Here is a 57,671-nt window from a genome sequence, read left to right on the forward strand (position 1 = left end):
GGGGTTGCTCCTCAGTGGTGTTTGTGCCCCCACCGGCAGCGCCGCCCGTACCGGCAGCATCCTCACCAAAAAACATGGCCGGATACTTTTGCTTGAGACCGTCGTATAGACCATCAGGAATTTCTACCTCCCCATTCTCCGCAAGCTCTAAGCTACCGGTGACTTGCGGAAGCAAAAGCTCTTCATATTCAGGCCGAATACCCGCCGAACCTAACCCTTTTAAGGCAGTGAATTGTTTTTGACTATTGACCAGCTGCGATCGCATATCGGCTAGTTGCGTAGCCAACTGGTCCCGCTCTCCGGCCATGGTCTGTAGTTGACCATCCTGCTGTTGCCGCTGCTCTAGCTGTTGTATAGCTGTCCTAGCGGCCTGGGGGTCAATGCCCTGGTAAAGCTCTGCCTGGGTGATGGCCTGGTCAAAGGTGGCAAGTACGGCTGTATCTAGTCCCTCAGCATCGCCCAGCTGCGATCGCAGTTGTTTTAGTTGAGCAATAAAATCCATTAGTTATTTTCCTCTGGTAGTAGGTGTTTACGTTGGGCCACGGCCCGGAGTTCATCACGGCTGATATCTTCGCGTTCCCGCATTTGCAGCAGCACTTGAAGCAGCTGGGGGTCAGCACTCAGATCTCTAAAAAACTGGGTATCTAATTCAGCCCTGCCGCCGCTGGGCAAGCCCAGATAGCGGGCGTGCCAATTCAGGCATTCAGTGATGCCAAGGGCAAAGTCACTGGCAAACAAATACAGCTCACTTTCAATCGTCGTTGCCTGGATCACGCTGGTCATAGCGGCCTGTCGGTCGCTGGGTTTGACCAAAAAATCAGCCCCCAAAAAGTTCAACTCATCTTCAATGTCCTTTACCTCCTGACGACTTGCGGAAAGAGAATTGGCGTTAGGCTCGGCCCAGGCGAAGCCCCCACCCACCGGCACATCAACAACCGACCTAGGCCCTAGCGCCAAGTCGCTACCATCTCCACCCACGCGAACGGGTGAGGGAAAACAGCAGTAGTGCATCTTTTGCCGGTGGTCGCTTCTCACCTGGTAATGGGACACGTTGAGCTTAGCCATGCTCAGCAGCGTTGGGTTACTCTCAAAAAACCCGGTGCGGTCGCCGCCATAGAGACAGACCAGCGGCACGGAGTCAAAGGGAACAAAACTGCCCCGTATCCGCCGACCCATCACCCCCGATTGCTTAGGCAAATGCACCTGCTGCGGCTTGCCGTCCCGGCCCTTGACCACCTGATAGGTATCAAAGCGACCGGGCGTAAGCAGCCGGTAATAGGTACACTCCTGTTCGCCATAGTCGCCATCGGCCTCCACCACCTGCGATCGCAGCACGGCCCAGGCCAGCACCTTACGGTTACCCACCATGCGGTAGCGCCAGTTGATCACCTGTAGCGGAGACACCGACGACCAAAACGGCTGGCGGCCAGCCGCGCCGGTATCGGCCAAAGATACCAGCGATTGATCCAGCTCAGGGTAATCGATAAAGCAGAAGGTATGGCCCAGGCGTAAGCCGCGCATCCCCAGCAGCGCACAGAGCCTATCCCCATCCATGGCATCCCCATCGAGGGCGGCCCACTGAGCGCGCATCACGTCGGGAACGTCCACTAGCTTGACGCCATTGTTAAAAATCATCCCGACGAAATCACGCACCGCCTGAGCGAACTTATCCGAGAAGTGCGACTGTAGCAGCCGCGCTTCGTAGTCAGAGTCAGATTCCCCCGGCATCTGAGGCAGGTAGCGCCGAGCTAGAGCGGTAGCCTTAGCTTTGCCATCAGCCTGGAAGTCCACCCAGGCGGTATCCCCCCGGTAAACGTCCTCAATCAAACACCAGTGGGGAGACTGCCGCCGATAGGCCACACACTCATAGTCAATCAGGACCATTCTCAGATTAAGACTCACGAGACACAACCCATTTAACCGCAATCCCTAGCGCTCCAGACGACTAAGGGCAAAAGTTGGGTGTATCCACGGGTTGGGATATGTCCGCATCATGGAATGATGACAAAACGGTTATCTGCCTGTCATCGATGCAAAGTACAGGCCCCAGGGATACCCCCCCTAAAAACAAGTTTCATTCCGCAAGTCGTTGAGGTACATAGAGCGAACCTCGATAACCCAACCCCTTACCTTGCCGTACCCCCTCTTTATGCAACTCGGGACCATCCCCTTACGGTGGGTTTTAGGGCGGCGTCCCGGCCCTGCCCAGGGGGTGTGGGGAACTCGGAGGGACCCCACGCAGCCGGTTTTGCCCTCAACCAATACCCAAATCAACCCATAGTTTTAAGCATCTAACGGCTCCCCACATCAACTTTTTAACGACAAAGGCTGATAGTTTTTCCAGTAGTCCCCATTTCCATCAGCAACCCATGAATCACAATGCACAACGTCGACAGCGCCGAGCTGACATGACCCGACGCATTGCCTATCGGCTTTATGAAAGACGCTCAAGGCGCGGGTACGACGGCAGTAGTGAACAAGATTGGCTGACGGCAGAAAAAATTGCCCGTAATCCCATCGCCCGTAATAGCTTTCAGGTCAATCAGTGGCTAAAGGGCCGGTGGCGCAGGTCGGTGGGCTGGTACGAGTCAACGCCCGTTGAGCATGCACTGGAGACCCTGACGGCAGATCTAAAAAGCCTGGCGGTCTTTGATCTGCTAGCGCTGCTGGCGAATGTGGCGATCATTATTAGTCTCGGGTCGTTTCTAACCAATGGAGAACGGCAGCGCCATGACGAGCAGGTCTATGAAGCCTGGCAGGTGATTACCAATGCCTACGGTCAGCCGGGGAATGGAGGACGGCGACGGGCGTTAGAGTTTTTGAACTCTACACCGGGGACGCCGGGGCGGCGGCGGTGGTTTGGGAGGCCGTGGCCGAAGGAGAGTTTGCAGGGGGTGGATGTTTCGAAGGCGCATTTGGTTAGAATTGAGTTGCCTGGGGCAGACCTAAGGTCTGCCAATCTTCAGGAGGCATCCCTAGAGGATGCCAATCTTCAGGAGGCATACCTATCGTCTGCCAATCTTCAGGAGGCAAACCTAGGGTATGCCAATCTTCAGGAGGCATCCCTAGGGTATGCCAATCTTCAGGAGGCAGACCTAGGGTATGCCAATCTTCAGGAGGCAGACCTAGAGGATGCCAATCTTCAGGAGGCATCCCTATGGTCTGCCAATCTTCAGGAGACATCCCTAGAGGATGCCAATCTTCAGGAGGCATACCTAGGGTCTGCCAATCTTCAGGAGGCAGACCTAGAGGATGCCAATCTTCAGGGGGCATCCCTAGAGAATGCCAATCTTCAGGAGGCATCCCTATTGAATGCCAATCTTCAGGAGGCATACCTATTGAATGCCAATCTTCAGGAGGCATACCTAGGGTTTGCCAATCTTCAGGAGGCATACCTAGGGTATGCCAATCTTCAGGAGGCAGACCTAGGGTCTGCCAATCTTCAGGAGGCATCCCTAGGGTATGCCAATCTTCAGGGGGCAGTCCTATGGTCTGCCAATCTTCAGGAGACAGACCTAAAGAATGCCAATCTTCAGGAGGCTTTACTATTAGCGACTGACTTGCGATTATCCCAAAATTTAACCATCCAGCAGCTAACAGCGGCGAGGCTTTGCCACGTAGCCTTGCCCACCTATATCCAGGACATTGATCCAGATCGCGACTGTAAAACCATGCCCCAAGCATTGTTTGAATGGGTATCGCCAAACGATCCAGAATTCACATTAGAAATAGCCAAGGCAATCGTTGAGATTGCTCGCCAGCAAGAATGGGATGACCTGGAGTAGAAAGGGCATTAAATAAAATCCCACCCCTAGGCCCGCATCACCCGCCCCGTTTGCCCTGCCGCCGCCGCATAGATATCACGACTTATAGTTAGCTGCAATGCACTAGCCAGCTCCCCCACATGCCGCCGCGCCTCATCTTTCAAAATCCGTAGCCGCTGTCCTGGTACATACTGATTCGTCCCCCCCGCGTTGCTTGAGAACGTCTGAGCCGCAAACGGTGTTGCCTGGGTTAGCTGTTTGTCTAACTGCTGTAGCTTGCGGATATGCCCTTGGGCTGTATCCACAGCACCAGAGCTCAGACTCTCAACCGCCGCACACCGATTTTGAATGCGGTCGATAGATGCCTGATCCACCGGGTAGCCCAGATAGTGACGGATGGCCTCTTTGTCAGGGTCTGTAAAACTCATGTGCCGCTGGTCCCGAAGATATCAATCCTCACATCAAGGCTAAGGGCGTTAGCCACCATCTGCACATGCCGCCGACCTTCCCGCCGTAGCTCCGGTAGCAAGGTGCTGCCCTCGGTGTCCCGCTCGGTGTTAATCTGGCCCTGGATCGTATCAAGCTGGGTAAGCCAGCCTTCTACCCGTGCGATCGCATTATTTTTAGTCGTAGTATCTGAAATCGCCTCAACCGTCGATAGCGCTTGCCCCACTAAGGATACAGACGTACCATCTAGAGGAAAGCCTAAATAGGCCATTGCCTTTTCATCCGTCGCCGCTGCAAATGTCATGCCCACCCCACCGCCGATAGTCACAACCGATAGTGCCCAGGACCTCAAACGGATTGCCATCGCCCTCGAAGCCTGGATGTCCATCCAAAAGCACGGCCCGGAGATGGAATACCCAGCAGCCCAGCTCAGCTCGTTTGACTGGGAGGCCATCGGCGGCCAGATAGTAGAAACCGACGATAAAGGAGCCACGCTGGTAAATTGGATGCTGCATAACTGGCGACGTTCGACCGTAGGCAATGATTTTATTTTCGAGCGACCCGTTAGCCAAAGCGCCCGCGCTATTCTGGCCGTCTTCAGCGGCGGCTCAGCACATAGCTAGCCCGCCGAGCAAAATAATCAGGCGACAGATTGCGGCCCGTATAGTCCACGCCAAAAGTTGTTTTATTCCCATAGTTGGGCGTACCAAATGCATCTAGGGTGCCGGTTGGCGCTAAGCGGTCATAGCGCCTCACCCGGCTGATCCAGTCTAAGTTGTTGTTAAGTTGTTGTTGTCTCCGCCGCTGTTGCGTAAACTGATTTACATCCCCCCAAAAGCCGCGAGAAATACTGTTATCTGGGTTAAGTCGCTGGGCAAAATCCGCGCGTTGTTGTTGCGCGTCGTCATAAACAAAGGTATTCGCGGGCAGGTCTGACCAGTCCACCCCAGCCAAAAATTCACCATCGCCCAGCAGCCGCACAGCGGCGGCAATGTGTTTACAGAATTTAGGCGGTCCCGCCAAAGCCCCGGCGTTAGAGTTGGCCCAGCTGCGGTTTCTATGGTCGCTAGGGTAGACCGGAGCCAGCAGCCTGGGCTGAGTTTTGGTGTAGTCCGGGCAGGTGCAACCATAGATATATTTGCCACCGTCAGGCTCCGCCGGCGGCGGTGGCGCTCCACCATAGGGGTAAGTTTCGGGCGGCTCCCAGGCAGTCCCACCGCCCGACAGCTGCGCCACGCCGTAGTTAGATATCTCGTAGTAGTACTCATGCCAGTAGTCCACCCGAGCCGTGGGGGGTAGACCATTGCTCCAGATAAAGGACACCTCCACGCGGGAGTAGTCCATCAAGTAGCCAGGGTACGGAGCCGACGACGACGGATAAATAAGCCCGGTTGAATGGCGGTAGGTATACGCCCCTTCCAGAGAGGTGCCCCCGTCAAGGGGTTCAATGCGCCCTACAACAAAATCAGACGGGTAGGGGTAGGGCTGTAGGTTATAGGGCCAGGGATGCCCATCATTGACGCCGACGCCCAGATCCCCCGCGTTGTAGGCGTCTTCACCCAAAAAATACTTCACCCATTGAATGGTGATCAGCGAAACAGAGCTACCAGCGCTAGGCTCTCCATTGGTCCAGCCGCCAGTATTGCCGCCGCCGCCGCCGCCGCCGCCGCCGCCGCCGTCGTTTCTAGATGCGGTTACTATCCAGTGCCCCTGAGCATTCGCTGGGCCACGGGCACTAAAAAAGCCGAATTGATAACCATCGGATGTCGGCTTTTGATAAGTCGGGGTTAGCACACTGCCCCGCTGCGATCGCGCCAGCTTACTGACGTACCGCGCCGTTTGCAATGGGGTGTAGTTAACTTTCTGGCCAGGGCGGCGGAAGTAAACCATTTGAAATACGTTCTAAGCCAGTGACTGGCTATAGGCAGAACCAAAACACCGGCAGCGCTGGTAAAACGCTTCGGTATGCTTCTCTAAATGCTCACCATTCCTCACCTCAGCCGTTAAGCCATAGGGCGTTATAAAAACAGCTGCGATCGCATCCACCCTCAGAGCGCACCGACCTTGGTTCCACGCCGCCCGATAAGCCGCCGTTTGCAATAGCGCAGATTCCAGGGCCTCAGGATGGATTTTGTAGCCCGTGGTTTTAACGTCAACCACGGTCATGCCAAAGCCAGGGATTTCATAAATCAGATCAAGGGTGCCAGCGTAGCGGTGAGCCAGGTTGTAAACAAACTGGTCAGTCCAGATCGGTTCATTCGACCGCAGCAGTGAGGTTAGCCATGGGTCAATATGGCGCTTAAATTGGTGATACTGCGGGTCGAGTCTCGCGGTCTGCCTTGTCAGTCGGGCCTTAACGTAGCTGTCTATAGCTTGGCCCCGATGCTGGGCCGCTGCCGTCGTCTGCTGATACTTAAACGGATTTTTAGCCCTAGCCTGGGTAAGTTTCGACCTGGTTTGTTGCTCCATCGTCACGCTCAAGATCGTTGTCACGGAGGGCAAATTAACTGTTTTTCCGTCATGGTCGGTCACCGGATACCAACGATTCATGATTTTTTTCAGGGAACAACAAGAAACTATCGAAACGACGCCGTACCAAACTTCAGAGCACCCTCGCCGCTCAGTTCTAAGTAAGCCCCAGCTGCGGCATCAACCTGATCGTCATGTTTGCCGTCAGGAAACTGGCTTAGCTCATTGAGTAGGCCAGCATTCCAGACGCCATTTAAAATCAAAATCTCGCCAAACTCGGCAGCCCTAGCCAGTGGACCAGCCCGTTGAGCTTTAGAGATTTGAGATACAGTACCCTTTGCGTCATATCCACGCAATAGCGATCGGAGCCGCTGGTCTTGATACACCCCCGCCTGACCGGGGTCACGTTGCCAGCGCTGGGCCACCTGAACGCCATCGGCGGCGGCGGTGGTAATTAGCGCTTGCTCAGCCGCCCCAGGCGTTAACCGGGCGGCGGTAACGTTCGTAATCACAGCCCTGTTGTCTGGCAGCAAGCCCATCAAACAGCTAGCGGTGTAGTCTGAATCGCCCTTTTGCTGGTCAGAGCTGGCGGCGAAATCCCAGAATCTAACCCAGCGCACCACACCGGCGGGGATGCGATCGCAAAGGTAGAACCATTCACCCTTAAAGAATTTGCCCGCCGTCCGTTTGATTCGCCAGTTACCCCCCAGCAGCTGCATCCGCTCCACCTCGGGCAGGGATTTGAGGTTGAGCAGATATTCAGGGTTAGCCTTCAGCAGTGCCGGATTGTTGTAGATGCTGCTAGGGATGAATGTAAGCGACTTAGGCGACAAACCGGTTTCAGCATCCCGGTAGGTTTCATCCACCCATGCGATCGCGCCGTTCTCACGGACAAAATACCGAACCTCACCAGCCTTTTCTAAATCAGGATAACCATCCTCATCAAGAAACCATTCAATCAGCCCAGCTACAAAACTATCCGGGTCAGGGTTACAGGTTCCTCTAACGTAGGGCCTTACCCCACAGGTAGAACGGTTGCGGCTCATCAAGTACCAGAATTGCGACTCAGTAAAATGACACATCTCATCCCAGCAGATTAGGGGCACCTCAGCCCCCTGCCATGAAAAACAGTCCCGGTCTAATTTCAGGTGACGGAACACAACTTTTGCTCCAGATGGAAAAATCCATTCCAGCCGCGACCGCTTGAGCATCCCACCCAGCAGCGGGAACAGCTCCATAGAGGCATCCAGTAAGCCCCCCGGTGCCGTAATTTGTGGACTGGTACGACGAAATATGACCGCACTAAATCTAGGGTTTGCAACATAGCGGATGCACTCCAGCAAGAGAGACCAGGTTTTACCACCCCCAGCGCCGCCGCCGTAGATCACGATATCGGCACGGCTTTCTAAAAAGTTAGTTTGCGGGCCAGGTTGTGGCTTAATTTCCGTTACTAAAGACATTAATTAATTGAGTGTGGGGAGAACATTAGTTATCCCGCTTAGGCGCAGCTTCAAGGTTACGGACAAGTCCAAGCGCAGCAATTGCGGCCTACGGCCATGGCACATCGCTCCGCTCGTGGAAAGTGCAAAAAATTTTTGTCTCGTCTGAGAAAGTAAATAGGGGGGGTGTTTGGGGGGGATACCCTAAGTCGATGTGCGATCGCAACCCAGCTGAGAAACCCAGACCATTCAGCTAAACTATGGCTTATGCTCATGCTGAAACTAGGCATACTGCTGCGGTTTCAACATCGCAATCGCAGCAGCTTTAAGCCGCGTTGCTCCGCTCATTGTCAGGAATATAAACCACAACTTTAGCAGTCTCTGCTTTCTCAGGCTGGGGTTTATCCGTCCAACCGGCCTGGGCCTTCATCCAGAAAATAGCAGCAACTACATTACCGCCCATAGCCTGGTTATAAAGTGACTGAGCAACATTATCAATCGCCAACGTCCGGCCCCGGTCATAGGCTGCTCTAACCTCCGCGCTAGTCAACCAGCGATCCAAAGTGCTAGGGCTAACACCAATCACCGTTGCGATCGCATCCAGTCGAGCCCCCCGACCGGCCATATCCTCAACGATGCGAAGATCCTTATCCTCGACGGTTTTAGCAGGGCGACCAATCGACCGTTTAGCCACCCTGGCTTTAGCACCGGCTGGAGCTGGGCCAGTCGATTTAGTGGTGTCTTTAGGCATGGCTGTAAGAACAATGTAAGTTGTTCTCTAGTTACATGAAACTTATGTATCGTCATCATTCCCGCGCTTGCCAAGCTGCTCGGCAAGGCGTTGGTTAATTTCAAGAATGGCCATATTATTGGCCTGTAGATTCTTTACCAATAGCTCCAGCAGCTCCCAGCTATCAAGGCTACTTTTAGTAGAAGCGGGTGCCAACTCAAAGCGGGACGTTTTCCCAAGGATAGTATTCAGAAGCCAGGAGCCAGGAATCAGGACCTCACGGGCTTCTGGCTCCTGGCCCCTGATTCCCCACATAGCCAGGATTTCCCGGCTTAAGTTGATACCCGCAGAAGCATTAAACAGATAGCGGAGAATGTAGAAGGTTGCGATCGCAAACAAGCCATAGTCCAATCAATCAGCCCAACCACAAAACTATCCGGGTCAGGGTTACAGGTTCCTCTAACGTAGGGCCTTACCCCACAGGTAGAACGGTTGCGGCTCATCAGGTGCCGTAGATCACGATATCGGCACGGCTTTCTAAAAAGTTAGTTTGCGGGCCAGCTTGAGGTCTAATTTCCGTTACTAAGGACATTAATTAATTGAGTGTGGGGAGAACATTAGTTATGTTCCAAAAGCGATAAGGGACTTGCCAATAAATAGAATACCTGTTTGAAATTGTGTTGTGGGATTTCCTCCCCTTACGAAGGGAAGGTGCCGTAGGCGGAGGGTATCGCCAGATCTCTCATTGGGTACATTATTTTCCCGCACATTCCTAAGCGCAGCAATCTTGAAAGATAAAAAATGATTTACCGAGTTCTGGACAAATCAAAACAAAAAGAGGTGGAAGAACTATTCACTTCTGTATTCACCACATCAGAGGGGGAGGAAGAAGGACAATTGATTGGTAACCTTTCTTCACAGTTGGCATCAAATATCGACAATAATGCAATAATCTGTTTCGGCGCATACGAAAATGAAATGCTTATCGGTTCCATTTTCTTCACTCTTCTTCAGTTTAGTAAGTCTATTCAGGTTTATATGCTTGCCCCAGTAGCAGTAAGCGCCGAACAACAGGGAAAAGGCATCGGGCAGGCACTAATCAATTATGGGCTTAATGAACTTAAAAAGCGCTCTGCTAAAGCTTTCAATGCCATTTGGCTGGCTCGGCCAATCTTTAACAGGAGAGCCAATTCCTACTATTAATGGATGTCCCGTGTGCGTTATTGATTTATGATCACTGGCGAACTCAAATCTAAGGTAGACCGCATCTGGGACACGATGTGGTCCGGCGGCATCTCGAACCCCCTGTCGGTCATCGAGCAGTTGACCTATCTGCTGTTCATCAAGCGGCTGGACGAGCTGCACACCCTGGGCGAAAGCAAGGCCGCCCGTACCGGCAAGCCGATCGAGGAGCCGATCTTCGGGCAAGGGCAGGAGCCGCTCCGCTGGTCGCGTTTCAAGGAAACCGCCCCGGAGACGATGTTTGAGACGGTGCGGGACAAGGTGTTTCCGTTCATTAAGACGCTGGGCAGCAACGGCGGCGACGCGGCGGCGGGCGATTCGACCTACTCGCACCACATGCGGGACGCGATTTTTATGATGCCGACGCCCCGCGTGCTGGCTAACGTGGTGGACCAGTTGGACGGCATTGACATGGCCGCCGCCGATACCAAGGGCGACCTTTACGAATATATGCTGGGCAAGATTGCCAGCGCCGGGCAAAATGGCCAGTTCCGCACGCCGCGCCACATTATCCAGCTGATGGTGGAGATGACCGCGCCGACGCCCAAGGACGTGATCTGCGACCCGGCCTGCGGCACCGCTGGTTTCCTGATCGCGTCGTCGGAATATATGCGCAAGCATCACGGCGATGCGATCTATAAGACCGAGGCCAGCCGCCGCCGGTTCAACTCGGGCACCTTCCACGGCTACGACTTCGACAGCACCATGCTCCGCATCGGCAGCATGAATATGCTGCTGCACGGCGTCGAGAACCCCGATGTCCGCTACCGCGATTCGCTGGCCCAGGCCGACGAGGACGACGCTGAGCGGTTTTCGCTGCTCCTGGCCAATCCGCCCTTTGCGGGCAGCCTGGACTACGAGTCCACCGCCAAAGACCTGCAGCAGATCGTCAAGACGAAGAAGACCGAGCTGTTGTTTTTGGCTCTGTTTCTGCGGCTGCTGCAGACCGGCGGGCGGGCGGCGGTGATCGTGCCCGACGGCGTGCTGTTTGGCTCGTCTAAGGCCCACAAGGCGCTGCGGAAAATCCTGGTGGAGGACCAGAAGCTGGACGCTATTATCTCAATGCCCTCGGGCGTGTTTAAGCCCTATGCGGGGGTCTCGACGGCAATTTTGTTCTTTACTAAGACCAACTCTGGTGGGACGGATCAGGTCTGGTTTTACGATATGCAGGCCGATGGGTTTTCGTTGGATGACAAGCGGACGCCGCTGGTGAACGGGGAACTCGGAGCGCGGAGCGCGGCGTGTTTGGAGCAGGGAGACTCTATACCGGAGGAGATTCATAAGCTCACAAATCTGCCGGATATTCTGGCTCGCTGGCGATCGCTGAGGTCGGAGGGGGGAGCGCAGAACGCGGAGCTAACGCGAAAACGTACCGAGCAGTCATTCTGTGTTCCGAGTTCTGAAATCCGCGATCAGGATTACGATCTGTCGATCAACCGCTATAAGGAAGTGGAATACGAGGCGATCGCCCATGACCCGCCGCAGGAGATTTTGCAGCGGCTGGCGAAGCTGGAGGAGGCGATCGCCGAGGGGCGGAAGGGGCTGGAGGGGATGTTGGGATGACCGTGCTTCTGTCTTTGTCAGAGGCTCTCGCGGATGCGGAAGTCTTCACTGATGGCGATTGGGTTGAGTCGAAGGATCAAGATCCTTCCGGGGACGTTCGGCTCACGCAGCTTGCCGACGTTGGTGATGGAAATTGGATCGATAAGTCGGCCCGGTTTCTTACTTCAGCCAAGGCCAAGGCGTTGCGATGTACTTACCTCAAGCCCGGTGATGTGCTTGTCGCACGAATGCCTGATCCGCTTGGGCGTTGTTGCATATTTCCAGGCAATCAGATGCCGTGCGTCACGGTTGTTGATGTTTGTGTAATTCGCCCAAACCTGGCGAAGATAGCACCTCGCTATTTGATGCACGCAATCAATTCACCGATGGGAAGGCGCGGAATTGAGAGGCACATCACCGGAACGACTCGGCAGCGAATCTCCCGCAAGAATCTGGGAAAAGTCCAAATCCCCCTCCCGCCGCTGGCCGAGCAGAAGCGGATTGCGGGGATTCTGGATGCGGCGGACGCTTTGCGGGCTAAACGCCGTGATGCGATCGCACAGCTCGACACCCTCCTCCAATCCACCTTCCTCGACATGTTCGGCGACCCCGTCATCAATCTGATGGGGTGGGAGGAAAAACTTCTGGCCGAGGTGCTCCAACCTGACCGGCCGATCGCCTATGGAATATTGAAGCCAGGTGAATATGAGGAAGGCGGGGTCATGATGCTGCGGATTCAGGATATTCGTGGCGGTAAAGTTGCGGCTGAGGGCCTCCATCGGGTGTCTCAATCCCTTTCTGCTCAATACAAGAGAACGCTGCTGTCCGGCGGAGAGATTGTCGTTTCGTTGGTTGGCACCATTGGCCTGTGTGCCCTGGTGCCACCGCATTTCGCTGGCGCAAACGTTCACCGTAATCTTGCTGTTCTCGTTCCTTGCGACGAACTACAGCCGCGGTTCCTTCTCCAATACATGGTTTCGGATCAGTTCCAGCGTCGCATCAAGGAAACGACGAAAGGGGGTAATCAAGGGCTACTAAACTTAGGGGACCTGAAGAGATTGCCGATCCCAATTCCACCTCTCGACCTCCAATGCCGCTTCTCCACCATCGTCGAATCTGTCGAGCAGCAAAAAGCCCGAATGCGCACCCACCTCACCGAACTAGACGCCCTCTTCGCCTCCCTCCAATCCCGCGCCTTCAACGGAGAGCTGAGTGGAACGCGGAGTTCGGAACTCGGAACGCGGAGTGAGTGATGAAGCGTGATTTGAAGCAGCGGACGTTTGATTTTTCGTTGCGAGTGATGCGGCTGGCGGCAGCGTTGCCGAATACCCGCAGCGGTCGAACCCTTGCCAATCAGATCATTCGCAGCGGTACTTCCGTCGGTGCCAACGACCGGGCAGCGAAACGCGCAAAATCCACCAAAGACTTCATCCCGAAAATGGGCACCGTAGAGGAAGAATGTGACAAAACCATTGACTGGATGTGACTGGATGGAATTGGCGGCGATCGCAGCAAACTGCATCGCATCAAAACTGGCAGCAGACCTGTTGCGGGCGGCCAACGACCTGTTAGCCATCACCGTTTCCTCCATTAAGACCGCGAAAGGGAGAGATGCATAATGTCCAACGATTCCAAACATCCGCGTCCCGACTCCCCCATTCCGCATTCCTCCAACTTCGCCTTCCTCCCCACCGCCTTCCGCGACATCGCAGCATCCGCCGCCAGGGCGGAAGGCCACATCATGGGCGACCCCCGCGCTGCCTGCTTCCACGCCCGCTTTTCCCTAGAGGCGATGGTCCACTGGCTCTACCGCCACGATGCCAGTCTGCGGATGCCCTACGATCAAAAGCTCGGGGCACTGCTGTATGATCCCAGCTTCCAAAACCTACTGCCCGAGGCGGTGTTCCAGAAAGCGCGGGTGATTCAGCAGGTGGGCAACCAGGCCGTCCACAATCCCCGACCGATCCGCCAGCCGGATGCCTGGCAGGTGGTCAAAGAGCTGCACCACCTCTGCTATTGGCTGACCCGCACCTACCAACCAAACGCCTCCCGCCAGGGTGCGGCTTGGCAAGATGAGCGGGTGCCGCAGGCTCCTGCCGCCGGTGAGGTGGTGCCCCGCCAAGCACTAGAGGCCCTAGAAAAGCAGCTGGCCGACCGAAACGAGGCCGCGCTCAAACAGCAGCAGGCGCAGGACAAACTGGATGCCGAACTGCAGGCCCTACGCCAGCAACTGGCCGAAGTCCGCGCCACCGCCGAGCAGCAGCCGGACCCCCACGACTACTCCGAAGCCGAGACCCGCCACTACCTCATCGACGTGGAACTGCGCCGCGCTGGCTGGCCGCTGGACCAGACTCGCGATCGCGAATACCGAGTCACCGGCATGACCAACTCAAAGGGCGTTGGCAAAGCCGACTATGTGCTGTGGGGCGACGATGGCAAGCCGCTGGCGGTGGTCGAGGCCAAGAAGACCACCGCCGACCCGCAGGTAGGCCAGCAGCAGGCCAAGCTCTACGCCGACTGCCTAGAGCAGATGCACGGCCAGCGCCCGATTATCTTCTATACCAACGGCTACACCACCTGGCTGTGGGACGACACCGCCTACCCGCCGCGCCGGGTGGCCGGGTTCTACAAAAAAGACGAGCTGGCCCGCCTGGTCCGCCGCCGCACCCAGCGGCAGGCCCTCGCTGTCAGCCAGGTGAAAAACGCGATCGCCGGTCGTTACTATCAAAAACGGGCGATCGGCAGCATCGCCGAGCAGTTCACCAGTGCCCGCCGCAAGGCACTGCTGGTGATGGCCACCGGCACGGGCAAAACGCGAACGGCGATCGCCCTGGTGGACGTGCTGCAGCGGGCCGGTTGGGTGAAGCGGGCGCTGTTTCTGGCCGACCGGGTGTCCCTGGTGAATCAGGCCTGTAATGCCTTCAAGGCGCACCTGCCGGAGTCTAGCCCGGTGAACCTGGTCACCGAGAAAGAGACCGAGGGTCGCGTCTACGTCTGCACCTATCCAACCATGATGGGCATGATCGACGAGAGCCGTTCCGGTCGTGAGGGCGGCGAATCGCGGTTCGGCGTGGGCCACTTCGACCTCGTGATTATCGACGAGGCCCACCGCTCGGTCTACCAAAAATACGGCGCGATCTTCCGCTACTTCGATGCGCTCCTGGTCGGCCTGACCGCCACGCCGCGCCAGGAAGTAGACAAGAACACCTATGACCTGTTCGACCTAGAGCCGGGCGTGCCGACCGACGCCTACGAGTTAGAAAAGGCAGTGGCCGACGGTTTCCTCGTCCCGCCCCGCGTGCAGCAGGTAGACCTGAAGTTCCCGCGCCAGGGCATCGACTACGACCAGCTCAGCGACGAGGAGAAGGCCCAGTGGGAAAACCTCGACTGGGGCGACGACGTGGAACCCGGAACCCTGCCCGACCGGGTGAACGCAGCGGCGATCAATAGCTGGCTGTTCAACCGAGACACGGTGGACAAGGTGCTGCAGCATTTGATGGAGCACGGCCACAAGGTGGAGGGGGGCGATCGGCTGGCCAAGACGATCATCTTCGCCCGCAACCATGACCACGCGATCTTCCTTGAAGAACGGTTCAACCACCACTACCCGAACCACGCCGGACACTTTGCACGGGTGATCGACAACTACGCCCAGTATCCGCAGAGCCTGATCGACGATTTCTCACAGCCGGACAAGGCCCCGCACATCGCCATTTCAGTAGACATGCTCGACACCGGCATCGACGTGCCGCAAGTGGCGAACCTGGTCTTCTTCAAGCCGGTGTACTCAAAGATCAAGTTCTGGCAGATGATCGGGCGCGGCACGCGGCTGTGCCCCGGTCTGTTCGGACCGGAGGACGACAAGCCAGACTTTCGGATTTTCGACTTCTGCCGCAACTTTGACTTTTTCAAAGAGAACCCCGAGGGCATCAACGCCAGCGACAGCGCCCCCCTGGGCACCCGACTGTTCCGCGCCCGCGTCGGGCTGCTGGGCCATGTGCAGACAAACCCCGAACTCGACCCGGACGCCGCCTTGCGGAACGCGCTAGCCGACAGCCTGCATGACGAAGTGGCGGCGATGAACCGGGAGAACTTCATCGTGCGGATGCACCTGGAGACGGTGGAGCGTTTTCAAAATCGCGACACGTGGGACGAGCTGAGCGACAGCGACCGAGAGACGCTGAAACGCCAGGTGGCGGGCCTGCCGTCCGAGGTGGCCACCGACAACATCCAGTCGCGCCTGTTTGATCTGACCGCCCTGCGGATGCAGCTGGCCCTGGTCGAGGGCGACGAAGGCGGATTCGAGCGACCGCGCCAGCGAGTGGTCGAGATTGCCATGCTGCTGGAGGAGAAGGGCACGATTCCAGCGGTCGCAGCCCAGCTCGAATATCTCGCCAGCCTACAGGAAGCCGCTTTTTGGGAAGGCATCACGCTCGCCGGGCTGGAAGAGTTGCGATCGCGGCTGCGGGGGCTGGTTCCGTTTCTCGACAAAAAGAAGCGCAATATTGTCTACACCGACTTCAAGGACGAGGTGCTGGGGGTGAAGGAAGAGCAAGCCGTCTACATCCCAAAGATGACAGGCACTCAGTACAAGAAGAAAGTCGACGACTACCTCCGCAACCACCTGAACCACATTGTGATCCAACGCCTGCGAACCAATCAGCCGCTCACGGCGCTAGATTTAAAGGGATTAGAGACGACTTTGATGGAGATCGGCGAAGAGAACGGCGAAACCTTGCTGTCCGATCTGCTGACCCGCAGCGAGGCTCCCTCACTGGCCCACTTCGTGCGCAGCCTAGTCGGTCTAGATCCAATGGCGGCCCAGGCGGCCTTCTCGCAGTTCCTGACCGACCGCAGCCTCACACCCCAACAGATACGGTTTGTCGAAATGGTGATCGACCAGCTTACAGCGCGCGGGATCATGGATGCTTCAGCGCTCTACGAGCCGCCGTTCAGTAACCTGCACGCCGGCGGGCCGGACGAATTGTTCGCAGGAAAAGAGAATGTGATCGACGCCGTATTCAAGGCCCTTAAATCCTTGGAACCGCAAGTTCAGGGCGTCGCGTGATAATCAGAGAACCCAGCTGAGAAACCCAGACCATTCAGCTAAACTAAAGGCTATGCCATCGCAGCAGCTTTAAGCCGCATTGCTCCGCTCATTGTCAGGAATATAAACCACAACTTTAGCGGTCTCTGCTTTCTCAGGCTGAGGTTTATCCGTCCAACCGGCCTGGGCCTTCATCCAGAAAATAGCAGCAACTACATTACCGCCCATAGCCTGCTTATAAAGTGACTGAGCAACATGATCAATCGCCAACACCCGGCCCCGGTCATAGGCTGCTCTAACCTCCGCGCTAGTCAACCAGCGATCCAAAGTGCTAGGACTAACACCAATCACCGTTGCGATCGCATCCAGTCGAGCCCCCCGACCGGCCATATCCTCAACGATGCGAAGATCCTTATCCTCAACGGTTTTAGCAGGGCGACCAATCGACCGTTTAGCCACCCTGGCTTTAGCACCGGCTCGAGCTGAGCCAGTCGATTTAGTGGTGTCTTTAGGCATGGCTATAACAACAATGTAAGTTGTTCTCTAGTTACATGAAACTTATGTATCATCATCATTCCCGCGCTTGCCAAGCTGCTCGGCAAGGCGTTGATTAATTTCAAGAATGGCCATATTATTGGCCTGTAAATTCTTTACCAATAGCTCCAGCAGCTCCCAGCTATCAAGGCTACTTTTAGCAGAAGCATTAAACAGATAGCGAAGAATGTAGAAGGTTGCGATCGCAAACAAGCCATAGTCCAAGAAAGAGCTATGGGAAGGGATTTCATTTAAAAGAGCGCTAGGGGTATTAGGCTGTACCTCAACAGTTGCTTGATTCATCGTGTGATCCTACCTGATTGATACCCCTATTCTGGCTAATAAAAAAGTCTTCTCAAATCAGCACAACTGTTGAATATACGTGTTTTTCTAATGTCCCTATTACAGACTTGCGGAGACTATAGCGTGTTCGTTTAGTAAAGTGTTACCGGAGTAGGCTATATCCCTAATGATTTTTGCTTACGTGTGTCTTAACTATGGGAGAACATGGTTATCCCTAAGCCTCAACCGGTGAGGTTACGGCTAGGTGAGAGTTAAGGGACTGAAATCGTGGTTAGACCAAAGCTCACGGAGTACCGTCAGCTTTGGCAACGCCAGGTGGTAGACCTAACGGACTCCGCTTGATGCCCGTGGCGGTAGCCACCGGCAGGGGATTGAGATCGTGGTTAGACCAAAGCTCACGGAGTACCGTCAGCTTTGGCAACGCCAGGTGGTAGACCTAACGGACTCCGCTTTATGCCCGTGGCGGAGCCACCGGCAGGGGATTGAGATCGTAGTTAGACCAGCCGCCATTAAAGAGAAAAATTCATGCCGCTACGTGCGTTGTAGGGGAGTTGTTGCTACGCATTTATTCCGTTCCATGCGCCTATTAGACAGGGCAGTATACCACACCTCAGCGGGGCCATAAGGTTGCCCGCTTGTTTATTGGTGCGTCCGGGGCCAAGCTCAGTTATCCTCTTTTCTGGTTGCTATCGCTTGGCCCCTCCCGCACTGTTTTTAGGTTGGGCACTTTTCTTGGCCATTATTCCGCTGCTCACAGAGCCGGTGTGGTTTTAGCTTTTTTGGGGGCGCATTCCACTAGTTCGCACTACACTAATAAACTCTCGAAGATAGTACGGACTCGCTCCGCTCGGCTGTTTATGTGGTGCCCACACCCCACCACACCCCCCACCCATGGAATTGGGGGACGCTCGCCGCCGCTCCCCCAAACCCCCAAGGCTCGGGGAGAGAAAGGTATCCAGGGGCTCGACTGTTGTCAAGCTTTTTTTTGTGGCTAGCACAGGCTTAGTTGTTGCTCTGGCTCCCGGCTCAGCCATAGCGGCCAGTCTACCCCTACTAGCGGCCTCAGCTCCACAGCTACGCCCTTAATCACCGCGTAGCGAGTCGTGCCCCAGGTGCCCGAGCCTTTCCAGCTGCTAGCCGTTAGCCCCTCCGGGCAGGGCTTGTTAGGCCAGCTGGCTAGGGTTCCTTCAGCCGCCGCCACCGCGTCTACCATCTGCTTGCTACGTTTGGCCAGCTGCCACGGCTGCCGCCCCTGGGCGTGGTGTACCGTGCAGGGCAGCCCCAGGTGTTCCGCTACCGCTACGGCTAGCGTGTCTAGCCCCGCAGCATCACCCACATGTAGGTGGGTAGCGTCGGCAAGAAGCTCCATTAGCTGTTGTCTAGCCGTGACTGTTTCTGCTGCGGTTAGTTTGCGTGGGCCAGTTACACCGATTACGGCCATGGGTTCATCTCTGTCGCTACCCCTACATTATACAGCGTTTAGCGTGTTTATTCAAGCAGTATTGCCTATTGCTTGGTGGTAGATACAGCTTTTTATGTGTATAATTAGAGTATGCAGCCCGCCTAAGTTTTCTCGGCTCGACGGGCTGTGTCCCTACATGAGACTTAAATGTGGTCGCACTATCAAACTAGCTAGGGTTTGGCCTAAAGACTGCGAACAACAACTTAAACAACAGAAAAATAGTCCAAGACTTTGCCCTTACTGCAACCCCAAATCAGCATGGAATCAACTAAACCCCAAGCCAGAACAACAACTAATCAGCAAGTGCATAAATCGAATGCGCCCACCCAAGAAAATTGCCAGCACTGTCAGCACTGGCAACAATACAAAACTATCTTTGATGGGGAAATCTTAGCAATATATTTGCTTATTTGCATGTATCGAAATACCCCAAAGCATTGTGCAGATAAGCCCCAGACAATAGACAGCCACGGGCAGACCCTATATCTCAGCCCAAAAACAAACACATACGTTTCCATCGACTAAAAAACAACAAAATGACTCAGCAACTAATCGAAGGTGAGAGCGTCAGGGTACTGGCAAAGCTATTAAATGAGGGTTACAGCTGGCACTACTGCGTTACCAGCCCCCCTTACTTTTCTCAAATTGACTACGGTCATGGTTCTCAAATCGGCCTAGAGTCGACCAGCGATAAATATATCAAAGCAGTTGCCGAAGTGTTCAACCTGATTTATCAGGGCATGGATGACGGGGGGGTGATGTGGCTAAATATTCAAGACACCATCAGCGGCTACAGCACCGTTAGAGCTGGCGGCAGACGGCAGGCAGAAGTGAGCCTTAGACGTAAGCCTGAACATGGCTATCGACCCAGTGAGCCGCTAGAGATTCCCAGCCGATTAGTGGCGCAGCTACGGGAACAAGGATGGATATTAATTGAGCGCCAGATCTGGGACAAAGGCCAATCCAGCCAGCCCCACCGGGGGCAGCGCACCGGCAGCTGCCACGAAGATATTTTAGTCCTTGGCAAAAGCCGATACAGTCGGCCCAGGTTTGGCATCAGAGCAGACACAGCAAGCGTTTTACCCTATCCACCAATCAAAACTAACAAGCAGCACCCCTGCCAAATGCCCCTGGCATTGGCCAAGCGATTTCTATGGCGAACAACCAAAAAACCAGCCACCGTGATCGATCCATTCTGTGGCTATGGCACAAGCCTATGGGCAGCCCAAGAACATGGTCATGAATCAATCGGCATCGATCTAGATATCACAGCGGCCAAGGACGCCCAGCAAAGCAATCTGCTGTGGTTGAACCCCTGTTAAACAATCAGTACTAAGGATTTGAACCATGAGCGAGAACACGTTATCCATAGAAGCACTAGCCGCACTAAAGGCCGTCGCAGCCAGCCAGCCGCCTAACTGGGTTCGCCCCCTGTCGGCCTATAGCAACGGCTGGCCCCAGGCGATTGGAGCACACATTATTGCTAGAGATGAGTACGGCCCCACGGTAGTTAGTTGGTGCGGTCATATCTACACCAGGCGATGCGGCAATAACAAACAATACGGGGCGGCAATCTGGTTCAGCAGAGCAGCGGGCAAAAACGAATCAGGCGAAAACAACTACGCCCGGTTGATCACCTTCAAGGAAAAAGCCGTACCCCACGCGGAACCGTTACCGGAGTATGTGATCAAAAAGTTGACGAGCAACGCCGATTAAATATAATGGGAAACACCGCGCTAGATGCTGTATGGAAATCAAAGATTTATTAATTGAGTTAGCCAAGGATACAAATCTCAATCAGCTAGCGATTGCCTACGCAGAAGACAAAGACGGCTGTATTCCTGAGCGTCAAGATCACTACCGCAGCACAATTAACCGAATCATTCAAAATCCAGCATCTAGCAGGTACGAAAATCTAGAACGTTTGTTTAGGATATTGGGGGTTGATATTCAGGCTGCGATCGCAATCGCAGCCACTCAAAAATTAAAAGAAAAATAACGAATCGTAGAAAATTCAAACTGTCTAAAAGAGATAATCCACAGTCTCATAAAGAGACAATGAACGAAGTTATCCCGATTAGGCATAGCGTTGGAGTAGCGAATCATGGCAAAGCGAAATATACCAAAAAAAATTGCCGCGCAGGTATCGCCCGAGCACCTAGCGATCCTTCAAGAAGCCCTCGAGCATTTTGATGGCAACTATCGAAGCCTAATGGATCATCTGAAAGCGCTCAATGCCCCGCAAGTGGTCTACATGATGGTCAACGGCAGTATCAAGAGTAGGATGAATAAGGGAAGGCAGGATGTCTCCCTGAGTAATAATGAGGAAATGCAAGTATGGGGTGACGGGTACGATTACACCCAAGCCCGCATGGAAGACCTCAGCGACCCCGCACAAAATGCCTGGGACGGGTTTACACAGTCATTAATAGAAAATAATTGGGAGCTATGAAAACACAATCAGTTGCTAGCTATCATCCGATTATTGCCGAGCTAAACAACCTCCCTAGATACGATTTACTAGAAGGAGAGGATCTAGTTTGTAGGTGCTTTGAGCACGGTATTTTTGAATGGACTAATCCAAAGTTTTTGGTTTTCCTAAAGCACACCGTAGAAGCATATCTATATGACGAGATTGGGCGTAGGCAGCTGCGAGGGCTAATGTATGCCCGGTATGCAGCAGAGCACATGCCGCCAGGTGTTGATGACGACATTAAGCGCTGGATGGTTGCGATCGCAGCAGGTGAGCCCGAACCAAAACTAAAGAAACAAATCACCACCTTTCCAGGCCAGCCAAGCAATAAAGTATGGACCGGGCCATGTTGCCATTGGCCATCAGTACGCGGCAACCTATGGAGCCAAGTATTTTGGGTTAAACAATCCCGTTTTGTTAACGGCAGACTCACCACAGAGCTAAGACGGCGACAGTCTAAGCTTAGGCGGCAGCAAAAAGAAGCCTCATAGAAATAATGCAATGGGGAGAACGAGGTTATCCCCATTAGGCATAGCGTTAAAGTTACGGCCACGTCAGAGCGCAGCAGTTGCGGCCTACGGCCCTGGCACATCGCTTGGCTCGTGGACTTGCGGAATGGGTTTAATCCGCCTGGGCTTGCCCCGAGTGTCCCCCTTGGACGTTTGCTTATCCCAAGAAGAAACCAACTTACGACACTGAGCCAGTGTGCGCCCCTGTATAACCCATCGGCCCAATTCAGCCGCCCGAACATCAGCCAGCTTCGACCCGACGGCACCGCCCCTAACATGCAGCTGCCCCAGAGTTTTACGACCCACCCCCCACTGCAAGCGATAATAGCGCCTCCCATGGCTTGGATATTCATATAATCCAAACCATTCAGAATTACCCGCCAATGAAGCTTGCGATCGCACAGCGTTATCCACCATCGGTGCGGCCCAAAATATCATCGATTGCAGTCTCCGCCCTGCTCAAAAAAATTCTTAATTCCGTCAGCAGTCGTCGGAGCACTACTAGCTGCTGACCACGATTTCCCCCGGTTCTCCCACCGGTATGGCCCCCCTTCCTATACGTTCTAACAACTCAGACACACTGAGCCCATAAGAGTCAGCAATATCCATTAAGCCTTGCTTGCCATCCGGAGAAAGGGAAGCATTAAGGCGTTCCGTTTTTGGTTGACCATGTTCGCTGTGTCCAGCTTTCGGCATCTTCGAGAGCCTAGTCAAGAACGCCCATATTATACGCATAAACCCGTGAAGCCTAATAGAGCACGTACTTTCGTATTTACGTAAATTTCTATCTTGATTTCCCTTGCATTATACACAACATATTTGTAAGATTATACACAAAATAACTGAAGTCCCCTTTTTATAGGGCGTCAAAATTCAGCCATCAAGTAAGGATATTTAGTGGTGGAAGAAAAAGAAGAAAGAGTATTTCCTTGGGTAGTCGTTCAGCTAGGCCAAGTAACGACCGTTGAGGCCATGTTTAGACTGCAAGAGCAGGCCCTAATTTTTTTCAATGCTCTAGCCAAGGACAAACAGAACCGTAATCGATTCCAGGTCAAGCACTGTTCAAAGCTAAAGCTGAAGGAGTGATATGCGATCGCAGATTATTCTAGCCATCAGCCTAGGCTTAGCGCCCTGGCTAACGGCCTCAAGCTGTATCGGCAAGGTTGTATCAGCCACCGTTAATACAGTCGCTGACGAGGTTACGAGCAGCAGCTCAGCCATGGCTGAAGATATGGAAGTAGGGCTAAGTTCTAAACCTGCCATGCCCCCAGCGGGCCTACAGCCCTATGCCCTAGATGGTGCGTTGAGTGATGCTGACATAAACGCCCTGCTGCATCTCAGCTGGCCTCAAAAATACGAATCCATAATTGATCGGTTTGGGATGCCAGCCTACCGGACCACAGACCAAGACTTTTATCAGCTGCCCTATGGTCGGTGGGCAGCTATCAACTACACAGGGAGACAGGCAGTTAGTTACAGCCTGGGCGATAGCCAGTGACAGAACAGCAACTAGAATGGCGTGCGATCGCAATCAGTGAACTAATCGACCTACTCTACTTACTCAACAGCGATACAGAATTTACGGTGCAAAATTTTCAGCAGCGAATCCTATTACTTTCAGAAGAACATCAAAGTCCAGTCAACAATTAACTTTAGACCTTAGTCCAATGTAAAAACAAGAAAAACCTTCACATATTCTGTGAAGGATTGATTTTCTTGTTAATACGGGTCAGCTTCGATGACTTAAAGGAACTAGGATCAAACCGCCTGATGAGTCCCATGGAAAAAGGACGAAACTCTTAAAAACTAAGAGTCGCGGGATTCCCGCAGAAGGCAATTTTGTTTTGTGCTAAAGATGGCCAACAATAATTGTTAGCTTCAATTTATACCGAACTATTGCCTTCTTTGAGTCGCTGCTTTAAGGGTAGTTTGGCCATTTTTTGGCTTAAAGGAATAACGATCAAGGCTCTTCAAACATGGTAAAAATAATCGGGTGCGACTGTGGAAAAGATAGTCTGTATGTTTGTGTTGTTGATAAAGCTCCAAGAGATTTCAAAAGCTTTAGTAGAAGCTATAAGCCAAAAATTCTCAAAATTTCCCACGAGGCAATAGATTGGTTAATAGAAGAAAATGCAGACTGCTACGTACTAGAACCAACTGGATCATATTCCTATATATGGGTTGACCAGCTTAAAAAGCATGGAAAGGACGTGAGGTTAGTCAGCCCTAGGAGAATCACGGCATACCGTTCTTATAAAGGGGTTAATAACAAAAAAGACAAAGAAGATGCAGCCGCGATCGCGGTTTATGCTTTAGAAAATTACTTTAATTCCAGTGCCTTTATCGGGATAGAACAGATGGAATTAAAGGAACATTTTCTAGCATTAAAAAACACCATCAATAATAGAAATCCAATGATAAATAGGCTATGCCAACGCCTATGCTATGAAGTTCCTGAAATTGTAAACACGGTTGAAGATTCCGGTAGAAGTTGGCTAAACCCTAAACCGCCCGCAATCCTCAGATTTATTGCAGGAGAACCAGACAACCCAGAAGACAGGCACAGAAAGAAACGCCAAGAAAAAGTAGACAACACAATAGGTAGAGGTATAAGCGACCACAGCAAGTTATTAGCAGAGCAGATATGTCATTTACACAAGGTAGAATATCCGCTTGAAATTAAGGTGGACAATATTTTATCAGACGAAAAATTTGCCAAATACAGCAAAGTTTTTGACGAGTTCCTAATGGGTCCAAAGACAAGGTTGTCTTTGACATGTGCAATATACCCATTTGAAAGTTTCCTAGAAGATGGGAAAGAGATCGTAGAGTTTATATCTAGTACCGACAAATCAAAAAATAAGCGCACCAGGCGAAACCGAAGCGAAGGAGCTTTTAAGTTAAGCCTAGGCATGGGCTTAATTTTCAAAGAATCTGGCACTAAGAAAGGATGGGTCAAAGGGGGGCCTAAACACGCTCGAGCAACCTTGTGGACTTACGTTACCACCACAATCCTAATGAATAGGAAAATGAAAACCGCTAACGCCGACATACAAACGGCAGTAGCGACACTTGGTAACCCCAAGGTTAGTCATTGGCTAAATACAGAGCTTATTAAGGCAATTGCGGCACTAACTGACACTACCGAAGAAGTTGCAGCATTACGACTGCACTACATGTATTTAAGGCCAAATGAAGCTAGCTTTAAGCGCCGATCTGCCACAGCATCAAGATTGACTAGAAGAATGTATAAGCTTCTAGCCAAAGAGTTTGTTCAAAAATGAAACCGTAGCCAGATGCGATCGCACCAAAACGAATTGCGATCGCATCTAGTTTAATAAGGTGAGAGTGACCAGTAGGAAAAGTCCTATCTCTATAAAGTCCAACGTCTCACCTAAAATAATAGAGACTCTAAGGAACTTTAGCAAGATTCTTCGCTGAAAGCTGGAATAAAAGCGGGATCAAGTTGCCTTAGTTCTGGCTAATTTGGGGTAGGGTGATTATCCCCTAGGGAGTAAATCGTTTTCCATGGCCATTGGCTCCCTAGGGTATGATGCGTTGAAATATATGCTTACGTTAGCTTCTAGCCTCAATGAGGCATCCCTGAGGCATCCCTGAGGTACCCCTGTGACCCATGACGACCCTAAGGCTCAGCAAGCATTGGCTCTATCAGCCCAGGCAGCCCCTTCAGACTTTGTGCACCAATCGGTACTAGCTAAGGAAGTTTTGGCGGGTTTAGCGCCGAAATCCAATGGTTATTATTTGGATGTCACGGTGGGCGGGGGCGGCCACAGCCGCTTAATTTTAGAAACCGATCCGACGATTCGTCTGCTGGCCCTAGATCAAGACCCCAACGCCCTGGATGCGGCCCGGCAGAATTTGGGGGAATTCGGGGATAGAGTAACGTTTTGGCAGGGCAATTTTGCGGAGTTTTCACCCCTGGATCAACGCTTTGATGGAGTGTTGGCGGATTTGGGGGTGAGTTCGCCTCAATTGGATCGCCCCGAGCGGGGATTTAGCTTTCGCCACCAGGGGGCACTGGATATGCGCATGGATCCGACCCAGGAATTGACGGCGGCTGATTTGGTTAACCGTGGGGCAGAGCGGGAACTGGCGGATATTTTTTATAACTATGGTGAGGAGCGGCTTTCTCGTCGCATTGCCCGTTGCATTGTGGAGCGTCGACCGTTCCAGACCACAACGGCCTTGGCGGATGCGATCGCATCCAGCGTGCCTAGCAAGTACCGCCACGGTCGTATTCATCCTGCCACTCGGGTGTTTCAGGCATTGCGCATCGCTGTCAACCGAGAGTTGGAAGTCCTCGAACAGCTGATTGAAGTTGGGCCCAGCTGGCTAGTCCCCAGGGGGAAACTGGCCATTATTAGCTTCCACAGCCTAGAGGACCGTCGGGTCAAACATGGCATGCGCGACCATGAACAGCTCAATGTGCTGACCAAAAAGCCGATTATTGCCAGCGATGAAGAAGTGCGGCGCAACCCCAGGGCCCGTTCGGCAAAACTGCGGCTAGCAGAGAGAATTTAGGGCAATGGGATTTAGGGCAATAGTGCCTGATAGGGTGTTACCCCCGTTAGGGTGAGGGTATAGTCAAAGCTAGTCCCATCGCTGATTTGCCAGTCCGTTATCAATCCATGGGCATCGACCACAGGGAGGGTGCCCTGGGGACTGACCACGGCAAAATATACGTCGGTTTGAGGCAATGCAAAGTCCTGGATCGATGCCTGTAGACTATCTGGGTCACTTTGGGTGAGGAGGCGACCGTCCTGGTCAAAGACGAATAGTTGGGAATCGCCCCCAATGTAGGTACGGGTGACGTCTAGCTCGAGGGAAACCCGATCGCCCAGACGGGCTAAAAAGCTGTAAACCTGTTGGTCACCGTTGACGCGGCCCCCAGTGACGTTAAACCCATGGGTCGTATCTAAGGGATTTGCCCAAGCCGTCAATAGCTCTGGGCTGTTGGCGGTGAGTTCCGCTGGAATGAGATTGGCCGTTGGCTCAATGTCGTCATTTAATTCAATGATGGGGCGACGATTGGCCAGGGTGGCTAGGGCTCGGTTCCAATCTAAGGGTTGGGGCTCAGGGGCAGTGGGTTGTTGATCGAGGGTGATAAATAGGGATTGGGTGCGATCGCAACTGGATGAAGCTTGAGGCGGTAATGAACTGGTTTGCCATACCTGTAACTGTCGTCTAACCCCCAATAGCTCTTGCCGATAATCAGGTGATACCTCCTCCGAAGCCATCAGCCCGCTAGTAATATCGATGGCTTCCTGCCATTGTCCTAAACAAATAGCCCGCTCCAGCTGGGCCAAATCGTCGTCAATTGTATGGGGCAATGACTGACCATAGGCCCCCATTGTCCATCCCCCCACTAGGGAAAACACCATAGCTAACCCTAGACCAGGAGAGCAAAACATACCCATAGTTTTCCACCTATATGAACCAAACCTGCTATGAACTAACTACTATGAACTAAACCATATGAGCCAAAATCAACCAAACCGTACTTAGCCCATAGCCCACCAATAGTTCACACAATAAGCCCACAGTGTAAGGCTACCCCAACCTATATTATTCTCCTGCTGACGATGGATGAATTTGGATGGATGAATTTGGGTTGAAACAAGTCTAGTTGTCTATGTATCTCCCTGGGCACACTAAGATTGATCGGTAAATATAAGAATTCTGCGCTGAATCCTGTCAAGGATTGGACCTAATGTCCCAAGTATCAGACATACCCCACGATGATATGAGTTCTGACACTCACACACGGCTCAAGCTTCTCGTTGTTGACGATGAACTTGATAACCTGGAGTTACTACATCGCACCTTTAGACGTAGCTACGATGTCTATCGGGCAAGTAGTGGGCAAGAAGCGCTAGCTTGCTTAGCTGAGCATGGCGAAATGGCCATCATTATTTCCGATCAACGCATGCCAAAAATGAATGGCACGGAATTTTTGAGCCTGACCACGGACGCCTACCCCGACACCATTCGCATTGTCCTGACTGGGTACACCGATGTGGAAGACCTAGTAGATGCGATCAACTCTGGTCAGGTGTTTAAGTACATCACTAAACCTTGGAAACCCAATGAGCTGCGGCAGGTGATCGATCAGGCGGCCAATACCTATCGCATGGTAAAGCAGCGTACCCATGATTTATCCCGTTCCCTAAAGCAAGTAAAACTCTACAACTCAATTACCACGACTATCCGCCGCTCATTAGACTATGCCAACACCCTGCAGACAGTAGTGGAAGCCCTAGGGGAAGGGTTTGAAGCCGATTACGCTGTTTTATATCCAGTGGATGCTATCGAACTCGGCCAGGCACCCCAGCCCGTTACCTATGCAAAGACTGGTGAATCCATCCCTGATTTGGCTGACACAGCAGTACCTAGCCAAGAGCTGATTTTAGACAAATTCCCCTATGGTGACGTTACCCTCACCCGCCTAGTCGCCAGGTTTACAGACCAAGATACGCCATTAGCCTCCATTGCTCTGTACCAGATTGTGGGCACCTGGGACACCACTACCGTCACCCTGATGAATAGCATCTCGGAACAGGTGGTGATGGCGATTTCCCAAGCCAAACTCCACCATCATATTCAGCGCCAAACTGAACAGATGCAAACTGAATTACGGGTGGCGCGGCAAATTCAACACAAGTTACTCAATCAGGTGTGGCCTGAGATACCGGGTATTAAGATCCAGGCCCAATGCCAAGCCGCCCGAGCCGTAGGGGGTGATTTCTATGAGGTTTTTATCCATCCCCAGGGCGATGTTTGGTTAGCGGTGGGGGATGTGTCTGGCAAGGGCGTACCCGCAGCCCTATTTATGGCCAGTGCCATATCGCTCCTGCGGAGAGAATTATCTGCCAGCCAGTCCCCCAGTCCTGTCATGGTGATGGCCAATCTCAATCAGTCCCTCTACGCTGATCTGGTTAATAACGAACACATGATCACCATGGTGTTGGTGCGATATACCCCAGGGATGAAGGAACTGGGGTATGCCAATGCAGGTCATATTTACCCCCTGGTGTGGTCACAAAAAAATGTTGTCCAGGGAACCGTTTCTCCCTCTGAGCCGATTTATTTAAAGGGAGGCAACAACGTTCCCCTAGGAATTTTGCCTAGGTGGCGGGCAGAGGCAGGAAATATAACCCTCAGCGTAGGTGATGCCCTATTACTGGCCAGCGATGGCATTACCGAAGCCTCTGTCACTGTCGATGGGCAGCAAACAATGTTAGGTGAAGCTGGGCTATGGCAATTACTTTTGGAGCAAAAAACTGGACTCGATCTTAATCGTCTACTGACTCAACTGAATACCACAGACAGTGAACAGCATGACGATCAAACAATTTTGTCTTTGGAGGTAGCGTTTTAACCGATGAAAACTGAACTTGCTATCCCCAGTGATTTAAAGTTTTTAGTGGTGGTGGAAGGCTGGCTACTCAGTTCGCTCAAAGCTGAACTGGGGAACACGGTCGGCCTAGATTGGCAGAAGACTGAAAACCGTCTGCGGTTAGTCATTGTTGAGGTCTATTCCAATGTCGTTCGCCATGCCCATCAGGATCGCCCCGAAATTCCCGTGGTTTTAAGGTTGGGCCTTGAGGGCAGTTTCCTGTCCTTAAAAGTTTGGGATGAAGGGGATGGGTTTGATCTGCGTGACTACACAGCCCCCAGCCCTAGTAACCCCCAAGAGGGTGGTTATGGCTGGTTGATTTTGCACCAGCTGATGGATCGCGTCGATTATCAACTTAGGGGTGGCGATGGTCGTAACTGTCTGACCTTAGAAAAGGATCTAGGGTTAATGGTTGATTATGCGAAGAAAGTTGAAACTTAAGGGAGTATGGGCTGTCCCTGTTACCTTTGTCCCGTTCCCATGGCTCGACCCACGCCCGGCTCAATGTTTATAAAACCAAAGAAAACCCTGGTCAAATCCCTGGGGGGGGCTAGATAACCCCGTCAGCCAATCACCCTCGGTTTGGGTCTCTATCAGGCTCCGGAGAGCAACCCCCCGGGGACTTTCTTTAATATCTCTAGACACGATCAATCCACAAATCCCTTGGGGTGCCAACAGGTTAAAACACCGCTCAATAAACAGCCAATGTCGACGTAGCTGGGTCCGTTGGCGCTTCCCCTTGAGCAATGGGCTTTGGTGATCGTAATTGGGGGAGCGATAAAAATAGTCGGTCAATAATGAATATTGGCTCTGGTAAAACAGCCAGGCATTAGCGATGTCAGGGTCGGTGTTAAGTAATGAACGTTTGGCTGTTTTGAATGTGCAAATGTCAATATTCTTTTGATGGGTTAAATCATAAAATTGTTGAAAAAATTCTTGGGTGGTGGGTCGAAAGGGCCCCTGGGGAGGTCGGGTCAAAATCATATTAAATCCCCTTGCTCGATTCAACACATGGTTAAAGTGATAACCCCAGTGGCACGGCTGTAACACCGCTAGATCTTCAACTTGGAGTAATCGCCGTCTGGGGGACTCCAACAGTTGGGCAGATTTAAATTGGATGCCTAGGGTTTGGCTAAACTCCGCTAACAACAGCTCATCTAGTTTCGCCTGGGCTTGATTGTCAAGCTGATTGATCCGATCTCGGAAATATTCTAGCTTGGCGTAATGGGGAATACCTTGTTGCAGTTCTTCCAATAGATAGGCTTGGGAGCGGTAGTGTTCTAAGGCAATGTTTTTTTCTGCGAGAATAGCGCGATAGTTTTCGGCCACTAGTGGTTGCAGCAGATTGCCTTGAAGGACGGTCTCCGTGGCGCGTAACCGATCAAACCCGGCCTCATCTACTCGAATAAATCCCAATAGGCTATTGCCCGTAACAATGTTGAAATCAAGACTGGGCAGGGGTTCAATATCTTGGGGCTGCTGGGCAATGGCCACCAATCCTAGGAGTAGCTGGAGTCGGGCAATGTCAACCATCACTGGATTGAGATCTACACCGTAGAGACCGTATCTAAAGATGCGGCGGTAGATGGTCTGCAGCAGAGAAGAATGCTCGGTCTGTAAGCCTACTCCCCAGATAGCCAGCTGGCTATCTGGGGAGTAGGTTAACTGGCCAATCAGCACACTGTAGGTATCTACTAACCGATGTTGTAGGGCAATGAGGAACGTGCCCACTCCACAGGCTGGATCGAGGACTGAAAACTGGGGCAAAATCGTCTGGATCAGCTGACGCAGATGTTGAGGGTGACCGGAGAAAAGAATATCCCAAAAATCAGGGGCCGATGGCCCCGGCTCGATGCCAAGATGTCGGAGCATATACTGATTGAGGATGAGGTCACAGCACACCTCAAGCGCACCTGCCGTTTCCGCTTCGTTTTGGGTATGTACTATACCCTCTTCGGTTAGCACCTGTTCGAAAGCAAAACCTAGGGTGCTGGCCTGCCAGCTATTGCCCACCTGCTGCCACAGGGGGGACTCAAACCAGACCAGAATTGCTTCAAACGGCGCATCTGGAATGTCAATCTTGGCATACTGCCTCTCTAAGGGATGGGTATAGAACACATCTCCCAAGTAGGGCACTTGACCGACCCAGCCAATGTTGCGAGGGCGTTCCAGTAGCGGCAGGGAAAATCCCTGAGTGCATAAGGGTTGCAGCACCTGCCGAAAGAAGCCATCCCGCTGACGCTGTTGACTGTGTCCCAGTTGGTTGTGGAGATACCAGATGTTGCCATCTAACAGCCCCCGCTGCTGCAGCATGTGAATGATAATTAAGCGCTGGAGTAGCACCGCTGCATACCAGTGCCGATCGCTTCGGTCGTGGATGCCAGTAATGCTACTACTTAGCTGGTCTAGGTGCTGCCGTAGCTGCTGGGTAAACTCAGCGCAGCAGAGTGGCTGGGGCTGTAAATTGAGAGCCCCTAGGTTGGGGCTGTAGTTGGCTAGGTACTGTAGTCGGGCATGCCACCCTGCCAGGGGCTGTTGGGGAATAAAGACCAATGACTGGGCGATATGGGGGCTGCTTTGCCAGTACCAGAGACTGCGACACCGTTGGCGATCGGTAAAGATCAGCAGGGGTTGGGGGTATTTTCGATGGATGGATTGATACAGCCTGGTCTTGAGTTTTACGCTCAGGTCTTGGGGGGTATTGAGTTTGATTTCCCAAATCCTGACATTTTCCCGTTGGGCAATACAGTGGGCTCGGTAGGGGTGGTTAAAGGCTCGGGTTGCGATCGCACGCCCTTCCACCGGCGCCATCCAACCCAGCACATCCTGAAACAACGTAACCAGTTTTAGAGACTGCAGGCACGTCTCCGCCTGTTGCATGTCGAAGCCCATGAGCGCCCATTAAAGATAACAAGCCATGGCATCAGCCAGTTTTGGCTATTTGCTCAGCTTTCTTTCGAAACCGCTCTAAGTCAGCCTGCAGCGTAGAATCCACAATCCCTCGCAGCCATCCATTTTCCATAAACTTAGCTAATACGTTGGGAACGGAATAGGCTAAGGTCATTTTGACTGTGCTGCGTCCCTGTTGATGCCCATAGAACCGAATGGCCCCGCGATTGGGCAACCCATCCACCGATTCCCATTGCAAAATCTGATGGGGCACCACCTTGACCGTACGGGATAGCCAAGTGAATTCCCACACACCGGATGCCAACTTCCAACGGGACATTTCTGGCTGATCGGCTAGCAATTCCACCGAATCAATCCATTTCATCCACTGGGGCATCTGTTCTAAATCAGACCATAGGGCCCAAACCAAGTCGATGGGAGCCTCCACATCAACATGTACGCTGTGCTCAAGCCAATTTGCCATGGGGGTATGGGCAGGTGGGGGAAAATAATAGGGACAGGTATATGGGAATGACCCCACGGGGGCAAACCTATGGGGGAAGGATACGGGCTATGGAAGCCATTAAAAGGTTAACGGCGAATGTGCGCTGCCAGGGCGGTTACATTCCCATGATCCCATAGCCGGAGTCAACGTATAAAATTTGACCCGTTACCCCTGAGGCTAGATCGCTACATAGAAAGGTTGCTGCATTACCTACCTCCGATTGGGTAACCGTACGGCGTAGGGGTGCCACCTCTTCTACATGGTGAATCATATCGAGAATTCCGCCCACCGCTGACGACGCTAGGGTACGAATGGGCCCAGCCGAGATGCCATTGACCCGAATATTGCTGGGACCCAGCTCCGCTGCTAGATAGCGCACATTCATCTCTAGGGCTGCTTTGGCAATACCCATGACGTTGTAATTAGGGATTACCCGGACTCCGCCTAGGTAGGACAGGGTAATAATGCTGCCCCCTTCCCCCATTAATACTTTGGCCTGCTGAGCTAGCTTCACTAAGGAGTAGGCACTGATATCCAGGGCTGTCTGGAAACCCTGGCGTGATGTGTCACTAAAATCCCCCGTCAGGTCATCCCGATTGGCAAAGGCTAAACAGTGAACCAGGATATCTAAGTGGCCCCAACTTTCCTTAACTGCATCAAAGGTGCCCTTGACCTGGTCATCGTTCTGCACGTTACAGGGCAGAAACAGACTGGGATTTAAAGGCTCGGTCAAATCCCTCACCTTATTTTCCATCCGGCCCTTTTCATCAGGCAGGTAGGTCACACCGATATTAGCGCCGGCCTTGCTCAACTGCTGGGCAATGCCCCAGGCGATTGAACGATTATTAGCAATACCGGTCACCAGGGCATTTTTTCCAGTCAGGTCTAGCATGGTAATTGGGGAGAGCGTATCGAAATTAATTTAGTCCGGCTACGTCGTTGTCGTGGCCCATAGGAGCATACTGAAAAATGGCCCCCTGTGGATAGCTTTGCTATTTGTATCAATGAATACATTAAACCCGACGAACTTGGGTTTTATTGGTCTTAAAGTCAGGGAATCTTGCTAATTCTAATTAAATCAAGTGATGCACATGATTTTTTCGGGGACATCTGCTCCTTGACTTTTAGTTATTGCCTGAAGGATTAGTTTGTAGTCTTGCCATGGCTAACCCATTTAAAATCTGAAATCTCAGGTTTTGTTCTATAGTTCTCAGTTAACCTTAGCTTTTCCTTGGCTTAAGCTTTTGCGATCGCACACCCCCCACCACCGTGACTACAGATAAACCCCTTGCCAATCTATTACGGCAGCTATCCACAGGCTCATTTCCCCCTGTAGCCGAAACCTATGAGCGCGGTAAAACGATATTCTTTCCTGGCGATCCGGCTGAACGGGTTTATTTTCTGCTCAAGGGGGCTGTAAAACTCTCTAGGGTTTACGAAGCAGGCGAAGAAATTACCGTTGCCCTGCTCCGGGAAAATAGCGTTTTTGGCGTTCTTTCCCTACTGACTGGTAACCGTTCCGACCGCTTTTACCATGCCGTAGCCTTTACGCCGGTTGAGCTGATGTCCATGCCCATCGAGCAGGTCAAACAGGCCCTAGAGGAACATCCAGAACTTGCCATCATGCTGCTTCAGGGACTATCGTCTCGCATTCTGCAAACCGAAATGATGATCGAAACCCTGGCCCACCGAGATATGGGGTCTCGTCTCGTCAGCTTTTTGCTCATCCTCTGTCGTGACTTTGGCGTGCCCAGCACCAGCGGCATTACCATTGACCTCAAACTATCCCATCAGGCTATTGCCGAAGCCATTGGCTCCACTAGGGTTACGGTCACGCGACTATTGGGGGATTTGCGTCAGGACACCATGATATCCATCCACAAGAAAAAGATCACCGTTCACGATCCCGTCGCCCTCAGCCAGCAATTTGCATAGGGACGCGGTTGCTGCAGTGACCATTAATCGCCACAGGGTCAAACAATCGAGTAACCTATACGAGAGTTTGCTAGGGGCCTGGGTCCCATTGGATAGCGTTAAATGGGCATTGGTCTACTACTGATTACGACCGTGCTCGTTCTCGGTGGTGTGATTGCCACCCTGGGCGATCGCATTGGCATGCGCGTGGGCAAATCTCGTCTGTCATTATTTAATCTACGTCCTCGTCAGACCGCCACCGTCGTCAGCATTGTGACAGGCAGTGTCATTTCTGCCTCTACCTTAGGCCTGTTACTCGTGGCCAGTGAACAACTGCGCAAAGGCCTATTCGAGTTTGAAGAAATCCAGGCAAACCTCGCCGAAGCTCGAGCGGCCCTAGAAAATACCCAAACCGCCAAGGCTGAGGTAGAAACAGCCCTCAATCGAGTCACCCGCCAAAAAATTGATGCAGAAGGTGAACTTACTGAAGTGAACACCTTTCTAGACCAAGCCACCCAACGAGAAACCCTAGTGCGAGAGCGCCTGGGGCAAACTCAAAATCAGTTGGGCCTGGTCTCTGAACAGGCCAATCAGCTCCAAGGAGAAATCGGTCGTCTGCAGCAAGATCGCCAAGTTCTACAAAGCCAGCAAACGGATATTAAGCGCCAAATTGCCCAGCGAGATCGCTCCCTGTCCCAGCGAAACCGAGAGCTACAGCAACGGGATCTCGCCATTGCTGAACGGGATCTCGCCATTGATCAACGAGAAGATGCCTTAGGCAGACTCAAAACTGAACAGGCCTTGCTCGAGGACGAAATTCAACGACTAGAATCTGAATTTCTCAAATTGCGGGCGGGCAATGTGGCTATCAGCCGAAATCAAACCCTGGCGCTGCTGATTACTCGCCCCCAGTCCCTATCGGCAGCCACGGCTGAAATCGAACAGTTACTCGCCGAAGCAAACCGGCTGGCTTTGAATGAGATTTGGCCCGATGCCCCCAACAAAGCTCTGCAGATTTTACGCATCAACTCGCAGATTGTGCGGGAAACAGCCGCATCCATCACGGATGGGCAGCAGTATGTGATCCGTGTCGGTGTTTCCGGCAACTATGTAGTGGGAGAACCCTGTGTGGTGCAGCTGGAAGCTCCCCCTTGCGTAGAAGTCTCGTTGCAGGCAAAACTAAACCGCATTGTTTTTGAACAGGGGGAATCTCTGGCTCGCATTCCCATCGAAACAGCTTATCCCAGTACCCCCTCCCTGGTAGAAGCCCTGCGGACATTAGTCACCAGTGCCCAAATAAAAGCTAGCTTGGAAGGCATTATCATCGTCGATAATCCCAGGGTAGCTGGCGGATTTAGCCAGCCGGTGATTGATTTTCTCAACCAGGTACAAAACTACGGAGCCCCCTTAGACATTGAGGCGGTTGCCGGGCGGCAAATTTTTACCACGGGTCCTCTGGCGTTAGAACTCGTGGCAAGTCGTAATGGTCAACGCCTATTTCAGACCCAGCTCTCTGAGTCCAATTTTTCCGATAGTGAGCCGTAGCTCTGCTGAAAACTGAGGATCAGCGGAGTGGTTATTATCAATTTCTCAAGCAAGTTTATATTTTGTTTGCGGATAGTAACTATATAAGGCGGTGATTCCCGTAAGTATTTTTTAGCGTCTAAAATAAAGCCTAGTTATTAATAAATTCTTTTGACGAAATAAACGTTAGTGAGGATCTTAAAAAGGGGCTGAACAATAGGCCTCGTAGTAATTTTCGGGTACGCACTATCTGACTAACGCTCATTTCTAACTAAAATTTTAAACCTAGTTTTTGTATGAGGCCCTCCGAGTGAGTGACCAGTGTAACTCATCCAGATTGAACCGGTAGGAGCTTTTACGCATCAAGATATCTCCATTAGATGGACCTTGACCTGACCTTGACCTGATCCAGGTTCCATCCATAAATCATCGGTCATTAAGCTGTTTTAAACCCATCCCCATTACAGCCGGAGTAATATGCCATGAAATTTGAAGACATCTATCAGTTCTTTGAAGATCCCCCGCCTCTTTATCTCAATAAGGAGTTGGCAGTTTGTTATGTCCTTTCAGTCCTCATCCGTCGTGATTCCTACGGCACAGAGCTGATTCATGCCATCGAGAATGAGTATCCTGACTATCGGTTGTCAGATACTGTCCTCTACAGCGCTCTTAAGTTTCTAGAAAACCAGGGTGCCATTATGGGCTACTGGAAAAAAGTTGAAGGCCGTGGTCGCCCCCGCCGGATGTATCGTCTACGTCCTGATTGGCAGACAAAGGCCCGGGAGCTAGCGGAATTATGGCAGCGCTATATTCTGGGTCAGCGCAATACTACCCCCCGACGTCGAGCCATGAGCTCATAGCCCAATCCGGCAATCTATGAGGCTGGGTCGCCTGGGTATCAGTCAAACCACATAAGCCATAACTACTGAGCAGCTACTGGGGTATAGTCAATGGGACTCCAGTAGTTGTTTGTTTTTGCTAGGAATAGCCGTTGTGGAAAGTGCAGCAAGTCAGTCAACCTTGTTCCTAACGATGCTGTTAGGGGTGGGGTTGTTCTTTTTTATGAAGGCAGCTACGAAGGATCGTACTGAAGTGGCTGAGTTTTTAGCCGAGCAGTCGCCGGACCTATTACGTCAAAAGCTGCTCGACTATTTTCAAAATCGTGCCTATCGCTTGCTTGAGGAGTCCCCCTCAGCCGATTCTGGTGATTGGGTCAAGCTAGTGGGGCTGGTGAGGCCCAGTGTCTTTATGGCTGTTTTTCTTACTTTTTTAGCGGCCGTAGCGCTAATGTGCTTTGCCTTGGTGCTGGCCACTCTATTTAGTAACTATGGGCCTTTTTTCTTTGTCCTAGTTTTGTTATCCCCCGTGGCTGCCATTGTCTATTGGCAGCAGGCTGAACGGGAGGAGCAAGTTTCATTTCGCATTCAGCCTGCGAATGATGGCTGTAAGTTGAGCGTGCAAGGGCACCGAGATGAAATTATTCAGCTCAAGGCTAAGGCTCCTTTTAGCTAGGATTAGTACAGAAAATTGGACTGTTGGTAGGGGGCTGTTGATGAATGCCAGACCTATAATCTGACCCATAACCTAAAAAGGGAGGCGCAAATGGTACGCCTCCCTGGTAATCTTTTATAGGTTTTGTTTGAACAGGTTAAGTGCTACCAAGGCACTTAACCTGTCTTCTTTAGCCTAAGACCGCTTCTTCTTCTTCTTCACCAATCAAGGCGCGAAGACTGGGGAATAAGAAATGGTTCTCCTCAACATATTGAGCACCAAACAGACCCTTCTCTGCCCAAAAGTACCGGTCAGTGGTATGCTCGTTACGTTTAACCAGTAGTACAGCGGGTGGTTGGATACCTTCAGAATGGATGAAATTACGAGCTGCTGTGACAGGCTTGTCTTCCCCACTCTCAATACTGTATTGAGGAACTGATTCTAAGATACGACGCCCTTCAAGGCGGCGACGACTTTTACGCTTGCGTCTCCGTGCCAAGTTTTTTTACCTCCTATGCGTAATTGGAATAGCGAATTCGTGTATTGATAGTTACAAAACACTTGACTCAGCAAAGTATATCGGTTGTGCCTTAGATTTTCAACTTCTCTTAAAATTGTGGTGTATCTGCTGAAAGTGATTGGTGACAACCTCTTAAATAATTTCAGAAGCACAACACCCTGCATTTACCTGGCTTATCTTGATAAAATTTAAAGTTCTAAGAATTTTATCCGGATGCAGGAAATACTCCAGTCATTTTTCCATTGACCGATTCAAGGCAACCCCATGCCAGCTAGTGCCGAATTAGTAGATCTATGTCAGGCCCACCTGGAGCTATTGCGCCGCACGTTTGGCGAGGTGTCGTCTGTAATCTATCTCACCCTGGGTATGGATTCTGAGGCTGAGCCCATCTTGGTGCCGATCGCTCAGATGTCAGAGTCTGGCGATCTCAATGATTGGCTCAATCCGAGCATTAGGCGGGGGGCTTTGCCTGCGTCGTCCATGACCATGGATGATGCTATATCATCTGGGGCCCTAGTGGCGGGGACGTTGGCCAGTCCAGACTTGGATACACCGATGGAACGGTTAGTGATGCCGTTAATGCACCAGGATATTGTTATGGGGGTATTGGTGATGCTGCGTTCGGATCGCCCCTGGCAGGCTAGTGAGCAGCAGTATTTACAAACGGTTTCGGTCAGTTTAGCGGCGGGTTGTTTTTTAGATCGGCAAAATCAGTGGTTGCATCAACGGTTAAAAACAAAGCAGGCATTGCAAGGGGAACAGTCAGAGGTTTTTCACAACCTATTGCATCAGTTTCGGAATCCTTTGACGGCCATCGGTACATTTGGGAAACTTATGCTGCGTCGGCTTTCCCAGGATGATCCTAACTACCGGCTAGCAGACGGTATTGTGCGGGAGAGTAAACGTTTAACGGAACTGGTGACTGATTTTGATGCGGCTGTTGATGTGGGGGATGTGGATATTGCCCAGGCAGTCACACCGCCTTTATTGCCAGAAAGCTCAGAAAGTATGGATGCTGCCACGCTGCAAAAACCGCTTCTACCGGCCCTAGGACGCTCCTTGGAGGCGATACCTCAGTTTTTGGGACAGGTGCTAGAGCCTTTGATCACGGTCACGGCGGCGGCGGCGAGTGAGCGCCATAGACAGTTTTGGCATTCCCCCCTGGCTATTTTTTCCCGGCAGTTGGTGGTGATTGATGCCCAGGCACTCCAGGAGGTGATTGCTAATCTCCTGGACAATGCCTTTAAGTATGCGCCTGCCCAGGCTTGGGTATGGCTATTGGGGGGATTGAGTAAAGATCACTATGTGGGTATTGTCGTGGGGGATAGCGGCCCGGGCATTCCCCTAGGGGACCAGCCCCACTTATTTGAGCGCAATTACCGAGGAGTACAAGCCCAGGGCACTATTCCGGGTACGGGTTTAGGCTTAGCCATTGCCCAGGCTCTGATTACCCAAATGGGCGGGACCCTTGACCTAGTGAGTCCCCTAAGTTCTAAAGCAATTCAGTCGTCATGGGTGCCTGTGATTTTGGATCAGCCTTTGTCAATGATGGATCACGGTACGGTTTTTATTATTTGGTTGCCGACGCCTGACTAGATCCTGACTAGATTCAGCTGGATTGGTTGCTGCTGGGTTTGACCCCTGAGGAACGTACTGACATGACTCGCTTCAGGGCATCAAACCAAAAACTTGAACCCATGGAAACAGCGACCCCGGTGACTAACCAGCCTAACCAGTGGCGGGGTATGGGTAGGGGCCAGTCAGCTTCTAGAACAGCTTGGGTGGCCAGGAGTTTAGGAGAGCGTCCGATGGGAAGGGAATAGTCTGACAGGGTGGTCTGCACCGCATCCCCCAGGGATTGAAGATCTTGGCTCAGGGATTCGGTATTAATGGGGCCGCTATCGCTAGAGGGGGACACCATGCTTTCTAGGGATACTTGGTCAATGCTTTGGAGCACACTATTGCGTACGGCCTGATCTACGGTGAGTCGGTTGGCCATGTAAAAAGTATCGGCATTCACCAGTGCGGCAATGGTCACCCCTAGCAAAATAGCGACTATTTTTGAATTTCGTCGGTAAACGCCACTGGCTCGATCCATGCCTCGGTCGTACCATTGTTCTAATTCGGTTTGGAACAGCCGTAGCTGATTGTCTGCACCTTGGGCTTTGCTGCTGACGCGCTCAGCTAATAGGGTAAGACTTTCTTGGAGTTGTACCGGTAGCTTCCCTTCAAGACTTTGCCGGAGGGAGGCCAGTTCTCCTGAGCTGCGATCGCTAGAATGCGTTAGTAGGGTCAACAGCTCTTTGAGGGTAGGTTGCAGCTGCCGTACCAGTCCCTCTGAGGCGTCCATGCCGCTGGCTATTTGCGATCGCAAATAGCCCAACCGCCGCACAAACGCCTGGGTTGCCCCATAACTTTCAGGTAAAATCTGCGCCCCTTGATCCGTAAAATGATCTAACTCTGCCATGACCCGATCGGCAATTTGAGCCAGATCGGTACGCCCGGCCCGATAATCCAAAAATATTCTTTCTAGGGATGCTTCCAGGTTGCGCAACTCCACATCCAGCAATGCTCCATCGCCGATGGCCGCCCGCAGTGTGTGGAGGGTATCCCCCAAAGGCAGCATAATCCGCTCCTGGAGTAATCGCTTCAGGCGGGTTTCCACCACTGATTTCTGTAGTCCCTCCAACTGCAACGTTTCCAACAGCGTCGTGGCAAATGCTTCTGACGGAATATAGGAAGGACCCGAGGTTTGCGCCCCAAATACATTGCGGGTACGACTGACCAATCGATAGATCAAGCCAACGCCATGGAGAACCCCGCGGGCCGAGCGAGCAATGACCCCCTGGGCTTCATAATTTAAGTCACGCACCATAGGGCTGGCATATAGACTATCTGCTAATACACGGGCCGCTCGGGCATCGGTAGATTGTCCCCCAGCCAACAGCTGCTCAATCGAATACTTGAGATGTTCAGCTCTCCACTGCAGTAAAGTACCAACGATTTCCTGCGCTTCGCTAGCAATCAAACCCAAGGCCATATATACAAACATCAGCCCGAGGGCAACATCTAAAACTACTGGCAACCCCATAATATTTCTGAATTAAAGCTAAGAATTCAGTCGATTAACCCTGACATAGTAACTATTGTCTACCCATCAAGGTCGTTATCATCGTCGCTATCTCCGACGTTATCATCATCGCTATCGCCATCGACATTAAGCTGCTTTAAGCGAATGTGCTTGCGGCCAAGGGAGATTTCAAACTCATCTCCGGGCTTTAAACCCATCTGCTTTGTGTAGGCAGCACCAATTAATAAATTACCGTTAGATTGCACCGTAATGCGATAGCTCGCACTGCGACCCCCTCGACCATTACCTGTTTGAATACTGTCTAATTGAATACCTTCGGCATCAATCAGCGCATTCATAAATTTCATCATGTTCACACGGACAACATCATTTTTTGTCAACGTGTAATAGCCACAGGCTTTGGCCTTTTCCTCTCTAGAGAGATGCTCTAAGTCTTTAACTTTCTTGAGTAGTGTTTTCCCAGTTAATGGATTTGAATTTGACGGTTTAGCCATTCACCCACATCTCTAACATGAACACATTAAGTAAACAGATAACGAGCAGAATCATACCTGATTGAAATACGTTTATGCACGCTGTTTGAATTTATTTTTTGATAATTACATTAAGAGTTGATTGAACGATTGATTTATTGAGAAAATTCCTAAAAGTCTAATTATTATGGCAGCTTCTGATGTTCATTTTCTCTGATTCTCTCCGGCCTATTCTATTGACTCCAGGCTAAATTCAGCCTTTTTCTAAACCTCAAACTTGGCTGAGTATCTGCCCTAACCATGAAACTTACAACTCGAGGACATTACAGTGTAAAAGCCATGCTCGATCTGAGTTTGCAACCCCATTTAGCATCGGTCAAACTGATTTCCCAACGGCAAAATTTACCTGCGCCTTATTTAGAAAAACTGCTCATTCAACTCCGTCGAGCCGGGTTAGTCGAATCGGTTCGAGGGGCACAGGGGGGCTATCGCCTCGCCAAAACTCCCGATCAAATTTCCCTGGGCCAAATTTTAGACGCCGTAGGAGAACCCATTAATCCTTTGGACTTGATTGCCCCAGAAAAAGCCGAAGATTGGGTCACCTTTACCCTATGGCGGCGACTCCAGGAAAATTTACGGGAGGTGCTGTATGGCATCTCCCTAGAAGAGCTCTATTACGATGCCCGCAGTTGGCAAGCGGCCCAAGGGGAAAACACAAATTTCATGGTTTAGGGCTTGCTAAGGGTGGACTCTTCGTTATGGTTAATAAATAGCTTCTCGCCTTAACCATGGCTAATCAGGTAGTTGAAATTCTCTCTGCAGATGCGATTCGCCGTACCCTCAATCGTTTGGCCTCTGAAATTATTGAACGGACTGACGACCTAGCAGATCTGGTGCTTGTCGGCATCCACACTCGTGGTGTACCCCTAGCCCATACCCTAGCCCAGCAAATGGAACGGCTGGAGGGTACAACCATACCGGTGGGGGAACTGGATATTACGTTTTATCGAGACGATCTGGATAAAATCGGCACTCGCACTCCGGCTAAAAGTGTGATGCCCTGCGATCTGACCGATAAAAAAGTGGTGCTGGTGGACGATGTTATCTTTAGTGGCCGCACGATTCGGGCCGCCCTTAATGCGGTGATCGACTACGGTCGTCCCAATTTAATCCGTCTGGCTGTGCTGATCGATCGCGGCCATCGACAGCTCCCGATTCATCCCGACTTTATTGGCAAATCCCTGCCCACTGCCCGAGAGGAATTGGTTAATGTTCAACTCATGCCAGCGGACCAGAAGGATACGGTGGAACTATTGAAGGGTCTGTAAGAGGCCTTTTTGTCCCTTTTCTGGACCCTTTCTGGATCGGTTAGGCCCGTTATCTGGCTGGGTTAAGCCAGTGGCTGGGGACCCATTCTGGGGGATATAGCCCCAGCCATGCCAAATTTTGGGTGTAGTAGGCCGAATCGCCATCCCAAAAACCATTGGGATCTGCCAGGGTAAGTTGGTTGGCTCGAATCGATTCTGCTACCTCTGCATCTAGATAGCGTAGGGCCTGGTACACCATGGCGTACTGGGATGTGGCTCCGTAATCCACCATAGCCTGACCGGCCAAGTCGATTTGGGCTGGCAGCTGCTGGGACGCTTGCCACTGCTCCACTAGGGCCGGGAGATGATCGTTTAGGTAGTGACCGGCTGGGACCGAGTTGAACCAGGCTAGGTCGAGGGCCACGCGCCACCAGACGCGATAGGCATCAAAGCCATAGATACTTTTGTGCGGAGCTGTGGCGGGCAACGGCCGATAGTGGGGAGCTTCACGGTGGAGTAAAACCCAATCGCTCGGTAGTCCCAACTCCGATAGGGGAGCGCTAGCTTCCAGCATGCTGTAACTGGTGTTCACTAGCTCTAGCCAGTCGTGCTGTTGATCTACCTGGGCAAATAGTCGAAAGGCATAGGGGGCCATGTAGGACGGATTTAATTGCCAGGTGTCCGGTGTTGGGTGGAAAGCCTCTGGGGGGCCAGGTAATAGGTAACGACCGGAGAGGTCGTCCTGCAACGAAATATCGGCTGTGGAGAATTCCCAAATGTCCTTAAGTTTGGTTTTGGCTAAGGTCAAATAGGCTGTTTTTTTCCAATGACGGGCCGCCATAATCAGGGCCGTGGCGGCGTCGATATCGGCATCGGTGGCAAAATTTTGATCTAAAATTCCCCATTTTTTGGCATCCCCCGGAGCCGCATCCGGTCCCCACTTCCAGGCCCATAGATGATCCAGCAGCTCCCCGTCATCATCGCGCCGGGCCAGGTTCTGTTCCCCCCAGGTGAGGACCTGGTCAAAGGTGTTGGCATCATCAATCAGTAATGCCCGCAGCATGGCATAGGCTTGCCCTTCGGAGGTGGTGCGCTGGTCATCGTTTTCCCAATCAATTACCCGGCCGTCGGCTTGAATAAAGCGCTCGCGATAGCGCTGCCAGGTGGTTTCAAAAAAGGACTGATCCGCTGTGGAGTCTGCCACCGCTAAGGTAATAGTGGACGGCATTTGGGAGGGTAGCTCATAGGCGGCTTCTGACTGTACAGGGAGCAAGAAGCAACTCGTGATGGCAACATGTATCAGCACTCCCAGTAGCAAAAAGCAACTCCAGCGCCGTATCTGTTTATAAAACATGCTTGACGTCATGGGTATTGATCCTTTTGTCTGACCACTTGTTTGGCCGATGGCTGTAGTTACTGTCCTAAGGTATGGCAAAAACTGCCTACCCTATTGTTTTAGAAAGTAACCCAGACAATGGGCTAAGGCTTTGTGCCACTATCCTTACCTATAGCCTTAGCCCCATGCCACTCCACTGGTTTCCGCTGGTTTCTGCTAGTTGCCCTGATGGGTTAATAACGCTCCCACACGGGTTGAAAACCTCTATGGAGTAAAAGGCTTTCCTTAATCAGTCTTTCTTGTCGCTCTAAGCCAATACTGGCAGGCACTCGGCTCTGGAGTGCATTGATTTCTTCTAGGGCCTGTAACGGTCGATCGCGGGCTACGGTCAAACTGATGGATGCCTGACGTAGGTTGAGGTCATCGGGGGCGATCTCAATGGCCTGATCGTACAGACGGCGTGCTTCTTGGTAACGCAGCTGTTGAAACCGTACACCGGCTAGGCCGACAATGGCATCAAACTGCTCAGGATTGCGCTCTAGCAGCGTTTCGTAAGCCCTAGAGGCGGTGGTCAGCCGACCCGTATCCTGGGCGATTTGCCCCTGGAGCAGGTAAACCTCGGGCGCGTCGGGATTGTCTGCCACTAGTGCCGCCGCCGCTTCATTGGCCGCATCTGGGTCGGTCATGGCCAGGACTTGAATTTGCCGCTGACGAATGAGCAGCGAACTGGGATTGCTCACCAAAAGAGAGGCATAGAGGTCGCTGCGGGCCGGGTCCGCCGGTAGGGCTCCCACCAGGCTATAAAGCTCGGGGGGATTCTCGTTGGCTGGGTGGCTGGCCAACCATTGATCCAGCACAGACTCCGCCGTTTCCACTGAAATAAATTTACCTTGGTAGGCCAAACTGGTCTGGCCCAGGATTTTAGTATCGTTGCCAGGGTTCAGGGCAATGATGTCTTCATATAGTTCCAGGGCTTCTGCATAGCGCCCTTGCCCCTGATAGATGCCGGCCAGTCCCTGGAGGGCACCGGTTACCACTTCATCATTGCTGGTGGGGTCATTGATTAACTGCTGATAGATGGCGATACTGGTGTCAATATCATCCTGGCGGCGGGCTTGTTCCGCTTGAAACAAGAGCACAGCCGGATCGTTGCCGGCATAGAGCTGCAGCTGTTCTTGGGCCAGCTCTAGTTTGTTTTGCTGGAGATAAATCTGACCTAGACGGTAGTGGAGAAAGGGCTCCGCTGAGGTGGCCGCCAGTACATCCTGATAAAACGGCACCAGTTCCGTATCCGGCGGATCAAGCCTGGCCAGGCTGGTGGCAATATACTGCAGCTGGGTGGGGTTCTCGGGTAGGGTGATGCTGAAGAGGCGCTGTCTTAGTTCCGGGGCTGAAATTTGGGCCAGTTGCCGTTCCCAAATGCTGGCCTGGACATAGAGACTGATGTCATCGGGATACTGGGCCGCTAGCTGTTGGTAGGTTGCTAGGGTGGTGGCCCGACTGCGGGGGTAAACACTCAGGGCATCGGCCGCTTCACGGGCTGTGCCAACGGTCAGTCTAGAGCTCGTCAGTATGCTTTCATAGGCAGCGATGGCGCGGGTCTGGACCTCGGGGGCATCGGTATAAAGACTCATTCCCCTGAGGGCGCGGGCCACCACCAAAGGCTGGTCTGTAATGGTGTCCAGGAGGGCCAGTCCCCTCTCATACTGACGGTTGGCGGCATAGGAGGTGGCTAATTCTGCCTTTAGCTGGGCCTGCTCGGTGGCGTCCCCATTGGCATTGAGGAAAGGTTGTAGCACATCAATGGCGGCTGCGGGGTTACCCTGCTGCCGCAGGGCAAAGCTGTAGGCTTGGGCCTCGTAGATCTTGAGGGTTTGCCCGGCGCTGATATAGTTTTCAAATAGCTCGACGGATTGGGCGGAGCGTCCGCCATAGGCAAACACTTGGGCCGCTCCGATTTGGGTGGCGGTGGTGTGGGGTTGTGCTAGGGCCACATCGTAGTCAGCCACGGCCTCAATCAGACGACCTTCGTAGAATAGGAGCAGGGCGCGTTGCGATCGCACCTCTCCATTCTCTCCATAGCCCGGTTGTGCCAGCAGCGTTGTCAGGGCATCAATGCCAACGCTGCGCCACTCTGGCCGATAGCTACCCAACAAACCCAAGGTTTCCAGAGCTTCAACATTCGTTGGCTCTAGCACCGTCAGCCGTCGAAACGCCTCAAAGGCATTGGCATCCTGTCCTAGTTTTAAATAGGACCGGGCCAACCCCAGCTGGGCCAGGCCAGAATCAGGATACCGCTGCACCGCCTGCAAAAACTTATCTAGGGCCGGGTCAATCCAACCCTTTTCAAACAGTGCATAACCCTCTCGTACCAGCGTTGGCTGATTATCTAGATTGGGTAGCTGAGCCCGGACTGGCTGGGCCAGAAGTAGGGGAGTAGCGGCTAAGAGGTTGAAGCTGAGACATAGACCCAGCGTGCGACGATACCAGTTCATAACAATATGGTTTTAGTTTTTATATCGAGCAATGGGGAGGGTGGGGGCGCGGGGCCCACAGTAATGGGCGCGGGGCCCACAGTAATGGGCGCGAGGCCCACAGTAATGGGCGCGGGGCCCACAGTAATGGGCGCGGGGCCCACAGTAATGGGCGCGGGGCCCACAGTAATGGGCGCGGGGCCCACAGTAATGGGCGCGGGGCCCACAGTAATGGGCGCGGGGCCCACAGCAATGGGCGTGGGGCCCATAGAATCAATCAAAAAGTCAATCAAAAAGTTCTAATAAATCCCAATCCGCACGAATGCGGAATCCAAATACCGACTCCGAGAATTCATCCCGCAACTGCCAGCTGATGGCAGCCCGAGCATTGGGGGCCAGCCTGATATCGTAAAACGTTTCCAAGACATCGGGGCGGTCACCCTGGCGTCGATCATTATTGCTAAGTTGGCGACCGTAGCCGATGCCAAAGCGATCATCATCGATCAATAGATCCAGGAAATTCACCCCAAAACTATAGGTGTCGCCTGAAATATCCAAATCAGCATTTCTGTGGTGACCGTAGCGGCCAAATAAACCCGCATTTATCTCGGGGATAAACCACTCGGCGTTGATGCCATAGGACACCTCACGATCACCTTCCCGGGGACCAAATACCCCATTGCGATTGATTTGGAAACTCTCGGGGATACCATCGCGGTCACCGTTATCCGTGGCACTCACATAGGTGCCGCGCACAATCAGATTGCCAAGGTTCACCCCTAATTCCGCCGCCACAGCATCAAAGTCTAGGTCACTAAAACCACCGGAGGAAAAGACGGCGGTTTTCAGAATGACTTCATCAATCGGTCGCCATTGCAGCAGGGCGGCGGGCTGAGACTCTAACTGGGTGGCGGCCAAGGCCGGGTTGGTCTGAAAAACGGGATTGATAAAGTGGGTCAGGCTGTCCTTGGCAAAACTATTGCGATCGAAAAATGAGGACAGCTCGATCAGCCCCGCTGCGCCCCGCAGGCCAGGTAACTCAGGCGGAGACGCAACTATATAGAGTTCACTAATGTTTACCCCGGTGGACCTTGTATCCGAAAAGGCGTCACCGGTGGACAGGTCCACAGCACCCACGACGGCCACATTAGACTCTAGGAAGTAGTGACCATATACTCGGGCGCGGGCAGAAAATTCATCCCCCTCTTGAATGGCGGCGGTCTGCAGTTTGAGGGATGGCGGTGTGAGGGGGCCATCCTCTAATTCAGCTCCATCCCCAGGTGTGCCGTCCGGCAGCGTTTCTGGCCCCGAGAGGGGAGCGAGTACCCCGTCCCCGGAGGGTTCAACCGAATTTTCATCAAAGAAAAAAGGATCTGAGGGCTCCGCTAGATCGCTGGAGTCTGCCTGAGCCACTAGGGGGGGGCTATCTGTGGTGTTGTCTGTAGATGAACCGATAGTAGTACTCTCTGCGGATTCATCACTCTCTGCGGATTCATCACTCTCTGCAGATTCATCACTCTCTGCAGATTCATCCCCCGTAGTGTCATCCTCAGCCGAGGGAGACATGAGGGTAATGGTTTCAGACCCTGTGACCTCTGAATGGGTTTCTGGATGTATTTCTAGGGGTGAGGCCATGACTGGCAATGCAATGATCGCCATGACCACCCACACCATCCAAGCCACCAGCGGCATTGCCTGAAAATCCCGAGCAATATCCCTCATAGTCCTTTCCAAATAAATGTTCGTTTAAGTGTTCGTTTAAGTGTTTTGCCATTACGGACCCTTTTCTAAATCAGCAACAGCACTGTTTTTGAGCCTACTGGGTGAGGACGTCTATCAACACAGGACGCTAGGCGCGCCATCTGTATCAATGGATTTCATCCAACAGCTATAGTTTTCTAGATAATGTTTACCCAAGGGGCCTACCCCCAATGGATGTTCTATAACCAGAGCTACCATCGGTATTCATCCCATAGTTACTTCATCGGGTTAAATCGTCATCATTACCCTGGAATAACAAGATGATTAATTGACAGTCTTGTTCCTAAACTTGTCTAAAGCCTTATATTTTCTAGCCATGGGCACCCTGTATAAAAATACTGACTTTATGGGCTCTTTATAAAAGTGATGGCTAGGCCCTAGGGGGTTAGGGTCTTAGGGCCAGTTTGCCATGAGTCCCATGAACCAAGTTTCATCGGCTAAGTCCCGTGAATAAACGTTGACTAACGGGGGTTAGCCCAACCAAGGTCGTATTTTAAAGACATCGGGAAAGACATCTGAAACCATCAACACTATAGAGAGTAAACCGTGGGTCAGACCGCTAGTTTGAACAAGACAAACCCTGCCATCATGCCTGCCACTATTGAGGATCGAAAAGCAGATCATCTGCGCATCTGCCTAGAGGATGATGTGCAATGCCATCAGATCACGACGGGGCTAGAAAACTATCGCTTTATCCATTGTGGATTGCCGGAACTGAGCTATGACCAGGTGGACATTAGCACCCAGTTCCTGGGCAAAACTCTGGGAGCACCCCTTCTGATTTCGTCCATGACCGGGGGCACTGAACAGGCCCGTCTGATCAATCAGCGATTGGCCATAACGGCCCAGAAATTTGGCTTGGCTATGGGGGTGGGATCCCAGCGGGTGGCGGTGGAAAAACCTGAGCTGGCTGACACCTTTAATGTGCGTAGTTATGCCCCGGATGCCCTACTGCTAGCCAATTTGGGGGCGGTGCAGTTGAACTATAGCTATGGGCTGGAGCACTGTCAGCGGGTGGTGGATTGGCTGCAGGCCGATGCCCTGATTTTGCATCTCAATCCCTTACAGGAATGTGTTCAGACCCGAGGTGATACGGATTTTAGGGGTCTGATGGCCAAGATTGAAACCCTGTGTGCCCAAATGCCGGTGCCGGTGATTGCCAAGGAGGTGGGGAATGGTATTTCGGGTAGCTTAGCCCAGCAGCTGATTAATGTTGGTGTTGCCGCCATCGATACCGCCGGGGCTGGCGGCACATCCTGGGCGCGGGTGGAAAGCGAGCGAGCCCAGGATGTTATGCAGCGTCGTCTGGGGCAAACCTTTGCGGACTGGGGTTTACCCACGGCTGACTGTATTGTCGGGGTGCGGGAAATCGCTCCCCACATTCCCCTGATCGCCTCGGGCGGTTTACGCAATGGTCTCCATGTGGCTAAAACCCTGGCCCTGGGGGCTGACATTGCCGGTTTAGCGCTGCCCTTCCTCAAGGCAGCGGACCATTCAGAAGCGGCCCTGGACACCTTGACCGATATCCTGATCGCCGAACTGAAAACCGCTCTATTTTGCACTGGCCAGGGGAATCTTCGAGACCTGAGACACGCTCAGGTGCTTCAGCGCCTACCATAGATTAAATTCAGTTACCTATCCTTCTGCGCCTCCACCATGCGAGATTTTTTTAAGTACGCGGCTGCTAGTGCCCTTGGAACTGTCGTTGGTCTATTTAGCTTAGTGGCCCTGCTGGGGGTGGGGGCGTTGGGGATAGCGGGCCTTTTTCTCAACTCCGCCGCCTCTGAAACCGAGCCCGAGGTGGAAAAAAACTCAATTTTGGTGTTTGATTTGGCCACCGACATTGTGGATGCGGTGCCCTACTCTGGCCCTAGCATCGTATTGGAAGAAACCTTGTCTGGCAGCACCTATCGGGCCATATCGCTCCATCGGGCTCTGGCCAGCATTGAGGCGGCGGCGGGGGATGACAATATTAAGGCCATTTACCTGACGGGGAATACTAATGCGGGATTTGCCACCCTGAAGGAGCTACGAATGGCCCTAGAGAAATTTAAGGCCGACTCTGGTAAGCCGGTGTTGGCCAACAACACCATCTGGAGTGAGCGTGACTATTACCTGGCATCTGTGGCGGATTCCCTGTACCTGAACCCGGCGGGGGTGATGGAACTGAATGGATTTCAGGCGGAAATTCAGTTTCTAGCTGGAGCCCTGAGCAAGTATGGTGTGGGCGTCCAAGTGCTGAGAGCTGGCCGGTATAAATCGGCGATTGAACCGTTTACTCGCACCAACATTAGCCCAGAGGAAAAGCAGCAGACCCAGGCGTTGCTTTCTGACCTGTGGCAAGAGTTTTTGACCACCACCAGCAAGGCTCGGGAGACCACCCCCGAGGCGATTCAAGCCATTGCTGAAAACCAAGGCCTGTTACCTGCGGAGGCAGCTCAAGCTGCTGGGTTAATTGACAAAGTTGCTTTTTATGATGATGTGTTGACCGAGCTACGGGAGCTGACGGATCAAACGGATGCTCCATGGGAAGAGGAAGAGGATGATTTTACCCAGATTGGTCTTGATCTCTATAGTGAAACCATCGCTGTGGATGGAGGCGACAAGGATACTATTGCCGTGGTTTATGCCAACGGTGAAATCGTGGATGGGGAAGGGTCTGCCGCTGGTTTAATTACCTCTGACGGTCTGTCTGACACTCTGCGCCAGGTGCGTAAGGATGATGACATTCAAGCGGTGGTGCTGCGGGTGAATAGCCCTGGGGGAAGTGCGATCGCATCTGAAATTATTGCCCATGAGGTGGAGCTATTGGCTGCCGAGAAACCCGTCATTGTCTCCATGGGTGACTACGCCGCCTCGGGGGGCTACATGATTGCCGCCCCCGGCGATCAAATTTTTGCCACCCCCGGCACCATTACCGGCTCGATCGGAGTGTATGGCCTCAGGTTAAACTTTAAGGAAATTGCCAATCGCAACGGCGTCACGTGGGATGTGATCAAAACTGCGAAACTGGCTGACATTGACACCATTAGCCGTCCCCAGAGTGAGTCTGAGCTGAAACTACAGCAGACCTTTGTCAATACCCTGTACGATCGCTTTTTGACCCTGGTGGCCGCCGGTCGCGAAATTTCTAAGGAAAATGTTAACCAGGTAGCCCAAGGACGAGTCTGGTCTGGCACCGATGCCGCAGGCGTCAGCTTAGTGGACCAAATGGGGGGCCTAAATGCTGCCATTGAAGCGGCGGCAGCGGCGGCTGAGATAGAAGACTGGCAGGTGGAGGAATTACCCACCCCTCCCAGTCTGGAAGAACAAATCCTCGATAGTCTCTTTGGGGTTGGGCTAGCTACTAAGCTGCCTTGGGCCCAGGACCCGATTTCCCAAGAAGCGATGAAACTGAGGGAAGAGCTGAGCCTATTAAAAACTCTCAATGATCCTCAGGGTGTTTATATGCGGCTACCGTTTACCACGGAGATTGAATGAGAGGTGGTTAAGAGACAACTTTAACAACAGTCTACGCTAAGTTTCTTAAATAGCCTTTCTGAATATGCCTACTAGCCCGACAACCGCACTTGGGAGCCTTGCTCTGTTTTTGTCACATCAATGCGAGTCTGGAATGCCTCGCGGAAATGGGGCATGTGGGTCACGGCCAAAATACAGGCAAAATCTGGTGCGATCGCATTGATCGCCGCCACTAACCGATCGCATCCTGCCTGGTCCTGGGTGCCAAACCCCTCATCAATAATCAACATCTGCAGTGCCAGCCCCGATTGCTGGGCCAGTAATCGGGCCAGGGCCAATCGAATCGCAAAGTTCACCCGAAACGCCTCCCCGCCGGAATAGGTCTCATAGGCCCGAGTGCCCTGGGTATCGGCAATCAAAATATCCAAGGTGTCGATCAGCTTTTTGCGCCCTGACCGCTGGGTCACAAACTGCACATGGAGCTGGTGGGCACTGAGACGCCCCAAGATCTGGTTGGTTTCCGCCTCCAGCTGGGGCAACAGATTTTCGATCATCAACGCCTGAATACCGTTTTTACCAAAGGCCTGCTGCAGTTCCTGGTGTACCCTGAGCTGGTGTTGATGGCTGTGGAGCTGCTGCCGCTGCTGCTCTACTTGCTGTTCCAGGGTATCGAGCTGTTGGATCTGCTGGTTTAAATGGCCCAGCTGACTGAGCTGTTGTTCTCGCTGGGTTTGCAGTTGGGCTAGGGTGGCCTCCACCTGTTGGATTTGGTCTGTCACCTCGAGCACTAGGGCCGTCTCAGCCTCAGCAATCTGTTGTTTGAGGGTGTCATATTGCTGTTGTTGTGCGGTCTGGGCCTGGATTAACCCATGGCGTTGTTGCTCCAGCCCAGGCAAAGTGGCCCGGGCCTGTTGTAGGGTGTGGTACCGTAGCTGCCACTGTTGTAGGTCCTGCAGCTGGGTGCGTAGCTGTTGGTGATGGGCGGGGTTATAGTCCAACTCCGCTAGGGTGGTGGCCGCCTGCAGCAGTTCTTCAGGGGGCTCTTGGTCAAAGGTTTGCAGCTGCGATCGCAACTTTGCCAAGGCCGTTTCCACCCCAGGACGTTCCGCCAGCAGCCGGGCCAACCGCCGCTCAGCCTGGGCCAATTCAGCCTGCTTAAACTCAGCCCAGCGCAGCTTTTCCACCTGGTTACGGGCCAAAGCATGGTCCCGTTCATCATAGTTTAGGGTGGCCAACTGTTGTTCCAGCTGTTGATACTCCTGCTGCAGCTCGGTGGCATAGTCTTCCGAGTCCAAACATTGTTCCAAATGCTGTCGTTCTTGTTCCAGGGCCTTTAGCTGGGTGGTGGCCTCCGTTGAGGACGCCAGCTGCGCCTGCAGACCTCCCCGCTCTTGGAGTACAGCGTCGTACTGGGCCAACTCCGTTTCCAAGGCCCGATATTCGCGCCGTAATACCTGAATCTCCCGTTGTGAAGTGGTCAACTGTTCTCGAATCACCCAGATTCGCTGTTGTAGCGTATCCCGTTCCTGCTGGAGCTGGGCCATCACCTGGGTGCCGTGGTCGGCTAAGGGCTGGTTACACAGAGGACAGTGGGCCTCAGGCTGGTTCAGCATGGCGAGGCGTTGATCCAGTTGGATTAGCTGCTGTTCATGCTGGCGATATTCAGTTTGCAGCTGGGCCATAAAGTCTCGTCGCTCTTGGCCCTTTTGCTGGACCTGAGCCTGGTAGGCCCGCCGCTGCTCGAGGTAAGCCAGCTGATGCTGGACCTTGGCCAGGGTTTGGTGCAGCTCCGGTCGGCGCTGGGTGGTGAGGGTGGCCTGGGTTTGGCTAATGGCGTCTAGCCGGGCTTCTAATCGGGCTGAAGCTTGTTTTAACCGATTGTGTATCTGCTGACGACGCTGCTGCAGCGGTGCCACATCCATTTGGCGCTGGTCCAATTGGCTCAGCTGCTGGCGCGCCACTTGTAGCTGAACCAGGGTGGCGGCTACGGTTTCCCGTTGGGCCTGAGTCTGTTGCAGTTCCCCAATGGTCTCATCCAGGGCCGCCAGCTTTAGCTCCATTTGGCTGATGGCGGTCTGCATGGTCCCTCGCTGTTCCTGCCGTTGGGCCTGGAGCTGCATCTGTAGGGCCTGAACCTGCTGATATTGTTGAAATCGCTGACCATACTCTTCTTCTTGGTGCCGCAATTGCTGCAGCTGTTGCTGGCCCGCTTCAATCTCACTGGCGGCGTTCAACTCCCGCTGTAGAGACTGGCATTGTTGGCCTAGTCGCTGCAGCTCTGCCCCTCGCTGTAGCTGGCTTTGGTGCAGATGGTTTAACTGTTGTCGGGCCGTCTGTAGAGACTGTTGTTGCTGCTGTCTCTGCTGTTGCTGCTGCTGTAATTTTTCCCGCTGTTGTTGGGTCAATTGCTGTTGCTGTTGGGTCTGCTGGGTCTGTTCTTGGAGAGCCTGGTGGTGACTTGCGATCGCACTGCGCTGGGCCAATTCTTCCTCGGCCTGGTCCAGCGCCAGCCCCAACACCTTAGTCTCGGCCTGGTAATCCCGCCCCCGCTCTCGCGACCGTTCCACTAAGCGATCATACTGACTTAGCTTCATCAGATCAGCCAAGATCTGTTTCCGTTCACCTGGCCGCTTCAACATAAACTCATCCGCCCGCCCTTGGCGTAAATAAGCCGAATGAATAAACGTCTCATAGTCCACTTTCAGGTGCTGGACAATCAGCTGCTGTGTGGCCCGCACCCCTCGCTCGGTCAGGGGACGAAACCCATTGGGCGTCTGGATTTGGAATTCCAGGAAACAACCCTGCTTCCGCCTGCGCCCCCGCAAAATTCGATAGACCCGTCCCTGGTGCTCAAAGACGAACTCCACCTTGACCTCCTTGGCCCCAAGGTGAATCACATCATCATCGGCCGCCACCCGACTATGACCCCACACCACCCAGCCCATCGCCTCCAGCAACGATGATTTACCAGCCCCATTGGGGCCACAAATACAAGCCACATGTAACCCAGCAAAATCGAGGGAGACCTCTCGATAGCTCAAAAAGTTAATTAGGGTCAGTCGTTTCGGAATCATGTCATAGCTTTCCAGCCTATGACTACCATAGCAAGTACATACGATCTTTAGTACTTACGATCTGGTTTTTAAATACTTAATGATTCCATCGATCTGGTTTACTTATCTGGTTTGCTTGTTTACTGAGCTGATTGGCTGATTGTAAATGGGCAATTCCTTTTTTATCCTTAAGAAGGATTCTTGTGGCATCAAAATCGACATATATTACACCCTAGTCAGTGAATACACTCAAAATGATTCAAATCTAACTAAAAAAATCAGGGTTGATCTAGGCAACTTTATTTATCCTTGGAACCTGGGCTGGTAATTTTTTTCGCTGACCGATTAGAGGAGTTTGGAATCATGGAAGGCACTGTAATCAGGGATCTCAAAGTACATAGTCAACACAATTGCTATCGTCTTAGTCCTGAGCAAATGAACGCAATTCAGGACAATGGTGTTTCAGTGACATTAGATCCTGGCACCAATGTGGTTAAACTTCGCGATAGTGGCGTTTCTTACACCACAGGCACCGGAGCTAAGGCGGAACCATGGCTTTTGTTCTGGATCTATGGCGGCAAAGTTATTAACCAAAAAACTAATGTGGAAGTACAAGCTACTTGGGCTTCCTTAAATGGCTATGACGACTCCCTAGTCATTGATGTAATTGAATCGGCTACACTCTGCGCGTTTTTATTTGATACCAGTACAGGTAACCACAGCGGTGAGCTAACGCTGGCCGTAACTCATCTTTAGTCCCATTAGGTCAATTGGGTTGCCCTTAGTCATAAGGCTCCTACCTAGCTATTTCTGCTTTTACTGTCCATACCCTACGCATTTTGGATCAGAATCGTGTACCGAAAGATGTCCTTGGTTAAATTTGCTGCCCTTGCCCTTGCTGCAGCTACAGTTTCTCAATTTTCTGGTGAGTCATTCTCTCGGCAAGCTGTTTTAGCCCAGTCGTTTGGGGAGGTTCCTGAAAGCTTTCCCATTCCCGGTTCATTGCCAGATGGCACCACCCTGAAGGTGGATGGTTCCACTAGCATGAGTTTCACCAATGCAGAGCTGGAGAGTCGGTTTGAAGAACAGTATGCCAATGTCGACGTTGAGCTAAATGCCAGCCGCACCGATGAAGCCTTTAAGGCTCTAATTGATGGTGAGATTGATTTGCTGGCGACGGGACGTCCTTTAACTGCCGATGAGAAAGCTCAAGGGGTGGTGGAAGTACCGCTGGAGCAACGGGAGAAACTGGCGATTATTTTAGGGCCAGACAACGCCTTTAAAGGAGATCTAACCTTTGAGCAATTTGCTCGCATTTTTCGAGGTGAGATTACCAACTGGTCGGAACTGGGTGGTCCTGATTTAGCCATTCGTTTTGTGGATCGACCGGCCTATAGTGATACCCGACGGGCCTTGAGTACCTACGAGGTATTTAATGGTAAGCCCTTTGAAACCGGCGCCACAGCCGATCCGATTGCCGATGATGAAACGGACACTGTGGTCAAAGCCCTTGGCAATGATGGGATTGGCTATTCGGTTGTTTCCCAAGTGATCGATCGCGATGATCTGCGCATCATCCCCATGCACCAAACCATGCCGGATGATCCCCGCTATCCCTACTCCCAATATCGCGCCTTTGTTTATAAAGAAGATGCCGGACCTGCTGCTCTGGCTTTTTTAGGTTTCGCTACGACTGAACCAGGTAAAGAAATTCTGGCCCCCGCTGCTGCTGCCCCAGTCGAAACACCGCCTGCCCCAGCCGAAACACCGCCCGCTTCTAGTCCAGAACCCGCCGCCGGAGCGGGTACTAGTGCCGCTGGCAAAGGTGGTTTCCCCCTATGGCTACTGCCCTTGCTAGCCATTCCCTTGCTAGGGGCTCTGTTGTGGTGGTTGCTCAAAAGGGGCGGTGCTGCAGCACCAGCGGCAGCGCCAGTAGCTGGTGCCGCCGCTGGTGCTGCAGCTGCCGCTGGTGCCGCCGCTGCTGGCGCCGCCGCAGTTACTAGGGTTCAACCCCGTTTGGTGCTTACCCCTCGCGATTGTCGTAATGCCTATGCCTACTGGGAAGTTCCCCAGGATCGTTTGACGGAGCTCAAGCGCCAGGGTGGGGAAAACATGATGGTGCGGCTTTATGATGTCACTGGCCGGGGCAAGGACGCTCCCTTACCATCGCCTACTGCTCAGTTTCCCTGTATAGAGTCGAATCCTGATCTCCATTTACCCATTGCTGTGGATGATCGCAGCTACTGTGCAGAGGTGGGCTATGTAACCGCTGGCAATCAGTGGCTGCCTATTGCCAAATCTGATCCAGTGCGGGTGCCTGTATGTCCTAAGAGTGTGGCTACCCCTGCTGCAAAACCAGCCGCATCTACCCCTGTCGCAAAGTCAGTTACCCCTGCCCCAGTCGTCACCCCAGCAGCCGTCGCTACTAATGCAAAAGAACCTGCTGCGGGTGTCCTGGGAGGAGTTGCCCTGGGGGGAGCCGCTTTGGTGGGAGCT

56 protein-coding genes (2 of these 56 cut by a window edge) are annotated in these 57,671 nt (G+C 52.5%); 30 read left to right on the forward strand and 26 right to left on the reverse strand.

The genetic code is table 11. The features are described 5' to 3' along the window. Both VB741_RS16215 and VB741_RS16220 read right to left on the reverse strand, forming a co-directional pair. Window positions 1–502 carry the 5' portion of a hypothetical protein gene (locus VB741_RS16215; RefSeq protein WP_323366227.1) on the reverse strand. The gene continues 86 nt to the left of window position 1, outside the view, so the window shows 502 of its 588 coding nt (coding positions 1–502); its start codon is at window positions 500–502; its stop codon lies off the left edge, out of view. Next, complete coding sequence (locus tag VB741_RS16220; RefSeq protein WP_323366228.1) at window positions 502–1,884, reverse strand: DUF4055 domain-containing protein; 1,383 nt, start codon at window positions 1,882–1,884, stop codon at window positions 502–504. Before VB741_RS16220 ends, VB741_RS16215 begins: the two co-directional genes overlap by 1 nt. 485 nt (window positions 1,885–2,369) lie before the next feature. Here VB741_RS16220 and VB741_RS16225 point away from each other — a divergent pair, with 485 nt between their 5' ends. Then, window positions 2,370–3,785, forward strand: a complete 1,416-nt coding sequence (locus tag VB741_RS16225) for a pentapeptide repeat-containing protein (RefSeq protein ID WP_323366229.1) — start codon at window positions 2,370–2,372, stop codon at window positions 3,783–3,785. Window positions 3,786–3,811: 26 nt separating this feature from the next. On the opposite strand, the gene VB741_RS16230 is transcribed toward VB741_RS16225, so the two are convergent. Beyond that, complete coding sequence (locus VB741_RS16230; protein WP_323366230.1) at window positions 3,812–4,192, reverse strand: hypothetical protein; 381 nt, start codon at window positions 4,190–4,192, stop codon at window positions 3,812–3,814. Beyond that, a complete protein-coding gene (locus VB741_RS16235) occupies window positions 4,189–4,515 on the reverse strand; it encodes a hypothetical protein (RefSeq protein ID WP_323366231.1) in 327 nt (108 codons plus the stop codon). Before VB741_RS16235 ends, VB741_RS16230 begins: the two co-directional genes overlap by 4 nt. Here VB741_RS16235 and VB741_RS16240 point away from each other — a divergent pair. Continuing rightward, entirely contained in the window at window positions 4,514–4,834 is a 321-nt protein-coding gene (locus tag VB741_RS16240; RefSeq protein ID WP_323366232.1) for a hypothetical protein, read from the forward strand. The two genes, VB741_RS16235 and VB741_RS16240, sit on opposite strands and share 2 nt — an antisense overlap. Here the strand turns inward: VB741_RS16240 and VB741_RS16245 are convergent. From VB741_RS16245 to VB741_RS16265, 5 genes are all read right to left on the reverse strand, one after another. Further along, window positions 4,809–6,101 carry a hypothetical protein gene (locus tag VB741_RS16245; RefSeq protein WP_323366233.1) on the reverse strand — a complete coding sequence of 431 codons (1,293 nt, stop codon included), beginning with the start codon at window positions 6,099–6,101 and terminating at the stop codon, window positions 4,809–4,811. The two genes, VB741_RS16240 and VB741_RS16245, sit on opposite strands and share 26 nt — an antisense overlap. Before the next feature lie 12 nt (window positions 6,102–6,113). Continuing rightward, window positions 6,114–6,761 carry a PD-(D/E)XK nuclease family protein gene (locus tag VB741_RS16250; protein ID WP_323366234.1) on the reverse strand — a complete coding sequence of 216 codons (648 nt, stop codon included), beginning with the start codon at window positions 6,759–6,761 and terminating at the stop codon, window positions 6,114–6,116. Window positions 6,762–6,787: 26 nt separating this feature from the next. Beyond that, window positions 6,788–8,140: a phage terminase large subunit gene (gene terL / locus VB741_RS16255; protein ID WP_323366235.1), complete on the reverse strand. Its 1,353-nt coding sequence runs from the start codon at window positions 8,138–8,140 to the stop codon at window positions 6,788–6,790. 304 nt (window positions 8,141–8,444) lie between these two features. Next, window positions 8,445–8,870: a hypothetical protein gene (locus tag VB741_RS16260; RefSeq protein WP_323366236.1), complete on the reverse strand. Its 426-nt coding sequence runs from the start codon at window positions 8,868–8,870 to the stop codon at window positions 8,445–8,447. A gap of 42 nt (window positions 8,871–8,912) precedes the next feature. Continuing rightward, a complete protein-coding gene (locus VB741_RS16265) occupies window positions 8,913–9,260 on the reverse strand; it encodes a hypothetical protein (protein WP_323366237.1) in 348 nt (115 codons plus the stop codon). Between the two features lie 390 nt (window positions 9,261–9,650). On the opposite strand from VB741_RS16265, the gene VB741_RS16270 reads away from it, so the two are divergent. The 6 genes from VB741_RS16270 to VB741_RS16295 are packed head-to-tail and all read left to right on the forward strand — an operon-like array spanning window position 9,651 to window position 16,701. Continuing rightward, window positions 9,651–10,052, forward strand: coding sequence for a GNAT family N-acetyltransferase (locus tag VB741_RS16270; RefSeq protein WP_323366238.1), 402 nt, complete (start codon window positions 9,651–9,653; stop codon window positions 10,050–10,052). A gap of 27 nt (window positions 10,053–10,079) precedes the next feature. After that, complete coding sequence (locus VB741_RS16275; RefSeq protein WP_323366239.1) at window positions 10,080–11,654, forward strand: type I restriction-modification system subunit M; 1,575 nt, start codon at window positions 10,080–10,082, stop codon at window positions 11,652–11,654. Beyond that, window positions 11,651–12,886, forward strand: coding sequence for a restriction endonuclease subunit S (locus VB741_RS16280; protein WP_323366240.1), 1,236 nt, complete (start codon window positions 11,651–11,653; stop codon window positions 12,884–12,886). Before VB741_RS16275 ends, VB741_RS16280 begins: the two co-directional genes overlap by 4 nt. Next, complete coding sequence (locus VB741_RS16285) at window positions 12,886–13,119, forward strand: four helix bundle protein (RefSeq protein WP_323366241.1); 234 nt, start codon at window positions 12,886–12,888, stop codon at window positions 13,117–13,119. Before VB741_RS16280 ends, VB741_RS16285 begins: the two co-directional genes overlap by 1 nt. Then, window positions 13,094–13,252 carry a hypothetical protein gene (locus VB741_RS16290; RefSeq protein ID WP_323366242.1) on the forward strand — a complete coding sequence of 53 codons (159 nt, stop codon included), beginning with the start codon at window positions 13,094–13,096 and terminating at the stop codon, window positions 13,250–13,252. Before VB741_RS16285 ends, VB741_RS16290 begins: the two co-directional genes overlap by 26 nt. Further along, window positions 13,252–16,701 carry a DEAD/DEAH box helicase family protein gene (locus VB741_RS16295; protein WP_323366243.1) on the forward strand — a complete coding sequence of 1,150 codons (3,450 nt, stop codon included), beginning with the start codon at window positions 13,252–13,254 and terminating at the stop codon, window positions 16,699–16,701. The genes VB741_RS16290 and VB741_RS16295 overlap by 1 nt, the downstream gene beginning before the upstream one ends. A 69-nt stretch (window positions 16,702–16,770) precedes the next feature. Here the strand turns inward: VB741_RS16295 and VB741_RS16300 are convergent, their stop codons facing one another. The 4 genes from VB741_RS16300 to VB741_RS16315 all read right to left on the reverse strand — a co-directional run bounded on the left by VB741_RS16300 (window position 16,771) and on the right by VB741_RS16315 (window position 18,958). Further along, a complete protein-coding gene (locus VB741_RS16300; RefSeq protein ID WP_323366244.1) occupies window positions 16,771–17,196 on the reverse strand; it encodes a hypothetical protein in 426 nt (141 codons plus the stop codon). A 42-nt stretch (window positions 17,197–17,238) separates the two neighbouring features. Beyond that, on the reverse strand, window positions 17,239–17,517 hold the full coding sequence (locus VB741_RS16305) for a hypothetical protein (RefSeq protein WP_323366245.1): 279 nt from the start codon (window positions 17,515–17,517) through the stop codon (window positions 17,239–17,241). 283 nt (window positions 17,518–17,800) lie between these two features. After that, the gene (locus tag VB741_RS16310) at window positions 17,801–17,938 is read right to left on the reverse strand and encodes a hypothetical protein (RefSeq protein ID WP_323366246.1); all 138 of its coding nucleotides are present in this window, start codon (window positions 17,936–17,938) and stop codon (window positions 17,801–17,803) included. Between the two features lie 570 nt (window positions 17,939–18,508). Further along, the gene (locus tag VB741_RS16315) at window positions 18,509–18,958 is read right to left on the reverse strand and encodes a hypothetical protein (RefSeq protein WP_323366247.1); all 450 of its coding nucleotides are present in this window, start codon (window positions 18,956–18,958) and stop codon (window positions 18,509–18,511) included. 557 nt (window positions 18,959–19,515) lie between these two features. Between VB741_RS16315 and VB741_RS16320 the strand changes: the two genes are divergently transcribed. From VB741_RS16320 to VB741_RS16340, 5 genes are all read left to right on the forward strand, one after another. Then, on the forward strand, window positions 19,516–20,301 hold the full coding sequence (locus tag VB741_RS16320; protein ID WP_323366248.1) for a DNA-methyltransferase: 786 nt from the start codon (window positions 19,516–19,518) through the stop codon (window positions 20,299–20,301). Between the two features lie 25 nt (window positions 20,302–20,326). Further along, window positions 20,327–20,695, forward strand: coding sequence for a single-stranded DNA-binding protein (locus VB741_RS16325; RefSeq protein WP_323366249.1), 369 nt, complete (start codon window positions 20,327–20,329; stop codon window positions 20,693–20,695). A 31-nt stretch (window positions 20,696–20,726) separates the two neighbouring features. Continuing rightward, entirely contained in the window at window positions 20,727–20,978 is a 252-nt protein-coding gene (locus tag VB741_RS16330; protein ID WP_323366250.1) for a hypothetical protein, read from the forward strand. Window positions 20,979–21,083: 105 nt separating this feature from the next. Beyond that, window positions 21,084–21,431 (forward strand): hypothetical protein, encoded by a 348-nt coding sequence (locus VB741_RS16335; RefSeq protein WP_323366251.1) that lies wholly within the window; start codon window positions 21,084–21,086, stop codon window positions 21,429–21,431. Next, window positions 21,428–21,943 carry a hypothetical protein gene (locus tag VB741_RS16340; protein ID WP_323366252.1) on the forward strand — a complete coding sequence of 172 codons (516 nt, stop codon included), beginning with the start codon at window positions 21,428–21,430 and terminating at the stop codon, window positions 21,941–21,943. Before VB741_RS16335 ends, VB741_RS16340 begins: the two co-directional genes overlap by 4 nt. An 84-nt stretch (window positions 21,944–22,027) precedes the next feature. On the opposite strand, the gene VB741_RS16345 is transcribed toward VB741_RS16340, so the two are convergent. Further along, the gene (locus VB741_RS16345) at window positions 22,028–22,378 is read right to left on the reverse strand and encodes a hypothetical protein (RefSeq protein WP_323366253.1); all 351 of its coding nucleotides are present in this window, start codon (window positions 22,376–22,378) and stop codon (window positions 22,028–22,030) included. Window positions 22,379–22,462: 84 nt separating this feature from the next. Beyond that, entirely contained in the window at window positions 22,463–22,657 is a 195-nt protein-coding gene (locus VB741_RS16350) for a hypothetical protein (protein ID WP_323366254.1), read from the reverse strand. 391 nt (window positions 22,658–23,048) lie between these two features. Between VB741_RS16350 and VB741_RS16355 the strand changes: the two genes are divergently transcribed. The 4 genes from VB741_RS16355 to rsmH all read left to right on the forward strand — a co-directional run bounded on the left by VB741_RS16355 (window position 23,049) and on the right by rsmH (window position 26,503). Beyond that, window positions 23,049–23,459, forward strand: a complete 411-nt coding sequence (locus VB741_RS16355) for a hypothetical protein (protein WP_323366255.1) — start codon at window positions 23,049–23,051, stop codon at window positions 23,457–23,459. After that, entirely contained in the window at window positions 23,456–23,611 is a 156-nt protein-coding gene (locus VB741_RS16360; RefSeq protein ID WP_323366256.1) for a hypothetical protein, read from the forward strand. Before VB741_RS16355 ends, VB741_RS16360 begins: the two co-directional genes overlap by 4 nt. Before the next feature lie 326 nt (window positions 23,612–23,937). After that, window positions 23,938–25,245 carry an IS110 family transposase gene (locus VB741_RS16365; protein WP_323366257.1) on the forward strand — a complete coding sequence of 436 codons (1,308 nt, stop codon included), beginning with the start codon at window positions 23,938–23,940 and terminating at the stop codon, window positions 25,243–25,245. A 376-nt stretch (window positions 25,246–25,621) separates the two neighbouring features. After that, on the forward strand, window positions 25,622–26,503 hold the full coding sequence (rsmH, locus tag VB741_RS16370; protein WP_323366290.1) for a 16S rRNA (cytosine(1402)-N(4))-methyltransferase RsmH: 882 nt from the start codon (window positions 25,622–25,624) through the stop codon (window positions 26,501–26,503). An 11-nt stretch (window positions 26,504–26,514) separates the two neighbouring features. Here rsmH and VB741_RS16375 read toward each other — a convergent pair whose 3' ends face one another. Next, the gene (locus VB741_RS16375) at window positions 26,515–27,399 is read right to left on the reverse strand and encodes a hypothetical protein (RefSeq protein WP_323366258.1); all 885 of its coding nucleotides are present in this window, start codon (window positions 27,397–27,399) and stop codon (window positions 26,515–26,517) included. Between the two features lie 293 nt (window positions 27,400–27,692). Here VB741_RS16375 and VB741_RS16380 point away from each other — a divergent pair, with 293 nt between their 5' ends. Beyond that, complete coding sequence (locus tag VB741_RS16380; RefSeq protein WP_323366259.1) at window positions 27,693–29,360, forward strand: SpoIIE family protein phosphatase; 1,668 nt, start codon at window positions 27,693–27,695, stop codon at window positions 29,358–29,360. 3 nt (window positions 29,361–29,363) lie between these two features. Then, the gene (locus VB741_RS16385; protein WP_323366260.1) at window positions 29,364–29,819 is read left to right on the forward strand and encodes an ATP-binding protein; all 456 of its coding nucleotides are present in this window, start codon (window positions 29,364–29,366) and stop codon (window positions 29,817–29,819) included. Between the two features lie 60 nt (window positions 29,820–29,879). Here VB741_RS16385 and VB741_RS16390 read toward each other — a convergent pair whose 3' ends face one another. The 3 genes from VB741_RS16390 to fabI all read right to left on the reverse strand — a co-directional run bounded on the left by VB741_RS16390 (window position 29,880) and on the right by fabI (window position 33,664). Then, window positions 29,880–32,270, reverse strand: a complete 2,391-nt coding sequence (locus VB741_RS16390; RefSeq protein ID WP_323366261.1) for a hypothetical protein — start codon at window positions 32,268–32,270, stop codon at window positions 29,880–29,882. 31 nt (window positions 32,271–32,301) lie between these two features. Beyond that, the gene (locus tag VB741_RS16395) at window positions 32,302–32,751 is read right to left on the reverse strand and encodes an SRPBCC family protein (protein WP_323366262.1); all 450 of its coding nucleotides are present in this window, start codon (window positions 32,749–32,751) and stop codon (window positions 32,302–32,304) included. Between the two features lie 136 nt (window positions 32,752–32,887). Next, complete coding sequence (gene fabI / locus VB741_RS16400) at window positions 32,888–33,664, reverse strand: enoyl-ACP reductase FabI (RefSeq protein ID WP_323366263.1); 777 nt, start codon at window positions 33,662–33,664, stop codon at window positions 32,888–32,890. 377 nt (window positions 33,665–34,041) lie between these two features. Between fabI and ntcA the strand changes: the two genes are divergently transcribed. From ntcA to VB741_RS16420, 4 genes are all read left to right on the forward strand, one after another. After that, on the forward strand, window positions 34,042–34,707 hold the full coding sequence (ntcA, locus tag VB741_RS16405) for a global nitrogen regulator NtcA (RefSeq protein WP_323366264.1): 666 nt from the start codon (window positions 34,042–34,044) through the stop codon (window positions 34,705–34,707). A 102-nt stretch (window positions 34,708–34,809) separates the two neighbouring features. Beyond that, entirely contained in the window at window positions 34,810–36,231 is a 1,422-nt protein-coding gene (locus tag VB741_RS16410; RefSeq protein WP_323366265.1) for a DUF3084 domain-containing protein, read from the forward strand. Between the two features lie 461 nt (window positions 36,232–36,692). Then, window positions 36,693–37,070: a PadR family transcriptional regulator gene (locus tag VB741_RS16415; protein ID WP_006515159.1), complete on the forward strand. Its 378-nt coding sequence runs from the start codon at window positions 36,693–36,695 to the stop codon at window positions 37,068–37,070. Window positions 37,071–37,203: 133 nt separating this feature from the next. Beyond that, window positions 37,204–37,722 (forward strand): cofactor assembly of complex C subunit B, encoded by a 519-nt coding sequence (locus VB741_RS16420; protein ID WP_323366266.1) that lies wholly within the window; start codon window positions 37,204–37,206, stop codon window positions 37,720–37,722. Between the two features lie 169 nt (window positions 37,723–37,891). Here the strand turns inward: VB741_RS16420 and VB741_RS16425 are convergent, their stop codons facing one another. Further along, a complete protein-coding gene (locus tag VB741_RS16425; RefSeq protein ID WP_323366267.1) occupies window positions 37,892–38,200 on the reverse strand; it encodes a DUF3155 domain-containing protein in 309 nt (102 codons plus the stop codon). Between the two features lie 285 nt (window positions 38,201–38,485). On the opposite strand from VB741_RS16425, the gene VB741_RS16430 reads away from it, so the two are divergent. Continuing rightward, window positions 38,486–39,817: a GAF domain-containing sensor histidine kinase gene (locus VB741_RS16430; protein WP_323366268.1), complete on the forward strand. Its 1,332-nt coding sequence runs from the start codon at window positions 38,486–38,488 to the stop codon at window positions 39,815–39,817. Window positions 39,818–39,830: 13 nt separating this feature from the next. On the opposite strand, the gene VB741_RS16435 is transcribed toward VB741_RS16430, so the two are convergent. Beyond that, window positions 39,831–41,312, reverse strand: coding sequence for a hypothetical protein (locus VB741_RS16435; protein WP_323366269.1), 1,482 nt, complete (start codon window positions 41,310–41,312; stop codon window positions 39,831–39,833). A gap of 59 nt (window positions 41,313–41,371) precedes the next feature. Next, a complete protein-coding gene (locus VB741_RS16440; RefSeq protein ID WP_323366270.1) occupies window positions 41,372–41,806 on the reverse strand; it encodes an AbrB family transcriptional regulator in 435 nt (144 codons plus the stop codon). 279 nt (window positions 41,807–42,085) lie between these two features. Here VB741_RS16440 and VB741_RS16445 point away from each other — a divergent pair, with 279 nt between their 5' ends. Further along, window positions 42,086–42,517, forward strand: a complete 432-nt coding sequence (locus VB741_RS16445; RefSeq protein WP_323366271.1) for an Rrf2 family transcriptional regulator — start codon at window positions 42,086–42,088, stop codon at window positions 42,515–42,517. A gap of 56 nt (window positions 42,518–42,573) precedes the next feature. Continuing rightward, window positions 42,574–43,113 carry a bifunctional pyr operon transcriptional regulator/uracil phosphoribosyltransferase PyrR gene (gene pyrR / locus VB741_RS16450; RefSeq protein WP_323366272.1) on the forward strand — a complete coding sequence of 180 codons (540 nt, stop codon included), beginning with the start codon at window positions 42,574–42,576 and terminating at the stop codon, window positions 43,111–43,113. Window positions 43,114–43,162: 49 nt separating this feature from the next. On the opposite strand, the gene VB741_RS16455 is transcribed toward pyrR, so the two are convergent. From VB741_RS16455 to VB741_RS16465, 3 genes are all read right to left on the reverse strand, one after another. Beyond that, window positions 43,163–44,458 carry a glycosyl hydrolase family 8 gene (locus VB741_RS16455; protein WP_323366273.1) on the reverse strand — a complete coding sequence of 432 codons (1,296 nt, stop codon included), beginning with the start codon at window positions 44,456–44,458 and terminating at the stop codon, window positions 43,163–43,165. Between the two features lie 203 nt (window positions 44,459–44,661). Then, complete coding sequence (locus tag VB741_RS16460; protein WP_323366274.1) at window positions 44,662–46,923, reverse strand: tetratricopeptide repeat protein; 2,262 nt, start codon at window positions 46,921–46,923, stop codon at window positions 44,662–44,664. A 264-nt stretch (window positions 46,924–47,187) separates the two neighbouring features. After that, the gene (locus tag VB741_RS16465; RefSeq protein WP_323366275.1) at window positions 47,188–48,624 is read right to left on the reverse strand and encodes a hypothetical protein; all 1,437 of its coding nucleotides are present in this window, start codon (window positions 48,622–48,624) and stop codon (window positions 47,188–47,190) included. 627 nt (window positions 48,625–49,251) lie between these two features. Between VB741_RS16465 and fni the strand changes: the two genes are divergently transcribed. Then, window positions 49,252–50,283: a type 2 isopentenyl-diphosphate Delta-isomerase gene (gene fni, locus VB741_RS16470; protein ID WP_442786380.1), complete on the forward strand. Its 1,032-nt coding sequence runs from the start codon at window positions 49,252–49,254 to the stop codon at window positions 50,281–50,283. Between the two features lie 36 nt (window positions 50,284–50,319). Continuing rightward, complete coding sequence (gene sppA, locus VB741_RS16475) at window positions 50,320–52,143, forward strand: signal peptide peptidase SppA (protein WP_323366277.1); 1,824 nt, start codon at window positions 50,320–50,322, stop codon at window positions 52,141–52,143. A 71-nt stretch (window positions 52,144–52,214) separates the two neighbouring features. On the opposite strand, the gene VB741_RS16480 is transcribed toward sppA, so the two are convergent. Further along, window positions 52,215–55,196, reverse strand: a complete 2,982-nt coding sequence (locus VB741_RS16480; protein ID WP_323366278.1) for an SMC family ATPase — start codon at window positions 55,194–55,196, stop codon at window positions 52,215–52,217. Between the two features lie 342 nt (window positions 55,197–55,538). Here VB741_RS16480 and VB741_RS16485 point away from each other — a divergent pair, with 342 nt between their 5' ends. Then, entirely contained in the window at window positions 55,539–55,931 is a 393-nt protein-coding gene (locus VB741_RS16485; protein WP_323366279.1) for a hypothetical protein, read from the forward strand. Window positions 55,932–56,039: 108 nt separating this feature from the next. Continuing rightward, window positions 56,040–57,671: the 5' portion of a DUF4912 domain-containing protein gene (locus tag VB741_RS16490; protein ID WP_323366280.1), read on the forward strand. It continues 1,422 nt past the right edge of the window; only the first 1,632 of its 3,054 coding nucleotides appear in the window; the start codon lies at window positions 56,040–56,042; its stop codon lies beyond the right edge, outside the window.

It is taken from the genome of Leptothoe sp. PORK10 BA2, from assembly GCF_034932105.1.
GTDB lineage: Bacteria > Cyanobacteriota > Cyanobacteriia > Phormidesmidales > Phormidesmidaceae > Leptothoe.

Coding starts and splice junctions, on each gene's coding strand:
- VB741_RS16220 (WP_323366228.1), bottom strand. CDS start 1,884: ATGGTCCTGATTGACTATGAGTGTGTGGCCTATCGGCGGCAGTCTCCC.
- VB741_RS16225 (WP_323366229.1), top strand. CDS start 2,370: ATGAATCACAATGCACAACGTCGACAGCGCCGAGCTGACATGACCCGA.
- VB741_RS16230 (WP_323366230.1), bottom strand. CDS start 4,192: ATGAGTTTTACAGACCCTGACAAAGAGGCCATCCGTCACTATCTGGGC.
- VB741_RS16240 (WP_323366232.1), top strand. CDS start 4,514: ATGCCCACCCCACCGCCGATAGTCACAACCGATAGTGCCCAGGACCTC.
- VB741_RS16235 (WP_323366231.1), bottom strand. CDS start 4,515: ATGACATTTGCAGCGGCGACGGATGAAAAGGCAATGGCCTATTTAGGC.
- VB741_RS16245 (WP_323366233.1), bottom strand. CDS start 6,101: ATGGTTTACTTCCGCCGCCCTGGCCAGAAAGTTAACTACACCCCATTG.
- VB741_RS16250 (WP_323366234.1), bottom strand. CDS start 6,761: ATGAATCGTTGGTATCCGGTGACCGACCATGACGGAAAAACAGTTAAT.
- terL (WP_323366235.1), bottom strand. CDS start 8,140: ATGTCTTTAGTAACGGAAATTAAGCCACAACCTGGCCCGCAAACTAAC.
- VB741_RS16260 (WP_323366236.1), bottom strand. CDS start 8,870: ATGCCTAAAGACACCACTAAATCGACTGGCCCAGCTCCAGCCGGTGCT.
- VB741_RS16270 (WP_323366238.1), top strand. CDS start 9,651: ATGATTTACCGAGTTCTGGACAAATCAAAACAAAAAGAGGTGGAAGAA.
- VB741_RS16275 (WP_323366239.1), top strand. CDS start 10,080: ATGATCACTGGCGAACTCAAATCTAAGGTAGACCGCATCTGGGACACG.
- VB741_RS16280 (WP_323366240.1), top strand. CDS start 11,651: ATGACCGTGCTTCTGTCTTTGTCAGAGGCTCTCGCGGATGCGGAAGTC.
- VB741_RS16285 (WP_323366241.1), top strand. CDS start 12,886: ATGAAGCGTGATTTGAAGCAGCGGACGTTTGATTTTTCGTTGCGAGTG.
- VB741_RS16295 (WP_323366243.1), top strand. CDS start 13,252: ATGTCCAACGATTCCAAACATCCGCGTCCCGACTCCCCCATTCCGCAT.
- VB741_RS16300 (WP_323366244.1), bottom strand. CDS start 17,196: ATGCCTAAAGACACCACTAAATCGACTGGCTCAGCTCGAGCCGGTGCT.
- VB741_RS16305 (WP_323366245.1), bottom strand. CDS start 17,517: ATGAATCAAGCAACTGTTGAGGTACAGCCTAATACCCCTAGCGCTCTT.
- VB741_RS16315 (WP_323366247.1), bottom strand. CDS start 18,958: ATGGCCGTAATCGGTGTAACTGGCCCACGCAAACTAACCGCAGCAGAA.
- VB741_RS16320 (WP_323366248.1), top strand. CDS start 19,516: ATGACTCAGCAACTAATCGAAGGTGAGAGCGTCAGGGTACTGGCAAAG.
- VB741_RS16325 (WP_323366249.1), top strand. CDS start 20,327: ATGAGCGAGAACACGTTATCCATAGAAGCACTAGCCGCACTAAAGGCC.
- VB741_RS16330 (WP_323366250.1), top strand. CDS start 20,727: ATGGAAATCAAAGATTTATTAATTGAGTTAGCCAAGGATACAAATCTC.
- VB741_RS16335 (WP_323366251.1), top strand. CDS start 21,084: ATGGCAAAGCGAAATATACCAAAAAAAATTGCCGCGCAGGTATCGCCC.
- VB741_RS16340 (WP_323366252.1), top strand. CDS start 21,428: ATGAAAACACAATCAGTTGCTAGCTATCATCCGATTATTGCCGAGCTA.
- VB741_RS16345 (WP_323366253.1), bottom strand. CDS start 22,378: ATGGTGGATAACGCTGTGCGATCGCAAGCTTCATTGGCGGGTAATTCT.
- VB741_RS16350 (WP_323366254.1), bottom strand. CDS start 22,657: ATGCCGAAAGCTGGACACAGCGAACATGGTCAACCAAAAACGGAACGC.
- VB741_RS16355 (WP_323366255.1), top strand. CDS start 23,049: ATGCGATCGCAGATTATTCTAGCCATCAGCCTAGGCTTAGCGCCCTGG.
- VB741_RS16365 (WP_323366257.1), top strand. CDS start 23,938: ATGGTAAAAATAATCGGGTGCGACTGTGGAAAAGATAGTCTGTATGTT.
- VB741_RS16375 (WP_323366258.1), bottom strand. CDS start 27,399: ATGGGTATGTTTTGCTCTCCTGGTCTAGGGTTAGCTATGGTGTTTTCC.
- VB741_RS16380 (WP_323366259.1), top strand. CDS start 27,693: ATGTCCCAAGTATCAGACATACCCCACGATGATATGAGTTCTGACACT.
- VB741_RS16385 (WP_323366260.1), top strand. CDS start 29,364: ATGAAAACTGAACTTGCTATCCCCAGTGATTTAAAGTTTTTAGTGGTG.
- VB741_RS16390 (WP_323366261.1), bottom strand. CDS start 32,270: ATGGGCTTCGACATGCAACAGGCGGAGACGTGCCTGCAGTCTCTAAAA.
- VB741_RS16395 (WP_323366262.1), bottom strand. CDS start 32,751: ATGGCAAATTGGCTTGAGCACAGCGTACATGTTGATGTGGAGGCTCCC.
- fabI (WP_323366263.1), bottom strand. CDS start 33,664: ATGCTAGACCTGACTGGAAAAAATGCCCTGGTGACCGGTATTGCTAAT.
- VB741_RS16410 (WP_323366265.1), top strand. CDS start 34,810: ATGGGCATTGGTCTACTACTGATTACGACCGTGCTCGTTCTCGGTGGT.
- VB741_RS16415 (WP_006515159.1), top strand. CDS start 36,693: ATGAAATTTGAAGACATCTATCAGTTCTTTGAAGATCCCCCGCCTCTT.
- VB741_RS16430 (WP_323366268.1), top strand. CDS start 38,486: ATGCCAGCTAGTGCCGAATTAGTAGATCTATGTCAGGCCCACCTGGAG.
- VB741_RS16435 (WP_323366269.1), bottom strand. CDS start 41,312: ATGGGGTTGCCAGTAGTTTTAGATGTTGCCCTCGGGCTGATGTTTGTA.
- VB741_RS16440 (WP_323366270.1), bottom strand. CDS start 41,806: ATGGCTAAACCGTCAAATTCAAATCCATTAACTGGGAAAACACTACTC.
- VB741_RS16445 (WP_323366271.1), top strand. CDS start 42,086: ATGAAACTTACAACTCGAGGACATTACAGTGTAAAAGCCATGCTCGAT.
- pyrR (WP_323366272.1), top strand. CDS start 42,574: ATGGCTAATCAGGTAGTTGAAATTCTCTCTGCAGATGCGATTCGCCGT.
- VB741_RS16455 (WP_323366273.1), bottom strand. CDS start 44,458: ATGACGTCAAGCATGTTTTATAAACAGATACGGCGCTGGAGTTGCTTT.
- VB741_RS16460 (WP_323366274.1), bottom strand. CDS start 46,923: ATGAACTGGTATCGTCGCACGCTGGGTCTATGTCTCAGCTTCAACCTC.
- VB741_RS16465 (WP_323366275.1), bottom strand. CDS start 48,624: ATGAGGGATATTGCTCGGGATTTTCAGGCAATGCCGCTGGTGGCTTGG.
- fni (WP_442786380.1), top strand. CDS start 49,252: ATGCCTGCCACTATTGAGGATCGAAAAGCAGATCATCTGCGCATCTGC.
- sppA (WP_323366277.1), top strand. CDS start 50,320: ATGCGAGATTTTTTTAAGTACGCGGCTGCTAGTGCCCTTGGAACTGTC.
- VB741_RS16480 (WP_323366278.1), bottom strand. CDS start 55,196: ATGATTCCGAAACGACTGACCCTAATTAACTTTTTGAGCTATCGAGAG.
- VB741_RS16485 (WP_323366279.1), top strand. CDS start 55,539: ATGGAAGGCACTGTAATCAGGGATCTCAAAGTACATAGTCAACACAAT.